Source organism: Streptomyces puniciscabiei (assembly GCF_006715785.1).
GTDB lineage: Bacteria > Actinomycetota > Actinomycetes > Streptomycetales > Streptomycetaceae > Streptomyces > Streptomyces puniciscabiei.
Window position 1 is genome coordinate 3,069,789 of the sequence record NZ_VFNX01000001.1, and the last position, 57,671, is coordinate 3,127,459.

The window sequence follows — 57,671 nt, forward strand, 5'->3', positions numbered from 1 at the left end:
GCCGTTCCAGGACGGCCTCGACGACCAGCGTGCAGTCAGCCAGCTCCGAGAGCTGCTCCGCGGGCTTGAGACGGGCGCGGGCCGCGTCCCGGTCGGCGGCGGCGAGCCTGCCCTTCTCCACGAGCCGGTCGAGGCGGGCGCCGATCGTCGCCGCCGCGTCCCTGGCCCGCCCGGCGACGGCGTCGTACAGCCGCACGGGATGGCCGGCGACCAGTGCGACCTGGGCGATGCCCTGGCCCATGGTGCCGGTGCCGACGACGGCCACAGGGCTGCTGAGGTCGAGTGCTGTCATGTGCGCGATCCTCCCGCACGGCGTTTTCCACAGATGCGGCAGGCCCCCTTGTCCCGACCGATCGTTCGGTTACTCTAGCTCTGACTGCCCGTTCCTGCCCATGTTTCTGCCCAGGTCATGGACTCGACGAAGAGCCCTGAAACGAGGAGTTGGTCCCGCATGGCCGCCGAACTGACCGCTCACGAGCTGATCGCCAAGCACCGGCCCACGCTCGACCAGGCGCTGGAAGCGATCCGCACGCGCGCGTACTGGTCACCGCACCCCGAGCACCCGAAGGCCTACGGCGAGAACGGCAGCCTGGACGCGGCGGCGGGCAAGGCCGCCTTCGACGCCCTGCTGAACACCCGCCTCGACCTCGGCCAGCCCGGCACCGACGACTGGGTGGGCGGCGAGGTCTCTCCCTACGGCATCGAGCTGGGCATCAGTTACCCGCACGCGGACGTGGACGTGCTGATCCCCGCGATGAGGGCCGGGCAGCGGGCCTGGCGGGACGCGGGCGCGGAGACCCGGGCACTGGTCTGTGTGGAGATCCTCAAGCGGATCAGCGACCGCACGCACGAGTTCGCGCACGCCGTCATGCACACCAGCGGCCAGGCCTTCATGATGGCGTTCCAGGCCGGCGGCCCGCACGCGCAGGACCGCGGCCTGGAGGCGGTGGCGTACGCGTACGCGGAGCAGGTCCGCACGCCCGGGACGGCCGAGTGGACCAAGCCGCAGGGCAAGCGTGACCCGCTGGCCCTCACCAAGCAGTTCACGCCGGTCCCGCGCGGCCTCGCCCTGCTCATCGGCTGCAACACCTTCCCGACGTGGAACGGCTATCCGGGCCTGTTCGCCTCCCTCGCCACGGGCAACGCGGTCCTGGTCAAGCCCCACCCGCGCGCGGTACTGCCGCTCGCGCTCACCGTGCAGATCGCGCGCCAGGTGCTCGCCGAGACGGGCTTCGACCCGAACCTGGTGGCGCTGGCCGCCGAGCGCCCCGGCGAGGGCATCGCCAAGACCCTCGCCACCCGCCCCGAGGTCCGGATCATCGACTACACCGGGTCGACGTCCTTCGGTGACTGGCTGGAGGCCAACGCCCGCCAGGCGCAGGTCTACACCGAGAAGGCCGGCGTCAACACGGTGATCGTGCACTCCACCGACAGCTACAAGGGCATGCTGTCCAACCTGGCGTTCTCGCTGTCGCTGTACAGCGGCCAGATGTGCACCACCCCGCAGAACCTGCTCATCCCCCGGGACGGCATCCGCACCGACGAGGGCCCCAAGACCTTCGACGAGGTCACCGCCGACCTCGCCCGCGCGGTCGACGGCCTGCTCGGCGACGACGCCCGCGCGAACGCGCTGCTGGGCGCGATCGTCAACCCGGACGTCAAGGCCCGCCTGGAGGCCGCCGCCGGCCTCGGCGAAGTGGCCCTCGCCTCCCGGGAGATCAGCAACCCGGAGTTCCCGGGCGCGGTCGTGCGCACCCCGGTCATCGTCAAGCTGGACGGCGCCAAGCCGGACGACGAGGCCGCCTACATGAGCGAGTGCTTCGGCCCCGTCTCCTTCGCCGTGGCGGTCGACTCGGTGAACGACGCGGTGGAGTTGCTGCGCCGCACGGTCCGCGAGAAGGGCGCGATGACGGTCGGTGCCTACACCACCGACAGCGAGGTGGAGCGGTCGATCGAGGAGGTGTGCCTGGAGGAGGCCGCCCAGCTGTCGCTCAACCTGACCGGCGGGGTGTATGTGAACCAGACCGCCGCGTTCTCCGACTTCCACGGCTCGGGCGGCAACCCGGCGGCGAACGCCGCGCTGTGCGACGGGGCGTTCGTCGCGAACCGGTTCCGGGTGGTCGAGGTGCGCCGGGAGGTCTAGGAAGTGCCGGGTCCGCCCCCGGTGGCGCTCCAGTGGTACAGCGTCATCGCCACGCTGGTGGCGAGGTTGTAGCTGGAGACCTGGGGGCGCATCGGCAGGGACAGCAGATGGTCGGCACGCGCGCGTAGCTGCGCAGACAGACCGCTGCGCTCGGAGCCGAAGGCGAGGACGGCGTCGTCCGGGAGCTTCACGCCCCGGATGTCGTCGCCCTCGGGGTCCAGCGCGAACAGCGGCCCCGCCGGCAGCTCCTCTACGCCGAGCCGCTCCACGGCCGTCGCGAAGTGCAGTCCGGCGCCGCCGCGCACCACGGTGGGATGCCAGGGGTCGAGGGTGCCCGTGGTGACCACCCCGGTCGCCCCGAAACCGGCGGCCAGCCGGATCACGGCACCGGCGTTGCCGAGGTTGCGCGGGTTGTCCAGGACCACGACGGGCGCGGTGCGGGGCGTGTGGGCGAGCCTGCGCAGGTTGGCCTCGCGGGACGGCCGTACGGCGAGCGCGGCCACGCCGGTCGGGTGGGGCCGCGGGACCAGCGAGGCGTACGTCTCCGCGGACACCTCGGTGAGCAGCGTGTCCAGCGCGTCCCGTACGTCCCCGGCCAGTTCTCCGGCGAGGGCGAGCGCGGCATCCCGGTCGGTGGTGACGGCCACCGGGACCTCGGCGTCGAAGCGCAGCGCGTGCTTGAGGGCGTGGAAGCCGTCGAGCAGCACGGCGCCATCGGCGTGTTCGCGCCAGCGGGTCAGCGCATCGGTCATGCGGTGAAGCCTCCTCCGCGCTCGGCTGCGCTCGCGCGGGGGGACCCGGATCGGTCCCGCGCGCTGTCCTCGGAGCTCTCCTCGGGCGAACGGGGCGCGGGCACCGTACGGGCGGCCTCATGCCGGACGAGCCGCCCACGCGCGCGTGCGACCAGCGCACCCAGCCGGCGCAGGAACGGCGTCGGCAGGAAGACCGCGTCCGCGGTGATCATCGCCAGCGAGAAGAACGGCAGGCCGAGCACGACCGCGATGACCGCGTGCTCGGTCATCATCAGCACCAGCAGGACGTTCTTGACCCGCCGGTTGACCAGGGTGAACGGGAAGGCGACCTGCACCATGACCGTACCGTAGGCGACGGCCATCATGATCGTCCCGCTGGAGGACATCAGGTCGGCGAGCCCGGGCCAGGGGGAGAAGTAGTCCAGGTGGAGTGGGTAGTAGACGGCGGTGCCGTCCTGCCAGCGCGAGCCCTGGATCTTGTACCAGCCGGCCGTCGCGTAGATCAGGCAGGCCTCCGCCATGATCACGAACAGGGCGCCGTTGTGCAGGACGTTGGCGACGACGTCCAGCAGGATCCGCGGCTGCTGCGACTTCGTCCAGCGGCCGGCGGCCCACCACAGGCCGAGCGTCACCCAGGCCGTCCACAGCAGCGCGGGGATCAGCCAGCCGTTGTCGAACCGGCCGGTGAACGCCGCCATGAGCAGCGCCAGACCGGACACCACCCACAGGACCGGGCCCACCCGGTCGGCCAGGACCCGCTCGCCACGCGCGCGTGCGGCCTGCGCGCGCGCAGCCCGGCGCGCGTCCAGGGACCACACCTGGCCACAGCGTGTGAAGACGAGGTAGAAGGACATCAGGTGCAGGACGTTGTCGCCGCCGTCGCCCACGAAGACGCTGCGGTTCTGCAGCGACAGCACCCCCACCATGAACAGAACGGACGCCGTCCGGGTGCGCCAGCCGAGCAGCAGCGCCGCGCCGGCCAGGATCGCCAGCAGATAGAAGCACTCGAACCACAGTTGCCCGTCGGACCACAGCAGAGCGGTGAAGGCGTGGTTGTCGGCGGTCAGCTCCTTGGCGAGGTTCCAGGCCCAGGGGCCGGCCGGGCCGTACAGCTCCTGGCGGTGCGGGAACTCGCGCAGCAGGAACAGCAGCCAGGTCCCGGCGAACCCGATGCGGATCACGGCGCTCTGGTACGGCCCGAGAGCCGACTCGGTGACCTTGGCGATACCGCGCGAGAGAGTCAGGGAGAGCCTGTTCACCGCACACCTCCCGCTGCCTCGTCCGCCGTCACGGTCCACCAGGGCAGCACGCGGTAGACGGGCTGGTCGGACACGCGCTCACGGCTCCACCCGGGCGGCTGCACATTGGTGGTGCTGGACCGGATCTGCACGCGCTGTATGACGCCGTCGCGGTCGGCCGGATAGGTCCGGTACAGGCGCATGACCACGATCCGGCGCAGGTACTGCTCGGAGAGGGAGCCGCGCATGCCCACCGGGCGGTTGTCGGCGCTGTGCGTGGCGGTGAAGAAGTCCCAGGAGCGGCGCAGCTCGTTCTGCTGGGCGTGGCTCGGCACCAGGTTGCCGTCGATCGCGGCACCGTCCTGGGCGGAGAGGTCGGTCCACCCGGTGGTGCGCAGTCCACCGTCCTTCGCCCGCACCACGGCGCGGACCTGGACGGCGATGTTCTGCTGCAGCGGGTTGGGCGCGAACAGCTTCCAGTTCTGCTCGAACTCCGGGAAGACCCAGTCCTCGACGGCCTTGCCGTGCTGCTTGGTCACCGTGTTCGCGGGGGCGAGGCTGAGGAACACCATCAGCAGATGCACACAGGCGGCGACACCGACGACCGCGAGCGCCAGCGCCGCGGCGACCTGGTAGCGGGGGGAGAGGGCGGCCACACCGGTACGGGGCACGGGGGCGTCGGCTCCGGAGGCTGCGCGCCCCGCACCGCCGGCGGCAGCCGCCCCCGCACGGGAGTCCGTGCCGGCCGAAGACTCCGCGGCCCCGGCCCGGAAGCCGCCACCGGCCGAAGACTCCCTGTCGGCCCGGGAAGCTATGTTGGCCGGGGAGTCCACGTCGGTCGGGGAGTCCTCCGGACGCGCTCGGGCCGACCCGCCGGGGTCGGGTCGGGCCCCCGGGTCCTCGTCGTACGCGTCCATTCCGTCCCGTCCCCCGTCTCGGCTCAGTCGTTCGTTCAGTGGTCCAGCTCAGTGATGCGGTGCCCGCCACGAGCGCCCCACCGTTCACTACGCCACTCCTCGGCGTCAGCACGGAACGGTACTCAGCCCCGGCCGCCGGGCGCAGCCCCGGGTACGAGCCACGGCCGTGGTCCTCGCCACGGTACGGCCGGGCACCCCGCCCCATCCGCCCTCCGCACGTTGTCCACAGGCCGCCCGCAGGAGTTTTCCACAGCGGTTGACACCCCACGGCGGCCCGGCACACCATTGATGACGCACGGACCGAACGATCGGTCGGGACAGTTCCACCGCAGAGCCCGAGGTCAGGGGGACCGCATGGCCACAGCAGCCGCGCAGCGCACGGCCCGCACCGAGGCGGACGGCGCACCGGACACCGCCGACACGGCGGCCTTCCAGCACGCCTTCGACGCGGCCGTGGCCGCCGACGAACGCATCGAACCGCGCGACTGGATGCCCGACGCCTACCGCGCCACCCTGGTCCGGCAGATCGCCCAGCACGCGCACTCCGAGATCATCGGCATGCAGCCGGAGGCCAACTGGATCACCCGCGCGCCCTCCCTGCGCCGCAAGGCCATCCTCATGGCCAAGGTCCAGGACGAAGCCGGCCACGGCCTGTACCTGTACAGCGCGGCCGAGACCCTCGGCACCAGCCGTGACGAACTGCTCGACAAGCTCCACAGCGGCCGCCAGAAGTACTCCTCGATCTTCAACTACCCGACCCTGACCTGGGCCGACGTCGGCGCGATCGGCTGGCTCGTGGACGGCGCCGCGATCACCAACCAGGTCCCGCTCTGCCGCTGCTCCTACGGCCCCTACGCCCGCGCGATGGTGCGGATCTGCAAAGAGGAGTCCTTCCACCAGCGCCAGGGCTACGAGCTGCTGCTCGCCCTCAGCAAGGGCACACCGGAACAGCACGCGATGGCACAGGACGCCGTCGACCGCTGGTGGTGGCCCTCACTGATGATGTTCGGCCCGCCCGATGACGAGTCCCAGCACTCCGCACAGTCCATGGAGTGGAAGATCAAGCGCCACTCCAACGACGAGCTGCGCCAGCGCTTCGTCGACATCTGCGTCCCCCAGGCCGAGTCCCTCGGCCTCACCCTCCCCGACGCCGACCTGCGGTGGAACGAGGAACGCGGGCACTACGACTTCGGCCCGATCGACTGGACGGAGTTCTGGGAGGTCCTCAAGGGCAACGGCCCGTGCAACGAACAGCGGATCGCCCAGCGCAGGCGCGCCCACGACGAGGGAGCGTGGGTGCGGGAAGCGGCCGCCGCCTACGCGGCCAAGCACACCCACGGCACCGGCGGCACCACCGACACCGGTGAGACAGCACACGAGACAGGCCACGAGACAGAAGCGGAGCGAGCATGAGCACCACCGACTGGCCCCTGTGGGAGGTCTTCGTGCGCTCCCGGCGCGGCCTCTCCCACACCCACGCCGGCAGCCTGCACGCCCCCGACGCCGAGCTGGCCCTGCGCAACGCCCGCGATCTGTACACCCGCCGCGGCGAGGGCGTGTCGATCTGGGTCGTCCCCGCCTCCGCGATCACCGCGTCCTCACCGGACGAGAAGGACCCGTTCTTCGAACCGGCCGCCGACAAGCCCTACCGGCACCCGACCTTCTACGAGATCCCGGAAGGGGTGAAGCACCTGTGACCGCCACCGGCCCCGCCACCGTCCCGGTGACCGCCGCCCTCGCCCTCGGCGACGACGCCCTGGTGCTCTCCCACCGGCTGGGCGAGTGGGCCGGACACGCCCCCGTCCTCGAGGAGGAGGTCGCCCTCGCCAACATCGCCCTCGACCTGCTCGGCCAGGCCCGCGTACTGCTGTCCATGGCCGGCGACGAGGACGAACTGGCCTACCTCCGCGAGGAGCGCTCCTTCCGCAACCTCCAGCTGGTCGAGCAGCCGAACGGCGACTTCGCCCACACCATCGCCCGCCAGCTGTACTTCTCCACCTACCAGCACCTGCTCTATGCCGAACTGGCTGCCGGGGACGGCCCGTTCGCCCCGCTCGCCGCGAAGGCGGTGAAGGAGGTCGCCTACCACCGCGACCACGCCGAGCAGTGGACCCTGAGGCTCGGCGACGGCACGCAGACCAGCCACGAGCGGATGCGGCACGCCTGCGATGCGCTGTGGCGGTACACCGGCGAGCTGTTCCAGCCCGTGGAGGGGCTGGACGCCGACTGGCCGGGCCTGGAGACACGCTGGCTCGAGTCCGTCCACGACGTCCTCGGCCGGGCCACGCTCCGCCTCCCCGAGGGACCCCGCACCGGCACCTGGTCGGCCGGCGCCGGCCGACAGGGCCTGCACACCGAACCCTTCGGGCGGATGCTCGCCGAGATGCAGCATCTGCACCGCAGCCACCCGGGGGCGACATGGTGACCGCCACCGCCCTGGAGACGGAGCTGCTGGAGCTGGCCGGCTCGGTGCCCGACCCCGAACTGCCGGTGCTCACCCTCCAGGAGCTGGGCGTTGTGCGCGCCGTGCACCTGCTGGGCCCCGGCACGGTGGAGGTCGACCTGACCCCCACCTACACCGGCTGCCCCGCCATCGAGGCGATGAGCGTGGACATCGAACGGGTACTGCGCGCCCACGGCATGCGCGAGGTCACGGTCCGCACCGTGCTCGACCCCGCCTGGACGACCGACGACATCAGCACCGAAGGCCGACGCAAACTACGGGAGTTCGGCATCGCTCCCCCACGCGTGCGCGCCGCCTCCGGCCCCGTGCCGCTGGCTCTCGGCCCGACGCGGACCACCCCCGGGGCCGCGAGCCGCACCGAGGATGCACTCACCGAGCCCGTCCGCTGCCCGCACTGCGGCTCCGCCGACACCGAGCTGCTCAGCAGGTTCTCCTCCACCGCGTGCAAGGCACTGCGCCGCTGCCTCGCCTGCCGTGAACCGTTCGACCACTTCAAGGAGTTGTGATGGCGCGCTTCCACCCGCTCCCAGTGGCCGAGGTCGACCGGATCACCGACGACTCCGTCGCCCTCACCTTCACCGTCCCGCCCGAGCTGCGCGAGGAATACCGGCACGCTCCCGGCCAGCACCTGGCGCTGCGCCGGCAGGTCGACGGCGCCGAGATACGGCGCACCTACTCGATCTGCTCCCCCGCGCCCGACCCGGCCGGCGCGGGCCCCGACACCCTGCGGGTGGGCGTGCGGCTGGTGGAGGGCGGAGCCTTCTCCGCCTACGCGCTGAAGGAGATCAACGTCGGCGACGTGCTGGAGGTGATGACCCCGGCCGGCCGCTTCACCCTGGACCCGGCACCGGGGCTGTACGCGGCGGTCGTCGGCGGCAGCGGCATCACCCCGGTGCTGTCCATCGTCTCCACCCTGCTGGCCCGCGAGCCGGCGGCCCGGTTCTGCCTGATACGCAGCGACCGCACGGCGGCCTCGACGATGTTCCTGGAGGAGGTCGCCGATCTGAAGGACCGCTGTCCCGAGCGGCTTCAGCTGGTGACCGTGCTCTCCCGCGAGGAACAGCAGGCGGGTCTGCCGTCCGGCCGGCTCGACCGCGAGCGGCTCACCGGGCTGCTGCCCGCGCTGCTGCCGGTCGGCGAGGTCGCGGGCTGGTTCCTGTGCGGACCGTACGGGCTGGTGCGGGGCGCGGAGCAGGCGCTGCGCGAGCTGGGCGTGGACCGCTCCCGCATCCACCAGGAGATCTTCCATGTGGACGCGGGCTCGTCCGAGGCCGCCGCCGTCCAGGCGCCCGCGCACAGCACGGTCACCGCCCGCCTCGACGGACGCGGCGGCACGTGGCCGGTGCGGGACGGCGAGACGCTGCTGGAGACGGTCCTGCGCAACCGCCCCGATGCGCCCTACGCCTGCAAGGGGGGCGTGTGCGGGACGTGCCGTGCCTTCCTGGTCTCCGGCGAGGTCCGCATGGACCGCAACTTCGCCCTGGAGACGGAGGAGACGGAAGCCGGCTATGTGCTGGCCTGCCAGTCGCATCCGCTGACGGAGCAGGTGGAACTGGACTTCGACCGCTGAGGTCGACGTGTGCCGACTCGGCGGGAGCCGACTCGGCGAAGGGGGGTGGGAGGGGGAGGGAGGGGGGAGGGGGAGGGCCCCCCGGAACGCCAGGACTCCACGCCATTCCCTTCTCCTAGAACGTGTTCTATCTTGACGCTCCGTCAGATCACCGACCCCGTCGGAGGGACAGGCCGTGGACTTCACCTTCACCGAGGAGCAGCGGGCGGCGGCCGAGGCGGCGCGCGGGGTGTTCGCCGGCGTGGTACCGGACGCGGTGCCGAGCCCGGCGCTCACCACCGGTGCCGTGGCCGAGGGCTTCGACCGGGAGCTGTGGTCCCGGCTGGCCGACGCGGATCTGCTGAGCCTGCTGCTCGAGGAGGCGCACGGCGGTTCCGGTCTCGACGCGATCGCGCTGTGCCTGGTGCTGCGGGAGTCGGCCAAGGTGCTCGCCCGGATGCCGCTGCTGGAGCACAGCGCGGCGGCGGCGGCCGTACAGGCCTATGGCGGTGCGGAGTTGGCGGACCGGATCCTTGCGCGGGCCGGACGGGGTGAGCTGGTGCTGACCGTAGCGGCGAACGGCCGTACCGGGCACGACCCGGCCGAACTGGCCGTCGGCGCACGGCGGGACGGTCCGGTCTGGGTACTGGACGGGGTGCAGACGGCGGTGCCGTGGGCGTACGACGCGGACCTCGTCGTCGTGCCGGCGCACCTCGAGGGCACGGGTGCCGAGCGGACCGTGCTCGCGCTGGTGCCGCGCGAGCAGGACGGGGTGGCGCTGGCCGAGCAGGTGTCCACCAGCGGAGAGCGGCTGGCCGAGCTGCGGCTCACGTCCGTGCGGATCGCCGCGGGCGACGTCATCGAGGCCGCCGGTGCCTGGGAGTGGCTGCACGCGCTGCTCGCCACCGGCATCTGCGCGCTGGCGCTCGGGCTGGGCGAGCGGGTACTGGCGATGACCGCGGACTACGCGGGAAAACGGGAGCAGTTCGGGTATCCGATCGCGACCTTCCAGGCGGTCGCCGTGCAGGCCGCCGACCGGTACATCGATCTGCGCGCCATGGAGGCCACGCTCTGGCAGGCCGCCTGGCGTATCGCCTCAGGGGCGCCGGGGGCGCTGCCCGCCTCCGGGGATGTCGCGGTGGCGAAGATCTGGGCGGCGGAGGGGGTGCGCCGGGTGGTGCAGACGGCACAGCATCTGCATGGGGGGTTCGGCGCCGACACCGATTACCCGCTGCACCGCTATCACGCCTGGGCCAAGCACCTGGAGCTGGCGCTCGGCCCGGCGGCGGCACACGAGGAGAGGCTCGGGGATCTGCTGGCCGCCCATCCGCTGGGCTGACCGCGCGAACCCCGGAGCAGCGGGGGAGCGGGTTACAGGACGAAGCCGGTCCGGCCGTCGTCGGTGATCACCGGGCGGCCCGCGGCCTGCCAGGCCTGCATGCCGCCGTCGACGTTGACCGCGTCGATGCCCTGCTGGACCAGGTACATGGTGACCTGTGCCGAGCGGCCGCCGGAGCGGCAGATGACGTGGACACGGCCGTCCTGCGGTGCGGCCTCGGTCAGCTCGCCGTAGCGGGCCACGAACTCGCTGATGGGAATGTGCAGCGCTCCCTCGGCGTGGCCCGCCTGCCACTCGTCGTCCTCGCGGACGTCCAGCAGGAAGTCGTCGTCCTTGAGGTCCGTGACCTCGACCGTGGGCACACCAGCTCCGAAACTCATGCCCCCGACGCTACCCGAAGGTCCCCGCGGCCTGCCGGAACGGGCCGCGGCTAGCCCTGCCCCAGCAGGGCCGCCAGCTCCGCCTCCCGCTGGGCGATGTCCGAGCGCAGCTGGGCGGCGATCTCCTCGAGCAGCCCGTCGGGGTCGTCCGGGGCGAGGCGGAGCATGCCGGCGATCGCGCCCTCCTCAAGTTCACGGGCGACGAGGGTGAGCAGTTCCTTGCGCTGGGCGAGCCATTCGAGGCGGGCGTACAGCTCCTCGGCGGGGCTCGGGCGCCGCTCGGGCGGCACCGGTCCGGCCGCCCATTCCTCGGCCAGCTCCTTCAGCAGCGTCTCGTCGCCACGGGCGTAGGCGGCGTTGACGCGGGTGAGGAATTCCTCACGCCGCTGCCGCTCCTCTTCCTCCTGTACCAGGTCGGGGTGTGCCTTGCGGGCCAGCTCGCGGTAGAGCTTGCGGGCCTCCTCGCTGGGCCGCACCCGCTCGGGGGGCCGTACGGCCTGGTCGGTCAGCATGGCGGCGGCTTCCGGGAACAGGCCGTGGCCGTCCATCCAGCCGTGCAGCAGCTCTTCCACGCCGGGGATCGGCAGGACCCGGGCGCGGGCCTCCTCGGCGCGGCGGATGTCCTCCGGGTCACCGGTGCGGGCGGCCCTGGCCTCGGCGATCTCGGCGTCCAGCACCTCGATGCGGGCGTAGAGCGGGCCGAGCCGCTGTTCGTGCAGCCGGGAGAAGTTCTCGACCTCGACGCGGAACGTCTCCACGGCGATCTCGTACTCGATCAAGGCCTGCTCGGCGGCCCGTACGGCCTGCTCGAGCCGTTCCTCGGGCCGCGGCGCCTGGGACTGTTCGGCTTCCGGGGTCGTCACCCGCCCAGCGTAGCCGCTGTGCTCGGCCCGCACCGGGATGCGGTGTCCTGCCGCAGGGCCGGTCGCACTGCGCAGCTGATCCCACCGCGCAGCCGGTCCCACCGCGCAGCCGGTCCCACCGCGCAGCCGGTCCCACCGCGCAGCCGGTCCCACCGCGCAGCCGGTCCCACCGCGCAGCCGGTCCCGCCGTGCAGCCGGTCCCGCCGTAGGACTACCGGTCCCCTGCCTGGTGTGGGCGGGCTGAGCGACCGGATCCCTGGCATGGCGCCGATGCCTGATCAGCCGCCTTCCGGAACGGTGTACCTCGGTCGGCCGCGCCGGGCTCCGGACCCAGGCTGGTGGACGACGGGTGATGACCGCGAGGCCCCGGCCGACGGGGTCGCGCGGGCGCCGGCCACGGCCCGCAGGCCACCTCGTACGCCCCGCCCCGGTCATCCCGCCGGTCATCCCGCGAGAGTCCCCGCCGACGGGCCGGGCCTCACACCCCCCACTCGGCCGCGATCCGGCCCGCCCGGATCCCCGTGACCAGTTCGGCGTGGTCGGCCTCGGTGCGGTCGGCGTAGGTGACGGCGAAGGTGGCTATCGCCTCGTCCAGTTCCTCGTTCTTGCCGCAGTAGCCGGCGATCAGGCGCGGGTCGGCGCTGTGAGAGTGGGCGCGGGCCAGCAGGGCGCCGGTCATGCGGCCGTAGTCGTCGATCTGGTCGGCGGCGAGCGCGGCGGGGTCGACGCTGCCCTTGCGGTTGCGGAACTGGCGGACCTGGAAGGGACGGCCGTCGACGGTGGTCCAGCCGAGGAGGATGTCGCTGACCACCTGCATGCGCTTCTGGCCGAGGACGACCCGGCGGCCCTCGTGTTCCACCGGCGGCGCCTCGAAGCCGGCCGTGACCAGGTGCGGGACGAGTGCGGAGGGGCGGGCCTCCTTCACCTGGAGAACCAGCGGCTGCTCACGGTGGTCCAGGAGCAGCACGACGTAGGACCGGGTGCCGACGCTGCCGGTGCCGACCACCCGGAAGGCCACGTCGTGCACGGCGTGCCGGGCGAGCAGGGGGTGCCGGTCCTCGCTGAGGGTGCCGACGTACGCCTCCAGGGACGCGGCGACCGCCGCGGCCTCGGCGTCCGGGATGCGGCGCAGGACCGGTGAGGCGTCCACGAAGCGGCGTCCGCCGTCCGGCGCCGCCTCGGTCGACTTCGCCGCGAACCGGCCGCTGGTGTTGGCGCGGGCCTTCTCCGAGACCCGTTGCAGGGTGCCGAGCAGATCGTGGGCGTCGGTGTGGGAGACCAGTTCCTCGTCCGCGATGGCGTTCCACGCGTCCAGCACCGGCAGCTTGGCGAGCAGGCGCATGGTGCGGCGGTAGGCGCCGACCGCGTCCTGTGCGGCCGCGCGGCAGGTGTCCTCGTCGGCGCCGGCCTCCCGCCCGGCGAGCACCAGCGAGGCGGCGAGCCGCTTCAGGTCCCACTCCCAGGGGCCGTGCACGGTCTCGTCGAAGTCGTTGAGGTCGATGACGAGGCCGCCGCGGTGGTCGCCGTACAGGCCGAAGTTGGCCGCGTGCGCGTCTCCGCATATCTGGGTGCCGATCCTGGTCATGGGGGTGCGGGCCAGGTCGTACGCCATGAGTCCGGCCGAGCCGCGCAGGAAGGCGAAGGGGGTCGCGGCCATCCGTCCGACGCGTATGGGGGTCAGCTCCTCCATACGGCCGGCGTTGGACTCGATGACCGCGCTCACCGCGTCGGGGCGGGAGGCGTCCAGGTCGAGCGTGCGGTGCGCGCCGCGCGGCACGCTCGTCCGCAGCGCCTTGCCCTCCTCCTTGGGCGAGCCCTGCCGCGGCCACTGGGCGAACCCGCGCACCCACGGCACCCGGCGCGCCTTCAGCTCCGCCGCATCCGCCAGATCCGCCGCATCCGCCGGTACTTCCCGACCGGTTCCGGTCACCGCGACCGCCTCCCCCGAGCACCCTTCGGCGCGAACATCGACACGAACATCAACTCGTGCAGACCGTACAGCCGACGCGCCGAACGCGTCAGACCCTGTGGATGACGCCCTGTGGACAACCCGCGCTGCCGGCGTGTGAGGAAGCTCTCGTCCACCGGCCGGTGCGGGACAGGCGCCCGGCGCACTCCCAGGGGAGCGGTAAGAACGGCAACGCCCAGGGCACTCGGCAGCACGACCGTCGGCATCCGCATCGGCATCCCCACCGGCGTCGGCCCAGCGCAGCGAGGAGGCCGCCGTGAACCTGAGACAGAAGCGAGCATCTACGACCGCACCTGCTCCCCGGCCCGGAGGGCTCCGTCGTGCCTGAGCTGCCGGACGTCGAGGGTTTCCGCCGGGTGCTCGTGTCCTGTGCGAAGGGCAGGGCCGTCCGCCGCGTGGACGTGCGCGACACGGGCGTCCTGCACGGGGTGAGCGCACGGCGGCTGCGCGACGCCCTGGAGGGCCGGCGGTTCACCGAGCCGGAGCGGCACGGCAAGTGGCTGCTCGCCCACACCGGCGGTCCCACGCTCCTGCTGCACTTCGGCATGACCGGCCGTCTGCTCTGTGCCGGACCCGACGACACCGTCGAGGCCCATGACCGCGTCCTGTTCGACCTCAGTGGCGACCGTCAGCTCCGCTACCGCGACCAGCGCAAGCTCCAGGGCCTCTGGCTGGCCGACGACGACTGCGATGTCGCACGGCTGCTGGAGCGTCAGGGTCCCGACGCGCTTGCGGTGGACCGTGAGGACTTCGAGGCCGCGCTCTGCGCACGCCGCGGTCACCTCAAAACCGCGCTGACCGACCAGTCCGTCCTGGCCGGCCTCGGCAATCTGCTCGCCGACGAGATCCTGTGGCGGGCCGGACTGCACCCTCGTACCCGGGCGGGCGACATGACGCAGAGCCAGCGCCGGCACCTGTACACCCACATGCGGCGCACGCTGCGTTCCGCGGTCGCCGCTGGCTGTGTCCCACCGCGCGCCGGGTGGCTCACCGGCCACCGCGACGACCCCGACCCGATCTGCCCCCGCTGCCACACCCACCTGCGGCGCTCCCGGCTGGCCGGCCGCGGCACGGTGTGGTGCCCGAGGTGCCAGCCGTACGAGGCATGAGCCCGACGGCCGGAGCCCGGGCGGCATGCTGGAAGCCGGACGCCCCAACCAGGCACGACCGTCCGGCCGTCCGGACTTCCGGCCGTCCGGACTTCCGGACTCCGTGAGATAGCTCACGGACAGGCGGCCGCCCCGGCCCTCCCCCGTCCGTCCACAGGCTGTGCGATCCCTCACGGCCGAGCCCTCTGAGCACAGCCCCCTAAGCACAGCCGGCACAGCCCCCATGAGCACAACCACCGTGCAGACAACCCCCGTGCGCACAACCCTCATACGCACAACGCGAGACGGGCCCCTGCCGTGACTTCCGTCACTGGCAGAGACCCGTCTCGTCTCTGTGCGCGAGGGGGGAGTTGAACCCCCACGCCCTTGCGGGCACTGGAACCTGAATCCAGCGCGTCTGCCTATTCCGCCACCCGCGCATTGGGTGTGTCTTCCGGTCCCTGCCCTTTCGGGCCGGCCCCTTCCGACACCCAGAACATTAGCACGTCGTACGGGGTGGGTTCACATCCCTTCCCTCCGGCCCGAACCCGCCCGGCAAGCGAGGCACCGCAGGCCCGCCGCGCCCCCGTCACGCCCCGCACGCCCGCACGCCCGCGCCCCGCGCCGGCCACGCACGGCCGCACACCCGCGCCCGCACACCCGCCCCCGCCACGCCACGCCCGGCAACCGCTTTCGCAAGCTTCCCCACCCGCTTACGCAACCGCTCCCGCAGCCGCTCCCGGCCGCCGCCCCGAGGCGGGGCCGCCCTCTCCTACCCACCCCGTCCCTCCCGCACGTATCAAGGAGACCTGCTTCACGTATCAACCTCGTACCGGTCCCCCGCATCTCCCCAGGAGGCGGACCGGGTCCACAGCCAGGTGCGGGACACTGGTCTTCGCCCCCCTCTACGATCCATGGCAGCAAGAGTGCGTACCAGGAGTTCGAAGGGGAGTCGCTGGGGGAACCGGCTGTTTGCCGGGCGCGTAGATACGATCAGTAAGCAGTACCGGCGGAACCAGCAGTACAGGCAGTACAGGCAAGGCAGCGGCCACACAGCAGGGCAAGGCAACGGCAAGGATGGAGGAGGTGCCCCATGGGAGTCCTGAAGAAGTTCGAGCAGCGTCTCGAAGGTCTGGTGAACGGCACCTTCGCCAAGGTCTTCAAGTCCGAGGTCCAGCCCGTGGAGATCGCCGGCGCGCTCCAGCGTGAGTGCGACAACAACGCCACGATCTGGAACCGCGACCGGACCGTCGTACCGAACGACTTCATCGTGGAGCTGAGCGCGCCGGACTACGAGCGTCTCAGCCCCTACTCCGGGCAGCTCGGCGACGAGCTGGCCGGGATGGTGCGCGACTACGCCAAGCAGCAGCGCTACACCTTCATGGGCCCGATCAAGGTCCACCTGGAGAAGGCCGACGACCTGGACACCGGCCTGTACCGGGTGCGCTCGCGCACCCTGGCCTCGTCCAGCAGCCAGGCCCAGCAGGCACCGCAGGCCCCCGGCGCCCCGGCGCCCGGGCGCCCCGGGCAGGGCGCGCAGGGCGGTTACGGCTATCCGCCGGCCACGCCCGCCGGTGCGCCGCCGATGCCGTCCGCGCCGCCGCCCGGCGCCCGCCCCGGCGGCTACGGCTACCCCCAGCCCGCCACCCAGCGGCCCGCGGCCGCCCCGATGAGCGGCGGGCGCACCCGCTACTGGATCGAGATCAACGGCACCCGCCACCAGATCTCCCGCCCGACGCTGGTGCTGGGCCGCAGCACCGACGCCGACGTGCGGATCGACGACCCCGGCGTCTCCCGCCGGCACTGCGAGATCCGGACCGGAACGCCCTCGACGATCCAGGATCTCGGCTCCACCAACGGCATCGTGGTGGACGGGCAGCACACCACCCGCGCTACGCTCCGCGACGGCTCGCGGATCGTCGTGGGCAGTACCACCATCATTTACCGGCAAGCCGAAGGGTGAAGCGGGGGCAATGTCAGAGCTGACCCTCACGGTCATGCGGCTGGGTTTCCTGGCCGTACTGTGGCTGTTCGTGATCGTGGCCGTGCAGGTCATCCGGAGCGACCTGTTCGGTACGCGCGTCACCCAGCGCGGATCGCGTAGGGAGGCCGGGCGCGCCCAGCAGCCGGGCGGCCGGCAGGCGGCCCGGCAGCAGTCCGCGCCCCCGCAGCAGCGGGGGCAGCAGGGCGGCGGCCGGCGCGGCCGCAACGCCCCCACCAAGCTGGTCGTGACCGAGGGCACACTGACCGGCACCACGGTCGCGCTGCAGGGCCAGACGATCACGCTGGGCCGGGCGCACGACTCCACGATCGTGCTGGACGACGACTACGCCTCCAGCCGCCATGCCAGGATCTACCCGGACCGCGACGGCCAGTGGATCGTCGAGGACCTGGGCTCCACCAACGGCACCTACCTGGACCGGTCCCGGCTGACGACCCCCACGCCGATCCCGCTGGGCGCGCCGATCCGCATCGGCAAGACCGTCATCGAGCTGCGGAAGTAGTACGACAATGAGCGAGCGGAGCGAGCACGCAGCGGCAGGCCGCCACCCGGTCTCCGGCGCGCTCCCGACCGGAGGGTGGGCAGTGTGGCTCGACACGACCGGCTGTACCCGGAGCCGACGGGCGAGGTGCGCATGAGTCTGTCACTGCGCTTTGCCGCCGGATCGCACAAAGGCATGATCCGTGAGGGCAACGAGGACTCCGGTTACGCCGGTCCCCGCCTGCTCGCGATCGCCGACGGCATGGGCGGCCAGGCGGCCGGCGAGGTCGCCTCCTCCGAGGTCATCTCCACCCTGGTCACGCTCGACGACGACGTACCCGGCTCCGACCTCCTCACCTCGCTGGGCACGGCCGTACAGCGCGCCAACGACCAGCTGCGCGCCATGGTCGAGGAGGACCCCCAGCTCGAGGGCATGGGGACGACCCTCACCGCGCTGCTGTGGACCGGACAGCGTCTCGGTCTGGTCCACGTCGGCGACTCCCGCGCCTATCTGCTGCGCGACGGCGTCCTCACCCAGATCACCCAGGACCACACCTGGGTGCAGCGGCTCGTCGACGAGGGCCGGATCACCGAGGAAGAGGCCACCACCCACCCGCAGCGCTCCCTGCTGATGCGCGCCCTCGGCAGCGCCGAGCACGTCGAGCCCGATCTGTCGATCCGCGAGGTCCGGGCCGGCGACCGCTATCTGATCTGCTCCGACGGGCTGTCGGGGGTGGTCTCGCACCAGACGCTGGAGGAGACCCTCGCCAGCTACCAGGGCCCGCAGGAGACCGTGCAGGAGCTGATCCAGCTCGCGCTGCGCGGCGGCGGCCCGGACAACATCACCGTCATCGTCGCCGACGTCCTGGACCTGGACACCGGTGACACCCTCGCCGGGCAGCTGTCCGACCAGCCGGTCGTGGTCGGCGCGGTCGCCGAGAACCAGCACCATCTGCACGACAACGGCATCATGCAGACCCCGGCCGGCCGCGCCTCCCACCTGGGCCGCAGGCAGCCCGGGCACGGCGGCGGCGAGTTCGGCCCGCCCGGCTCCGGCGACACCACCGGCTACGTCCCGGCGGGCGGCTTCGACGACTGGGCCGACGGCGACTTCACCAAGCCGCGCGGGCGGCGCAGGTGGCTGAAGAGATCCCTGTACAGCGCGCTCGCCCTGGCCGTCGTGGGCGGCGGCCTCTACGGCGGCTACCGGTGGACGCAGACGCAGTACTACGTCGGCGCCAAGGGCGAGCACGTGGCGCTGTACCGCGGCATCAGCCAGGACCTGGCCTGGGTGTCGCTGTCGAAGGTGGAGAAGGACCACCCCGAGATCGAACTCAAGTACCTGCCGCCCTACCAGCAGAAGCAGGTCAAGAACACGATCACGGCGGGCGGTCTGCAGCAGGCCCAGGCGAAGATCGAGTCGCTGTCGGTGCAGGCCTCCGCGTGCCGGAAGCAGGCGGAGCGCCAGGCCGCCGAGTCCCAGCGGAACGCGAAGACGGGCCAGGGCGAGGCCGGGGGCACCACGGGAACCACTCGTACCGCCTTCACGTCCAAGGCGGCGACGACACCGACACCGCACCCATCCGGTTCGGCGCCCGCTACGAAGACCCCTTCGAAGCCGCCGTCCGCGTCCGCCACTCCGAACCCCGGCCCGAGCCTCTCCGAGGATGAGCAGAAGGTCGTCGATCAGTGCGGCAAGCAGTAGCCGAGCCGCGAGAGGCCCTGTCACACGATGAGCAGTACGACTAACTCGCCGACGCACCACACGTCCACGATCGGCGCGATCGGCGCGCCGAGCCGCCGCAACACCGAGCTGGCCCTGCTGGTCTTCGCCGTGGTCATCCCGGTGTTCGCCTACGCCAACGTGGGCCTGGCCATCAACAACTCGGTGCCCGCCGGGCTGCTGTCCTACGGCCTCGGTCTCGGTCTGCTGGCCGGCGTCGCCCATCTCGCCGTACGGAAGTTCGCGCCGTACGCCGACCCGCTGCTGCTGCCGCTGGCCACGCTGCTCAACGGGCTCGGGCTCGTGGTGATCTGGCGGCTGGACCAGTCGAGGCTGCTGCAGCAGATGCATGCCGCGGGCGGCAAGGCGGCCAACCAGCTGCTCTACACGGCGCTGGGCATCGCGCTCTTCGCCGTGGTGCTGATCTTCCTCAAGGACCACCGCACGCTGCAGCGGTACACCTACATCTCGATGGTCGGCGCGCTGGTCCTGCTGCTCCTGCCGCTGGTCCCGGGCCTCGGCCTGAACGTGTACGGCGCGAAGATCTGGATCCACGTCGGCAGCTTCTCCATCCAGCCCGGTGAGTTCGCCAAGCTCGTGCTGGCGGTGTTCTTCGCCGGCTATCTGATGGTGAAGCGGGACGCGCTGGCCCTGGCCAGCCGCCGTTTCCTGGGGCTGTATCTGCCGCGTGGCCGTGACCTCGGCCCGATCCTCGTCGTCTGGGCGATCTCGATCCTCATCCTCGTCTTCGAGACCGACCTCGGTACGTCGCTGCTGTTCTTCGGCATGTTCGTGATCATGCTGTACGTCGCCACCGAGCGGACCAGCTGGATCGTCTTCGGTCTGCTGATGTCCGCAGTCGGCGCCGTCGGCGTGGCGAGCTTCGAGACGCACGTGCAGCAGCGTGTGCAGGCCTGGCTCGACCCGATGAAGGAGTTCAAGCTCAGCCGTCAGGGCCTGCCGGGCCACTCCGAGCAGCTCATGCAGGCCCAGTGGGCGTTCGGCTCCGGCGGCACTCTCGGCACCGGCTGGGGCCAGGGCCACTCCGAACTGATCGGTTTCGCCGCCAACTCCGACTTCGTCCTCGCCACCTTCGGCGAAGAGCTGGGTCTGGCGGGCATCATGGCGATCCTGCTGATCTACGGCCTGATCGCCGAGCGTGGCATCCGTACCGCCCTCGCCGCCCGCGATCCGTTCGGCAAGCTGCTGGCCATCGGCCTGTCCGGTGGCTTCGCACTCCAGGTCTTCGTCGTGGCCGGCGGTGTGATGGGGCTCATCCCGCTGACCGGTATGACCATGCCGTTCCTGGCGTACGGCGGTTCGTCCGTGATCGCGAACTGGGCGCTGATCGGCATCCTGATCCGCATCAGCGACACCGCCCGCCGCCCGGCGCCCACCCCCGCCACCAACCCCGACGCCGAGATGACCCAGGTGGTCCGCCCGTCATGAACAAGCCCCTGCGCCGGATCGCGATCTTCTGTGGCCTGCTCATCCTGGCCCTGCTGATCCGGGACAACTACCTGCAGTACGTCAAGGCCGACCAGCTGGCGACCGAGAAGGACAACCGCCGGGTCTCCATCGAGCGGTACGCCCACCCGCGCGGCGACATCATCGTCGATGGCAACCCGATAACCGGGTCGGTCCAGGTCACGCACGGCGACTTCAAGTACAAGCGCACCTACAAGGACGGGGCCATGTGGGCCCCGGTCACCGGCTACTCCTCCCAGGTCTACGGCAGCAACTACCTGGAGGGCGTCGAGGACAGCATCCTCACCGGCAACGACGACCGGCTCTTCTTCCGCAACACCCTGGACATGATCACGGGCAAGCAGCGGCAGGGCGGCAACGTGGTCACGACCCTCAACGCGGCGGCGCAGAAGGCGGCGTTCGACGGTCTGAAGCAGCAGGGCAGCAAGGGTGCCGTGGTCGCTCTGGAGCCGTCCACCGGCAAGATCCTCGCGATGGCCTCCTACCCCTCGTACGACCCCTCCACCATCGCCGGTGGGTCGGACGGCAAGGCCTGGACCACCCTGACCAAGGACAAGGCCGAGCCCATGGTGAACCGGGCGCTGCGCCAGACCTACCCGCCGGGCTCCACCTTCAAGGTGGTCACCGCGGCGGCGGCGCTGGAGAACGGGCTGTACAAGTCGGCCGACGAGCAGACGAACTCGCCGCTTCCGTGGATCATGCCGGGCACCCGGCTGCCGCTGAAGAACGAGGGCAACATCCCCTGCAAGAACGCCACGCTGCGCACGGCGCTGCAGTACTCCTGCAACTCGGTCTTCGGCAAGATCGGTTCCGACCTCGGCAACGCCAAGATGCTGGCGGAGGCGAAGAAGTTCGGCTTCGACTCCCCGCAGGACACGCCGGTCCGCGCCTACCCCTCGGTGTTCTCCGACAACATGAACCAGTCGCAGACCGCGCTGTCCTCCATCGGCCAGTACAACACCGCCGCGACGCCGCTGCAGATGGCCATGGTCGCCTCGGCGGTCGCCAATGACGGCAAGCTGATGAAGCCGTACATGGTCGACCAGCTGGAGTCCTCCAACGTCGACCCGGTCGAGAAGACGCAGCCGGAGGAGATGAGCCGGCCGCTGTCGCCGGCCAACGCGCAGATCCTGCAGTCGATGATGCAGACGGTGGTCGAGAAGGGCACCGGTACGAACGCGAAGATCAACGGCGTCACCGTGGGCGGCAAGACCGGTACCGCGCAGCACGGTGTGGCGAACAGCGCCAACCCGTACGCCTGGTTCATCTCCTTCGCCAAGATGCCCGACGGCAGCTCGCCGGTCGCCGTGGCCGTGGTGATCGAGGACGAGAGCGCCAACCGCGACGACATCTCCGGTGGCGGCCTGGCCGCGCCGATCGCGAAGAGCGTCATGGAGGCGGTCATCCAATCCAAGAAGTGATCTGCCCCGGAAGGTGACGCCGCTCACGTCTCCTCCACATCGCCGCACGTTGCGATACCGGTCCTGTATCGGGTTACGGGCTTGGCCAGGTCACACAAAGCGAGCCGGGTACGGTAGGCCCGGACGGCAGCCTCCGGCCGCACACGACTGTGCGGCCGGGACCGACGGAGAGGGCTGGTAGGTAGCTATGGAAGAGCCGCGTCGCCTCGGCGGCCGGTACGAGCTGGGCCAGGTGCTCGGCCGTGGTGGCATGGCCGAGGTCTACCTCGCGCATGACACCCGCCTCGGCCGCACCGTGGCAGTGAAGACCCTGCGCGCCGACCTGGCACGCGACCCTTCCTTCCAGGCCAGGTTCCGCCGGGAGGCCCAGTCGGCCGCCTCGCTCAACCATCCCGCGATCGTCGCGGTCTACGACACGGGCGAGGACTACATCGACGGGGTCTCCATCCCGTACATCGTGATGGAGTACGTCGACGGCTCCACGCTCCGTGAGCTTCTTCACTCCGGCCGCAAGCTCCTGCCCGAGCGCGCGATGGAGATGACCATCGGCATCCTCCAGGGCCTGGAGTACGCACACCGCAACGGCATCGTCCACCGCGACATCAAGCCGGCCAACGTCATGCTGACACGCAACGGCCAGGTCAAGGTGATGGACTTCGGCATCGCCCGCGCCATGGGTGACGCCGGCATGACCATGACCCAGACCGCGGCGGTGATCGGCACGGCCCAGTACCTCTCGCCGGAGCAGGCGAAGGGCGAGCAGGTCGACGCGCGCTCGGACCTCTACTCGACGGGTTGCCTCCTCTACGAGCTGCTGACGGTACGGCCCCCCTTCGTGGGCGACTCCCCGGTGGCCGTGGCCTACCAGCACGTCCGTGAGGAGCCGCAGCCCCCGTCGGTCTTCGACCCCGAGATCACCCCCGAGATGGACGCGATCGTCCTCAAGGCGCTGGTCAAGGACCCGAACTACCGCTACCAGTCGGCCGACGAGATGCGCGCCGACATCGAGGCCTGCCTGGACGGCCAGCCGGTCGCCGCGACGGCCGCGCTGGGTGCCGTGGGCTACGGCGGCTACCCCGACGACCAGCCGACGACGGCCCTGCGCGCCGACGCCGGCGCGGGCGCCACCAGCATGCTCCCGCCGATGAACCCGGACGACGGCGGCTACGGCTACGACGAAGGCCCCGGCCGCCGGGGCCGCCAGCAGAAGAAGTCCAACACCTCCACGATCCTCCTGGTGGTCGCCGGCATCCTGGTCCTGATCGGCGCGATCCTGATCGGCAAGTGGGTCGCCAGCAACAACAACGGCAACGGCAAGGTGCCGGTGCCGGCGTTCATCGGCCAGAGCGAGGGCACGGCCCGGAAGATGGCCGAGAACGTCGACCTGAAGGTGTCGGTCACGAAGAAGCCCTGCGACGACCAGCCGAAGGGCAATGTCTGCGACCAGGACCCGCAGGCCAAGAAGGAAGTGGACAAGGGCACCACGGTCAACCTGACGGTGTCGACCGGCGCGCCGAAGGTGAACGTGCCGGACGTCCGCGGGCTCCAGTTCGACCAGGCCCAGTCCCAGCTGACGGACAAGGGCTTCAAGGTCGAGAAGCAGACCCAGGTCTCGGCCCAGACGCCCGGAGTGGTCATCAGCCAGGACCCGCCGGGCGGCACGAGCAAGCAGAAGGGCACCACGATCACCCTCACGGTCGCCAAGGCCGAGGACAAGGTGACGATCCCCGACAACATCGTCGGTCAGTCCTGCGACGCCGCGAAGGCCACGCTCCAGCAGTTGGGTCTGGTGCCGACCTGCAACGACAGCCCGACCACCGACCCCAACCAGGACGGCAAGGTCATCTCGACCAACCCCCCGGCGGGCCAGCCGGTCTCCAAGAACACGCCGGTCACCATCAACGTCGGCAAGCTCCAGAACAACCAGCAGACGCAGGTGCCGGACGTCCGTGGTCGTACGGTGGCCGTGGCCAAGCAGATGCTGACGGCGGCAGGCTTCACCAACATCCAGTTCGCCCCCGGCAGTGACGGCAGCGACACCGCGATCGTCTCGTCCCAGGATCCGAAGCCGAACCAGCAGGTGGACAACCCCGGTGGCACCCCGGTCACGCTGACGACCATCAGCTTCGGCGGCAACAACGGCGGCAACGGCGGCAACGGCAACGGCGGCTTCATCGGCGGCAACGCCGGCTGACGCTCCCCGGCATCCGACAATGGGCCCCACCGTCTTGGTGGGGCCCATTCTTCTGGCCCCCCACAAGGGGCCCCGTCACCTCATCGCAGTTCTTCGGGCGGAGTCCGCTTGCTGTCGACCTTCTGCACCCGGACCAGCTCCCCCCACACCACATACCGGTACTCCGAGGTGTACACCGGAGTGCAGGTCGTCAGGGTGATGTAGTGGCCCGGCTTCTTCTTGCCGGACTCCTTCGGGAGCTGGTCGATGACCTTGACGTTGTACTTCGAGGTCTCCGGCAGGATCGAGAAGACCTTGTAGACGTACCAGTCGTCCCGCGTCTCGAAGACGATCGGGTCGCCCTTCTTCACCTTGTCGATGTTGTGGAACTTGGCGCCGTGGCCGTCGCGGTGGGCCGCGAGGGTGAAGTTGCCGGTCTTGCCGGTCATGGGGAGGGTCGCCTTGACGGGGTCCGTGTAGTAGCCGGCCACACCGTCGTTCAGGACGTCCGTGCTCGTGCCCTTCTCGACCAGGACCACGCCGTTCTTCATCGACGGCACGTGCAGGAAGCCGATGCCGTCCTTGGTGTCGAGGGCACCCGGAGCGGAGTCCGTGGAGTGCGCCCAGTGCTGGCGGACCTTTTCAGACTGTTTGTCCGCCTTGCGGTCCGCTATCACGTTCGTCCACCAGAGGGAGTAGACGACGAAGAGGGCGAGCAACAGACCGGCGGTGATGAGGATTTCGCCCACCACGCTGACCGTCATGGCGATCCGCCCGGGACGCCGACGGCGCGCGGCGGGCTCCGGGTCGGACGCGTCCGTGTGTTCTTCGGTGTCGTCGGCGGTCGCTGCCACAGTTTCCTTAGCCCCTACTCGATGAGCGCATCCGGCTTGCCCTTGCTGCGCGGGCGTTCCTCGACCATCTTGCCCCAGACGACCAGCCGGTACTTGCTGGTGAACTCCGGTGTGCATGTGGTGAGGGTGATGTAGCGGCCGGGTCCGGTGAAGCCCGAGCCCCGCGGAACGGGGTCCAGCACGCTGGTGTTTGACGGCGAGGTCACCGGCAGCGTGCTGGTCACCTTGTACACGAAGTACTCGTCCTGCGTCTCGACCACGACCGCGTCACCGGGCTTGAGCTTGTTGATGTAGCGGAACGGTTCGCCGTGCGTGTTGCGGTGCGCCGCGAGACCGAAGTTACCGGTCTTGGCATCGGGCATCGCGGTCTTCAGCGGGGGCTCGCCGTAGTGCCCGACCATGCCCTTGTCGAGGACCTTCTCCTTGCTGACGCCCTCCGCTATCGGCGCGACCACGTCCAGCTTGGGAATGTGCAGGATGGCGAAACCCTGCCCCGGCTCGAAGACCCCCGGGTTGCGCTTGCCGCTCGCCCAGTCGTCCTGGAGCTGGTGCGTCTCGCTGCCCGCCTGCGCGTGCGCGCGGATGTTGGTCCACCACAGCTGATAGGTGACGAACAGCAGCATCAGCACGCCGGTGGTGATGAACACCTCGCCGATCGCCCGGCTCGCGATGACGCCCGGGCTCGGCTTGCGCAGGCGCGCCTGCCGCCGTGCCTCCACCCGGGACAGCGGCCGGCCGGGCTCCGCCGAGTCCGCCGGCTCCGAGGGTGCCGCCTCCCGTCGGCCGCCATGGCGCCCGCCACGGCGCTTGGCGGCCTTTCTGCGGGCCGCGCGGCCACCGGCGGCGGGTCCGGCGCCGGAGGAGGCTGAAGAGGCTGCAGAGGCCCTGGAGGCGGTGGGGGTGGCTGTGACCTCGCTGCCGCTGCCCGAGGGCGGATCACCGGCGATCCGCAGCGCCATCGTCTCGTCGTCGAGGACGGGACGGGCGTCATCCCGGTACGGATACGGGGCGCCGTACGTGCCACCGTACGGATCAGGGGACGAGGACGCGCCCTGCGACTCGCCGTGCGGTCCGCCGTGCGGTCCGCCGTACGGCCGGCTGTACCGCTCCTGGTACGCCGCGCCCGCCGCGTCCCAGTCCTCAAGCGCACCGGAAGCCTCGTACGACTGATCCCCGTACGAGGCATCGGTCTCGCGTTCCGGGCGCAGCGCGGTCACGCCGTGGCCCTGCCCACCACCGGGGCCAGCCCCGTCGACCTCGCCACGGCGCCCGCGTCGCCGCACTCCACCAGCCAGTTGGCCAGCATCCGGTGCCCGTGCTCGGTCAGCACCGACTCGGGGTGGAACTGCACACCCTCGACCCGGAGTTCACGGTGCCGCAGGCCCATGATGATGCCGTCGTGGGTGCGGGCGGTCACCTCCAGCTCGGCCGGGACCGTCGCCGGCTCGGCGGCGAGAGAGTGGTAGCGGGTCGCGGTGAAGGGCGAGGGCAGACCCGCGAAGACGCCCTTGCCCTCGTGCTCCACCAGCGAGGTCTTGCCGTGCAGCAGCTCCGGCGCCCGGTCCACCACACCGCCGTACGCCACCTGCATCGACTGCATGCCGAGGCACACCCCGAAGACCGGCACGCCGGTGGACGCGCAGTGCCGGACCATGTCCACGCACACGCCCGCCTCCTCCGGCGTCCCCGGTCCGGGCGAGAGCAGCACCCCGTCGAATCCGTCCTGGGCATGCGCCGTCGACACCTCGTCGTTCCGCAGCACCTCGCACTCGGCACCCAGCTGATACAGGTACTGGACGAGGTTGAAGACGAAGCTGTCGTAGTTGTCGACGACGAGAATCCGCGCACTCACTGGTTGTCCACCGTCACATCGTTGAAGGGCAGCAGTGGTTCGGCCCAGGGGAAGACGTACTGGAAGAGGATGTAGATCACGGCCAGGACCAGGACGAAGGAGATCAGCGCCTTGATCCACGCGTTGCCCGGCAGATGCCGCCAGATCCAGCCGTACATGCCGTTCCTTCCGTATCCCCACGGCACCTGACTCACGCCGTACGCCACCAGACTAACGGCGCAGAGCCTCCGGTTCGCCTGCCTCCACAGACTGTGTGGAGTCCAGGTGCGCCCAGACGATCAGCCGATGACTGTGCCCCCATTCCGGATCGCACGTCGTCAGGGTCAGATACCGGCCCGGTCGCGTATACCCGGACTTACGTGGCACAGGGTCGATCACCTCAACGTCGGTCGGCACCGTTTTGTAGGGCCCTTTGTCGATCCGATACGTGAACCAGGTCGTCCCGTCCGTGAGGACCACGGCGTCCCCCGGCCGCAGCTCCGGGAAGTCCTTGAACGGATCACCGTACGTGCGCCGGTGACCGGCCACCGCGAAGTTCCCCTCCTGGCCGAGCTGTGCGGTGCCCGCGTAGTGGGCGAGCCCCTTCGCCAGGACGTCCCGGCCGGTGCCCTCCAGGACCGGCTTGTTCCACGTGAAACCGAGCCGCGGGATGTACATGATCGCGAAGGCCTTGCCGTAGTGGTACGGATCCGGCCGCGTCGCCTTGATCGTCTGCTCGCCCGGAGCGGTCGCCGTCGGCTGCACGCTCCCCTTCGCCCACTGCCGGTGCAACTGGTCGATCTGGTCGTTCATGGCGCCGTCGGCCCGCACGCCCGTCCAGAACAGCACGTAGGCGACGAAGAGCACGATCAGGGCGCCGACGGTGATGCACAGCTCGCTGACGGTCCGGACGATCACGCGCACCGGCGCCTCCGGGACGGATGGCTGGCGTACGGCTGACGGATGGCTACTGCACGGGCTTCGCGTAGTGCAGATCCACTGTGCCCGAGTAGCCCGGAAGAGTCACCGTCCCGTCGTCGGTCACTTTCCAGCCGAGGCCGTAGACATTGACGTACACCATGTACGTCTGGATCGCCTTGCTCGCCGCGAGCGCCTGCTGCAGCCTGTCCGGATCACCGACCGCAGTGATCTTGTACGGCGGTGAGTAGACCCGGCCCTGCAGGATCAGCGTGTTGCCGACGCAGCGCACGGCGCTGGTGGAGATCAGCCGCTGGTCCATGACCTTGATGCCCCGGGCGCCGCCCTGCCACAGCGCGTTCACCACGGCCTGCAGATCCTGCTGGTGGATGACCAGGTAGTCGGGCTGCGGCTCGGGATAGCCGGGAAGCTTGGCGGTGGCGTTGGGCGGGGCGTCATTGAGGGTGACGGTGATGGCACGGCCGGTGAGCTTCTGGGTGCCGGCGCTCTGCTCCAGCCCGCTGAGCCTGCGGTCCTGCGCCTTGCTGCTGCCGTCGTCGCTCTCCGCGAGGGACTCCACGCTCCCGCGCAGCGCCGCGTTGGACTCGTCCAGCCCCTTGTTCTTGCGGCTGCGCTGCTGGATCAGGTCCGACAGCTTCAGCAGAGACCCGTCCTGACGGATGTCGGTGCCCTTGGCCGTGTCGAAGCTGGTGAAGAAGATCAGTCCCGCGAGGGCGAAGACCGCCGCCGTGAGTACCCGCACGGGGCGGAAACGCAGGCGGCCGCCAGGGCCGGAGCCCGTTGATTGCGTCCCGGGGGAGTCGGCAGAATTGCTCAACGTACCCTTATCTCCTTCGGCGCCACGGAAGCACTACGCTAACGGACGCCCGGGGGAGCACACAGAGTCGCCATCATGGCCCCTTGTACGCTGCCCCGAGCCCCGAACCGGTTTACCTGCGCGGCCACGCAGCGCATCGACAGGAGAGACCCTCGTGCCGAAGTCACGTATCCGCAAGAAGGCCGACTACACGCCGCCGCCGGCGAAGCAGGCACAGGCGATCAAGCTGAACAGCCGCGGCTGGGTCGCGCCTGTCATGCTGGCCATGTTCATCATCGGCCTGGCCTGGATCGTCGTCTTCTACGTGACCGACGGCTCGCTTCCCATCAACGCGCTGAACAACTGGAACATCGTGGTCGGCTTCGGCTTCATCGCCGCCGGCTTCGGGGTCTCCACGCAGTGGAAGTAGCTCTGCCCAGGGCTATCCGCCGAGTTATCCACAGGCCAGGGGTGCTGTCCACAATCTCCCTGGGGAAAAGAAACTACGATCTGTGGATAACTCATCGGGCGTTGACGCCGGTGTGACTGGCCAAGCGGCCGCCATACACCTGTTCGCCCCCTGTCCGACCTGCGAAAACGCATCCGAGCGACAGGGGGCACAGTTGTGCCCGCACGCGGTGCACAAGATCCGCCACAGCCTGTGGACAACGGTTCGGTATCAGGTGAGCTGAGCGGTCCTGACCAGCGTGAGCACCACCACGACGGCGAGTACGACCGCGCAGGCGCCGTACTGGACCAGCGTCCGCTTCTCGCGCGGCGCGTGGATCATCGCGTAGCCGACGGCGACACCGGCGACGAGACCGCCGATGTGGGCCTGCCAGGCGATGTTGAAGCCCGGGATGAAGGTGATGATCAGGTTGACCACCAGCAGGGCGATCAGGGGGCGCAGGTCGTAGTTGAGCCGGCGCATCAGTACGCCGGTCGCGCCGAAGAGGCCGAAGATCGCTCCGGAGGCGCCGAGCGAGGCGGAGGCGGGCGCGGCGAGCAGATAGGTGAGCGCGCTGCCGGCCAGGCCGGAGACGAAGTACAGCGAGAGGTAGCGGGCGCGGCCGAGAGCCGCTTCCAGGGGGCCGCCGATCCACCACAGGCTGAGCATGTTGAACAGGATGTGGCTGAAGTTGGTCGGCGAGTGCAGGAACATCGCGGTGAACAGGCGGTAGTACTGCCCCTCCGCGACGCCCTCGGGCAGGCCGAACGGAGCCCGGCCGATCAGCTCGAACCGGTCGGTGAAGCTGTAGCCCACGGCCTGCTGCAGCAGGAAGACCGCGATGTTGATGCCGATCAGCACCTTGGTGAACAGCCGTGGGTCGGCCGTGACCGAGCCGCCGGCGATCGTGCGGGGCCGGGATGCCGTGGGTGCGGGTCCGCTGCCGCTGCCGCCGCGCACGCATTCGGGGCACTGGAAGCCGACCGAGGCGCTGACCATGCACTCGGGGCAGATGGGGCGCTCGCAGCGGGTACAGCGCACGCCGGTCTCGCGGTCCGGGTGCCGGTAGCACACGGGCACGCGGTGGGCGGCGTTCTGCGTGCTGCCTTCGGCGTGGTCCATCGGTTCCCCTTGTTCGTCGTGGGACTGCCCCCGGCAATGCCCCGCCCCGCTCATCCTTGGTACGGACGAGCGGGGCGTTTGGTTCCCTGCGGGATGTTCCGGTGTGTCCCTGCGGGACGTCCCGGCGTCTTCCCGCGGGGTTGTCCGGGGAGAGGCGGGCTCAGCCCTCGCGCTTCTCGACGACGACCTCGTTGATCACGACGTCCTCCGCCGGGCGGTCGTTGCGGCCGGTGGGCACGCCGGCGATGGCGTCGACGACCTTCTGGCTGGCCGGGTCGGTGACCTCGCCGAAGATGGTGTGCTTGCGGTTCAGCCACGTCGTCGGGGCGACGGTGATGAAGAACTGCGAGCCGTTGGTGCCCGGGCCGGCGTTGGCCATGGCCAGCAGGTAGGGCTTGTTGAAGGACAGGTCCGGGTGGAACTCGTCCCCGAACTTGTAGCCCGGGCCGCCGATACCGCTGCCCAGCGGGTCGCCGCCCTGGATCATGAAGCCGCTGATGACACGGTGGAAGATCGTGCCGTTGTAGAGCGGCTTCTTGCTCTTCTCACCCGTACCGGGGTGAGTCCACTCCCGCTCGCCCTGGGCCAGCTCGACGAAGTTCCGGACCGTTTCCGGTGCGTGGTTCGGGAAAAGCTGGACCACGATGTCGCCGTGGTTGGTCTTCAGGGTGGCGTAAAGCTGCTCAGCCACGATCTGCCTTCCGTTGTCTTCCTGTGACTCTCCGATCCTCGCACGGTCGGGCCCGTACGTCGCCCGGCAGCCACGAGTTCCGCCCGGAAGGCAGCGCTCGGCGGCGATTCGTGGCAGTGTCGACGGCAGGATCGGATTGCCCGGGATTCACCCGGATTCCCGTCGAAGGGAGCAATCGGCACCCATATGCCTGCGCTCGCATGCCGCACCGACGGTTGGCAGGCATGATCCGTAAAAGGGTGGAAAGTCGAAATACCGTACGCCACCGAGGAGGAGGAACCCGTGACCCGCATCGACAGCGTGCGCGCCGCGACCGGCTCGGCGAAGGACAGCGTGCTGCACGCCGCGGAAGTGGTGGCGCCTTACGCCGACACGGCCAAGGAGCGTGCCGCGCTCTACGCGCAAGAGGCACGCGTACGGCTGGCGCCCGTGGTGTCGCAGGCCGCAGAACAGGCCCGCGTGCAGTACGACGCCCGGCTCGCCCCGCGCCTGGAGCAGGCTCGTGCGCATGTGCCGCAGAAGGTGGACCTGGCGGCGCAGGAGGCAGCGATCCGCGCGCGTAAGGCTGCCCGGCAGGCCGCCGAGTACTCGCGCCCGAGGATCGAGCAGGCCGTGGCCGCGACCGCCCCGGTCCGCGAGGAGGCCGCCGCGCGTGGCGCAGCGGCCCTGGCCGCATTGCGTGGCCAGGTCCCGGCGGAGGAGATCCAGAAGCTGGCCCGGCGGCACGAGCGTCGGTCCAGGGCCGGCCGGACCGTGAAGGCGCTGGCGCTGCTGGCCGTGCTGGCCGGTGGGGCCTTCGCCGCCTGGAAGTGGTGGGACAAGCAGGCCAACCCCGACTGGCTGGTCGAGCCGCCGGCCGCGACGGAGGTACCGGAGTCCGGCGCCCGGATCAGCTCGGTGGACGGCACCTCGCCTCTGGATCCCGAGGTCCAGGCGAAGCAGGCCGAGGAGGACGCCGCGAACGAGGACGACCAGCAGTAGCCCGGGACACGATCACGTGACGTCGGCCGCCAATCGGGCCGTGGGTCAGTCGAGTTGATGCTCGCCTCCCCGCGGCCCGTTTCACGTGAAACACCCGAGGTCCAACGGCCCATCGGACAAATGGACTTCGTCCTTGGGGAACGGGGCCGCTGAACGGGGAACACCGAATCGGATCCGTCCGGTGTTCGACGGGGCTGGTGTCCGACGGGACCGGCGTTCACCGCCGCCGCCCTGTACCTCACCGGTCGAGCGTCGGCCCCGCTTCTTTCTGTCACCACGGCGCCACCGTGCGTACCGGCAGCGGTCCCTCATACGAAAAATGCCTCCCGCCCTGTGTTTCCGCAGGTCGGGAGGCATTTTGACGTGGAGCCTAGGGGAGTCGAACCCCTGACATCCGCCATGCAAAGACGGCGCTCTACCAACTGAGCTAAGGCCCCGGGTAGCAGCGGCCGACCGGAGGAACCGCGTTCCGGTGGGCGCCGCAGACCAGAGTACCGGGTCACCCCGGGTATCCCGCAAAAAGATTGGGGGTCCCCGCGAATGACCACGCTCCGTAAGATGCTCGACGTGGTTCGCTACAGCGAACCGCGCGGTTTTTTAGGGGAAGCGATGGGGAGACGCAATGGACGCCGCACAGCAGGAAGCCACCGCGAGAGCGCGGGAGCTGCAGCGGAACTGGTACGGGGAGCCGTTGGGGGCGCTCTTCCGTAAGCTCATCGACGATCTCGGGCTCAACCAGGCCCGTCTCGCGGCGGTCCTCGGGCTGTCCGCTCCCATGCTCTCGCAGTTGATGAGCGGCCAGCGCGCGAAGATCGGCAATCCTGCCGTGGTCCAGCGGGTGCAGCTGCTGCAGGAGCTGGCGGCGCAGGTCGCGGACGGCAGTGTGAGCGCGGCCGAGGCGACCGAGCGCATGGACGAGATCAAGAAGTCCCAGGGGGGCTCTGTGCTCAACAACACCACCCAGACCACCAGCGGTTCGGGGGCGCCGACGGTCAAGCGGGTGGTCCGCGAGATCCAGTCGCTGCTGCGCTCGGTGGCCGCCGCGGGCGACATCATCGACGCCGCGGACAGCCTCGCGCCGACCCATCCCGAGCTGGCGGAGTTCCTCCGCGTCTACGGCGCCGGCCGCACCTCCGACGCCGTCGCGCACTACCAGTCCCACCAGAACTAGGACCGTGGTCCGGTCCCCGGAGGGGGTCCGGGGACCGGGCCGGGCCGAGTCCGGTGAGGGACGACTGAGCGAGGGGTGGGCGGTCCATGGGGGTGGACCGGTCCTCGGACGTGGAGCGGGGTCGTATCACTCGTCACAGGGGTACCGGGGGAGCCCAGGGGGAAGCGGGGAAACGAGGGGCAGGGGGACCGGCGTGGGTTCCCGGGGGAGGAGCGATGGGCTGCCATGGGTGAGGTGTTCGCCGGCCGGTACGAGCTGGCCGACCCGATCGGGCGCGGGGGCGTGGGCGCGGTATGGCGTGCCTGGGACCACCGCCGACGGCGCTATGTGGCGGCCAAGGTGCTCCAGCAGCGCGACGCCCACTCCCTGCTGCGCTTCGTACGGGAGCAGGCCCTGCGGATCGATCACCCCCATGTCCTCGCGCCGGCCAGCTGGGCCGCCGACGACGACAAGGTGCTCTTCACCATGGACCTGGTGGCCGGCGGCTCCCTGGTCCACCTCGTCGGCGACTACGGCCCCCTGCCGCCGGCGTTCGTGTGCACCCTGCTCGACCAGCTCCTGTCGGGTCTGGCCGCCGTGCACGCCGAGGGCGTCATCCACCGGGACATCAAGCCCGCCAACGTCCTGCTGGAGGCCACCGGGACCGGCAGGCCGCGGCTGCGGCTGTCCGACTTCGGCATCGCCATGCGGCTCGGCGAGCCCCGTCTGACGGAGACCAACCTCGTGGTGGGGACGCCGGGTTATCTCGCCCCCGAGCAGATACTCGGCGCCGAACCCGACTTTCCCGCCGACCTGTTCGCCGTGGGCCTGGTCGCCCTGTATCTGCTCGAGGGCGCCAAGCCTGACGCCAAGGCGCTCGTGCAGTACTTCCTGGACAACGGGACACCCGACCCGCCCAAGGGCATCCCGGAACCGCTCTGGCAGGTCGTGGCCACACTGCTCCAGCCCGACCCGGCCGCGCGCTTCCGCACCGCCACGGGTGCCCGCAAGGCGCTCGCCGCCGCGGCGGAGCTGCTGCCGGCGCCCGAACCGGACGACGAGCTGATCGAGATCTTCGACCAACTCGGCCCGCTGCCGCCGGGGTTCGGCCCCGAAGGTCCCCTCAGGAGGGCCTCGGGAGTCGCCGTGGAACTGGCCGAGGACACGGACACGAGCCCCGGCGCCGCGGGGGGTGCCGGTGCCGCGGGGGGCGCCGGTGCCGCCGGCGGGGGCGTCGGCGGTACGGATTCGGGCGCCGACACGGGCACCGGCTCCCTCTCGGACACCGGCAGTTTCCGTCTGCCGCCGCCGCTGGATTCCCCCGCCTCCGCCCAGGATCCGCAGGCCCCCGCCCAGGATCCGCGGTCCTTCGAGCCGTACTCCCCGCAGGCCGCACAGCTCCAGACCCCCTCACTCCCTTCTCCCCCCTCTCACCTTCCCTTTCACGGGCCGTACGCGGGCCCCCCGAGCAGCAGCACCCGCGCTCGGCACGATCCCCAAGCCCCGCACGCGCCGTGGGCGTCCGTGCCGTCTCCCGGTGCGACGGCGGGGCAGCGGGGTGATGCCTCCACCGCTTCGTACACCGCTCAGGACGCGCAGGTTCCCGCTCCGGCTCAGCCGGTCCCGGGCGGGCCAGGGCGCGCGGCGCGCCGGTCCAGACGGGCACGGCGGCCCGGGCCGCCGGCCAGGGTCGCGGTCCCGATGCTGTTGCTGGCGCTGGCCTGCTACGCCGTGGGTTTCTGGGCGTTGACCCGCGTCTGAATCCGCTGGGTCCGCCGATGCCGCTCGGTCCGCCGCGCCGTCACCGTCCAGCCGGCGAGCACCATCAGCAGTACCGTCCCGAGGCCGATCCCGCCGATCGCGACCAGTGTCATCACGGGATCGTCCCCGCCCCCGGTGGTCCCGGTGAGCGCCGCCTCCCGGTCCTGCGCCGAGACCGCGAACACCTCCCCCGGCACGGACCGCCCGGCGTACCCGGGGCCGGCGTGCGCCCGCCCCGTCACCCGGACCCGCAGGGTCACCCCGAAGGGCCCGCGCCCGAACGGGCCGGCCATCTGTTCGCTGAGATGCAGCACCAGGTAGTAGGCGCCGGCGAAGCGGACGGAGGTCACCCCGGCGGGAGCGGCGTAGCGGTTGGCGTACTCCACCGGCGGGAGCGGGCCGAGCACGGCGGGCTTCTGCGTGCCGGTGTAGCCGAGGGCGGCGTCCTCGACGTAGCCGCGGACGGGGTTGTAGAGGGAGAGGTCCAGGGCACCGCCGACATAGCCGTGGCCGGTGGCGCTGCCCAGTTCGGCGGAGGCGTGGAGCTGTCGGCCCCAGTCGACCGGGACCTTGTAGAACCGGGTCTCGCCGGGCACGAGGGAGGTCCCCCAGACCCCTTGGCCCAGCGGGCTCGCGGAGGCGAAACCGGCGCCGCCGGGGCGGTCGCGGGGCTCACCGGTGAGCGGCTCGGGGGTGGCGGAGTCCCAAGCCTGCGGCGCGGTGGTGGCCCCGGCCCGCGCCGTACGCGGTTCCGTGACGGGCGCGATCTCCAGGTCCCAGCGCTGCCCCGTGGCGGCCGTACCGGACCCCTGGGTGTCGAGGCGCCGGACGACCAGGTAGTACGTCCCCCTGCCCTGGCACAGGGCCTTGCCGGTCTCCCGCCGGCCCAGCGCGGTGACCGGGCGCGGGCTGAGCCCGGCGCCGAAGCGGGCGCCGGCGAAGGAGCAGGGTGTGCCGGTGGCGTCCTGGACCGACACGCCGATGCCATCGGTGGCGGAGACGGTGGCGCTCGCCGGGGGTACGGCGGTGACGGGGACGTAGGCCGTGTCCGTGGCCCCGAATTCGAGCCGGTAGTAGAGCTTGCCGTTTCTCGGCAGGGAGCTGCGGTAGGTGCGGCCCGCCTCCAGCCGCGGTGCCGTCGCGGGGCCCGTCGTGCCCACGACGGGCCGCACACCGGGCGCGAAGGCGTACGCCTCCGGCGCCCCGGTCCCGGCGGCGGTCGCCTGCCCGTACGCGGACGCCGCACCGCCCGGCAGGACGAGCAGCGCGCACAGCGCGGTCAGCACCGCCGTCCGCGGGGCGCCGGAGCCCGCCCGGCGCCCGTACCGCCACCACCTCGCCGTACACTCCCGCACGCCGCCCTCCCCAGTCGTACCGGACCGCGCTCCATCCTGCCCCGTACACCCTTGCGTCATCCGGGCAACGCGTACGGCCGTCCGAAACACCCGGCACCACCGGGCAACGCCCGGTCGGGCGAGGCCCGGCGACTACAGCACCCGGCGAGTTGCCGCAACACACGGGCGGGGCCGTGGACAACACAAAGCCCCGACCGCGCGGGGCGGTCGGGGCCAGGTTCAGATTCTGGTATCGGCACTCACGAACCCGTGGGCACGGAGTCAGTCGCCTCCGTCCACAGATCCTGCTCGGCGCGATCCGCCTGGATCTGGCGGTACACGAGGAGCCCGCCGATGGCGGCCAGTGCGACCAGGAGCAGCTTCTTCACCGCGCGACCTCGTCTTTCCTTGACGTAGGGGACCTCTGGCGCCCGACTATACACACCGACCGATATCGATCGGTGACCTACGTCGGGCCCCAACTCCCGCCTCCGGCAGCGCAATAGGCCAGGTCCGGCGCTGTTCCGATCGGAGGGTGATCACACCCCCACGGACGGTTACTTTGCTCCCCCTTCGCTCACCCTCACCAGGTTTTGGGGGTTTTCCGGCCCCCTTGGGGCCATCCGGGTGGTGTTCATCGGAACATCGACGCGCCACGGGCGTCGGTCCACCACTTCGCGGCGCTCATACACATCATGAGGAAAGTACGCAAATCGCCCAACCCGAAAGTGAGGGGCCATGGCCCAGAACAAGGTCATGAAGATGTGGACCGCAATCGTCACCGCCTTCCTCGCGCTGTGCACGGCGCTCGGACTCGTCACCACGACGACCGCCACGACCGCGGCGGCCGCTCCCAAGAACGAGGGCCCCAGCACCGGCACCGCGCACCGGACCATCCCGACGGTCCCGACGATCCCAGCGCCACGTCACTGGTCACGTTCCCACGCCAGTGCCCTGCCCCCCACGATGAAGCAGCGCATCCGGGCCGAGGCCCACGGAAAGTCCCCCCGTTGCCGGCACCGCCCCCTCACCGACACCCAGTCGGACACCGCGACCACTCCTGAAGGTCCCTCGGCGGCCACGCTCGACTGCTGACGGTCGGCCTCACGCAGTACCGCAACGTCTCGACCACATGGCGACTTGCGTACGCACCAGTCGACACGGAAGACCCCCGGCCGGGTTCGGCCGGGGGTCTCGCGCTTTTCCCGCCCGGAACCATGACCGACGCACCTGGAACCATGGCCGGCAGACCGACGATGCCTCCCACGATCCCGGAAAGGGGTGAGTGCTGCCGTGACCCGGCGCGTCACCGTTGTCACCGCTGTCCACGGCCCGTCCGCGCGGTTCCTGCCGGACGCCTACGCGTCCCTGTGCGAGCAGCGGCTTCCCGGTGGCTGGGAGTGGGAGTGGGTGATCCAGCAGGACGGCACGACGGACGAGGTCCGCCCGTACGTCCCCGACGACACGCGGGTGAGCTTCGGCCAGGGCCGGCCCGGCGGGCCCGGAGTGGCCCGCACGATCGCGCTCGCGCGCGCCGGGGGCGCGTATGTGAAGGTCCTGGACGCCGACGACCGGCTCACGCCGGGCGCGCTGTCCCGCGACATGGCCGTGCTGGAGGCACACCGCACCGTCGGCTGGACGACCTCCCGGGCCCTCGACCTGCTGCCGGACGGTTCGACGGTGGGCTTCCCCGGCGATCCGGACGACGGCCCGCTGGAGCGCGGCGTCGTGCTCGACCACTGGAAGCGGAACGACTTCCGCGCCCCGGTCCACCCGGCGACCCTGTGCGTCCGGCGCGAGCTGCTCGTCGCGCTCGGCGGCTGGATGGCCCTGCCGGCGTCCGAGGACACGGGCCTGCTGCTGGCGCTGGACGCGGTGAGCCGCGGCTGGTTCTCGGCGGAGGTCGGCCTGCTGTACCGCAAGTGGGAGGGCCAGGTCACGGGCCAGGCGTCCCACGTCGACCCCGTCGAGCGCACGGCCCGGATGGCGGTCGCCGAGGCCCGGGCTCGCGCGCTGGCCGACTTCAAGTGGTCCTACCCGGCCGGGCCCGCCGGCACGTCGTCCACCGCGTGAGTGGCTCCATGGGGGCGCACCGGGTCCCTACTCCGTGAGCCTGATCGCCTGCGAGGGGCACTTCTCGGCCGCCTCCTGGACCTGCGGGTCGCCGGCGGCCCCCTCCCGGCCGGGCCGTACGACGCCGTAGCCGTCCTCGAACGCGAACACGGCCGGCACCCGGTGCGCGCACTCGGCGGAGCCGTAGCACAGGGAGCGGTCGACGGAGACCTTCATGCGTCCTCCAGTCCTGGACGGTGGCTTTCTGGACGTCACTGCCCGTCGCACCGCTCGCCGAACCGGCCCGGTTCGAGCCAACGTTCGCGGTACCGTCCGCTCGCCGAACCGGCATGCCCCCTGCAGGTCGCCGAACCGAACCGGCCCCCTTCGCCCTACCGCTCCCGGCCCGCGACCGACAGCCAGTGGGCCACGCGGCGGACCGTGGGCTCGTCGAGCAGGTCGGCCATCGTCCGGACCGCCTCGCCGTCCTCGGCGCTCAGGTCGTACAGGCCCGCCTTGCTCAGTCCGGCCATGAGCACCTGGTGCCGGCGGTCCGTCATGCGTTCCGCGAGCCTGGCCGGTTCACCGGCACCGGGCACGGGCCGGTCGGCCGAGTCGGCCGGGGCGGGAGCGGGCGCCCTGCCGGCCGGGGCGTCGAAGAGGTGCCAGGCGCCGTCCCTGGGCCCCCACAGCGCGACCACCGCCTCCTCGTCGCGCGCCCGCAGGGTCTGGGTCATGTCGCCGACGGCGTACAGCACGCAATCCCGGTCGGGGGACTCGGCGCCCACCGTCCAGGAGTCCTGTGCGGGCTGGTGGAACATCGCGACCCAGCGCGGAACACCGTGCGGTCGCGGGCACGGGGGACGCTTGTGCATGACACTCACCCCTTCGGGAGCGGGACTCTCACCTCGGGAACAGCCGTCGGTGGGCACCGTATCTGACGGTTCGTCAGATATCCAGGGCCGCCCCGGCATCCCAGCCGCGCTTCTGGCCTCTTCAAGGCCGACGTGGCACCCTGCCCGCACCCAGGACCAGAGTGCGGTGTCGTCCCGGACGAGGGAGGCCGAGGATGAGCGGACGGGAAGAAGCGGGGGCCGGAGCGGTCACGGAGGAGGCCGAGGCGCTGCGCAGGCTCCACGGGGCCCGCGCGCACAGCGCCTACGCCCGTGCGGTCGCCGCGTGCCGGTACGCCGGTGTCGGCCAGGACGCGGCCGAGGTCGTCCCGACGGACCCCGTCGGCCGCGCCGCCAACGCGCTGCGCCTGTCGGCCGAGTCCCTCGCCGCGCTCACCGCGTCCACCCCTGACCCCGCCGCGGACGCACGATGCGCCCGCAACGCCGCCGCCACCGCGGCACTGGCCGCCCAGGTGGCCGCGGCACGGGACGGCTGCGGCACAGCCGCGGCCACGGGCTCCCTCGCATCCCGCACCACCTCCACGGCCTCCGCCGCCGCCCTGCGCGCGGCGCTGGCGGCGTCCCAGGCCGCCGCTCTCGCGGCCGGTGGCAGCGCGCGAGGACAGGACGCGGCCCTGAACGCCTCCGCCCAGGAGGCCGAACACCACGCCGTGGCCATGGCCCGAGCGGCGGGGTGGCTCGAGGCGAGCACGACGATCCGCTGAGGCGTTCCACACATACCGAGTGTTCCGGTTATACGGCCATGTGCCCGGCATCGCACGGTGGTTCACCTGAGCGGTGTTTCACGTGAAACATCACCCGGCCCACCGGTCGTCCAGCCCGCCCGGAACACACCATCCCCTGCCCGTCCGGCGCCGGTCCCTCCCCTCGTGGGGACCGGTGCCGGACGGGGCGAGGTCTCGACCCGTGCCGCGTCGGCTCGACACGGGCCGAAGAAGGGAGCCGATCCGGAGGTTCACGGGCTGATCGAAATTGGCCGAGATCCTTCGCCGCCAGGGGCTGTCTGCACGAGCACGGGGCCGTGGCCTGTCCGGACGGTGTGTGATGGGTCCGCTACCGGGTCCGGATCCTGCCATCTGCCGCCCACGACGAGGAGACCGCGATCTCCGGTCCGGCGCTTATCCGCAGGTCAGCCGTATAGGGTGAGTTTTCCGGTCCGGACGTCCAGATGCGGGGGGAAGTAAGGGGTGGGACCTTGAGTTCCGACTCAGGGGCACGCACAGCTTTCGCCGAGCGCCTTGCGCTGCTGTACAAGGAGGCTGGAAACCCTCCCCTCAAGAGCGTCGCCGAGGCGGTCGTACGGCTGCAGCGGGTCGACGAGCGCGGCCGGCCCGTGCGGGTGTCCGCGCAGCGGATCAGCGACTGGCGCCGGGCCAAGAACGTGCCGGCCCAGTTCACGGCCCTCGCGGCGGTGCTGCACATCCTGATACCGGAGGCACGTCGGCTGCGGCCCGCGCCGGTGTCCACGGGCCTGTACGACCTCGCGCACTGGCAGCGGCTGTGGGAGCGGGCGCTGGCCGACCCGGTGGGCGACCGGCCGATGCCGCCCGCCGAGGAGAACCGGGAGCCCCCCGTCCAGGCCCCGCCCGTCACCGGAGGCGTCTGCCCGTACCGGGGCCTCGCGCCCTACCGGCAGGAGGACGCCCGGTGGTTCTTCGGCCGGGAACGGAGCACGAGCGCGCTCATCGCCCAGCTCCGCGCCGCCGAGCGGACCGGCGGTCTGGTGATGCTGGTCGGCGCCTCAGGAGCGGGGAAGTCCTCCCTGCTGAACGCCGGCCTGGTGCCCGCCGTACGCGGCGGCGCGCTGCGCGACGGACGCGGCACCGGTATGCCGCACACGAGCGCCCGGACTCTGCAGGAAACCGCCGACTGCGTCCTGCACCTCGTCCCCGGCGCCGACCCCCTCGGTGAGCTGGTTCGCCGTATCCCCGATCTCGGAACGGTCGCCGCCGACGCGCGCCGGGCCGAGCAGGAGGCCACGCGGAATCCGGTGGTTCCCGGCTCCGACTCCCCCCAGGTGGCCCGGGCGGTCCACGAGGCCGTGTCCGAGTGGGCCCGCCGCGAGGCGTCCCAGGAGTGCCGCACCGTCATCGTCGTGGACCAGTTCGAGGAAGCCTTCACCCTCTGCTCCGACGAGGCGGACCGGCGTACGTTCATCCAGCTGCTGCACGCCGCCTGCACCCCGCCCGCCGGCTCGGACGAGCCCGCCCCGGTGCTCGTCGTCCTCGGTATCCGCGCCGACTTCTACGAGCAGTGCCTCGGCTACCCGGAACTGGCCGACGCCCTCCAGCACCGCCACATGGTGCTCGGCCCGCTGACCAGCACCGAGCTGCGCGAGGCCGTGACCGGCCCGGCCAAGGCGGTGGGTCTGGAACTGGAGGCGGGGCTCGCCGAGCTGATCGTCCGCGAGGTCAGCGCCGACGGGCCGCGCGGGGCACACGACGCGGGCGTGCTGCCGCTGCTCTCGCACGCCCTGCTCGCCACCTGGCAGCGTCGCAAGGCCGGACGGCTGACGCTGGCCGGCTACCGCGCGGCGGGCGGGATCCAGGGAGCGGTCGCGGCGACCGCCGAGCGTGCCTGGTCGGGGCTGGACCCCGCGGCCCGCAGCGCCGCGCGGCTGCTCCTGCTGCGCCTGGTCAGGCTCGGCGAGGACACCCAGGCAACGCGGCGGCGCGGCACCCGGCGGCAGCTGGCGGAGGAGTCGGCGGACCCCGGCAAGACCGAGGAGTCCTTGGAGGCCCTCGTACAAGCCCGGCTGGTGACGCTGGACGCGGACACCGTGGAGATCACCCATGAGGCGCTGCTCCACGCCTGGCCCCGGCTGCGGAACTGGATCGACGACGACCGGGGTGACCAGCTGCTGCGCCAGCGGCTGGAGGAGGACGGCCGGGCCTGGGAGGACTCAGGCCGGGACAGCTCGCTGCTCTACCGGGGCTCCCGGCTGGAGCAGGCCCGCACCTGGGCGCGGTCGGCCGGGGACACGTATCTGACCCGCAGCGCGGTGGAGTTCCTGGCCGCGGCGGTCCGGCTGCGCAAGCGCTCGGTGTGGCTGAGCCGGGCCGCGGTGGCGGCGCTGGTGGTGCTGGCCCTGGTCGCGGGCGGGTCGGCCGTGATCGCCTGGCAGCAGCGGGACGACGCGGTCTTCGAGCAGGTGCTCGCCGAGGCCGACCGGGTCCAGAGCACGGATCCGTCCCTGGCCGCCGAGATCGACCTGGTCGCCCACCATCTGCGCCCGGACGACGAGGGCACCTACAGCAGGCTGATCTCGATCGTGAACGCGCCGCTGGCCATCCCCCTGTCCGGCCACACCGGGGCGGTCTACCTCACCTCCTTCAGCCCCGACGGCAGAACGCTGGCCACGGCCAGCTACGACCGCACCGTCCGGCTGTGGAACGTGGCCGACCCGCGCCGGCCCACGCCGCTCGGCAGGCCGCTGACCGGCCACACCAGCTGGGTGAGCAGCGCGGTCTTCAGCCCGGACGGGCACATCCTCGCCAGCGCGGGGGACGACGGGACGATCCGTTTGTGGGACGTCACCGACCCCGCTCAGCCGAAGCGGCTCGGCAAGCCGCTCGCCGGCCACCTGGGCACGATCTACCTGATCGCCTTCAGCCCGGACGGACGCACACTGGCCTCGGCCGGCGAGGACCACACGATACGGCTGTGGAACGTGGCCGACCCGCACCGGCCGAGTGCGCTCGGCGCCCTGCGCGGGCACAGCGCCGCGGTGCGCAGCGTCGCGTTCAGCCCCGACGGGCGCACCCTCGCGGCGGGCGGTGACGACGACACGATCCTGCTGTGGAACGTGGCCGACCCGCGCCGGCCGAGGCCGTACCGCACCGTGCTGAAGGGCCACACGGACCTCGTGCACTCGGTGGCGTTCAGCCCCGACGGGCACACCCTCGCCTCCGGCAGCGCCGACGACACGGTCCGGCTGTGGAACGTCACCGACCCCGCCCACCCTTCCGCGCTCGGCACACCGCTGGCCGGGCACACCGGGCCGATCTGGTCGGTGGCCTTCAGCCCGGACGGCAGCAATCTGGCCGCCGCGAGCGCGGACAGCACGGCGAGCCTGTGGAACGTCAGCGACCCCTCGTCCCCGTCGCAGGTCGGAGAGCCGTTCGCCGGCAGCAGCGGGGAGATGTACGCGCTGGGCTTCAGCCCCGACGGGCGCACCCTCGCCACCGGCAGCGGCGACGGCAAGGTACGCCTGTGGTCGCTGCCGACCTCGGACATCGTCGGCCGCACCGGCGCGTTCCGGCCGGACGGGCGGGTACTGGGCACGGCGGCGCGGGACGGCAGGCTCCGGCTGTGGAACGTAACGCGGCCCGACCGGCCGGTGCTGCTGAGCAAGCCGTTCATGCGGGGAGACGCCGGCCATCGCTCGCTGCGGTTCTCCCCCGACGGCCGCCTCCTCGCCGTCCTCACCTACGACCACACGGTGTATCTGTGGAAGGTCGGCGATCCGTCGCACCCGGTGGTCGCCGGATCGCCCATCGCCCTGCGGACGCGCTTCGCGGGGCCGGCCACGCTCGCCTTCAGCCCGGACGGCCGTACCCTGGCCACCGCCTACGACGACACCACCGTCCAGTTGTGGGACGTCACCGACCCCGCGCACCCCGCCGCGCTCGGCAAGCCGCTCACGGGCCACCGGGGCTACGTCAACGCGATCACCTTCAGCCCTGACGGGCGGACCCTCGCCTCCGGCAGCGCGGACAGCACGGTCCGCCTCTGGAACGTCACCGACCCGGCCCACCCGTCCGCGCTCGGTCGGCTCACGGACCACTCCGGACCGGTCAACGCGCTCGCTTTCAGCCCGGACGGGCATGTTCTGGCCAGCGGCAGCGACGACGACACGGTCCGGCTGTGGAACGTCACCGACCCCGCCTCGGCGACCGCGCTCGGTGCGCCGCTCACCGGCCACACCGAGGCCGTCAAGCTGTTGACGTTCAGCCCGGACGGGCACGTTCTGGCCAGCGGCGGCAACGACAACACCGTCCGGCTGTGGAACGTCACCGACCCCGCCGCGGCGACCCCCATCGGCCAGTCGATGAGCCCCAACGCCAGGTCGGGCACCTTCCTGTCGTTCAGCCGCACGAGCAACGTCCTCGGCCTCTCCAGCGGCACGGACACGGTCCGCCTGTGGAACCTGGACCCCGCCGCGGCGATCGAGCACATCTGCTCGGTCACCCGGGGCGTGCTGACCCCGCAGAAGTGGCACGAGTACCTGCCCCGCCTCTCCTACGACCCCCCGTGCGGTAACTGATCGGCCAACCTGACTCATTCTCGATCGACTTGCCCCCACGAGGCGCCCGGGCTTGTTACCCTTGGCCACAGCCCGATCGCTGGTGCATCCCCCGTCGCCAGCGGTCGGGCCTTTTCATGCCCGCCACTCGCCGGCACTCCGCGCACGAGGAAGCCCCCCGATGCACATGAAGAAGACCCCCGATCCATCCGGACCGGGGGTCTTCGTGCTGTGGGGCTAACAGGATTTGAACCTGTGGCCTCATCCTTATCAGGGATGCGCTCTAACCAACTGAGCTATAGCCCCGCCGCGCTCTGCGGTGTGTGTCCCGCGCGCTGACTCCTGAAGATTAGCGCACGACCACGTCAGTCCCAAAATCGGTTGTCGCAGGCCCGTCACCGGCGCGCGGGAAGGCGGTTCACTCGTCCTCCGCCAGGGTCAGCTCGATACCGCCCACGAAGCCCGCGGAGAGGTTGTAGATGAACGCGCCGAGTGTCGCCAGGGCCGTGGCCAGGACCACGTCGATGACCGCGATGATCGTCGTGAACGTCAGGACGTGGGGGAGCGACAGGAACGCCTGGAGATCGAAGCCGTTCCCCTCGTTCGAGCCGGTCGCCTCCGAGATGGTGCCGCCCACCGACGAGAACACGCCCATCGCGTCCAGGACCATCCACAGCACCGCCGAGGCGACGATCGTGCAGATGCCGAGCGCGATGGAGAGCAGGAAGCTGACCTTCATCACCGACCACGGGTCGGCCTTGGCCACCCGCAGCCGGGCCTTGCGGGTGCGCGGTGCCGTACGCGCGCCGGTGCGCGGACGGCGTACGGCGCCGGCGGGCGGCTGGGCCGGATAGGCCTGCGGCGGGTGGTACGGCCCGGAGGGCTGCTCCGGGCGCCGCTCCCCGGGGAGCGGAGACGACGACTGCGCCTCGCCGGCCGCGGCGGCCGGGCCTCGGGTGTCCGTCACAGTTCCCCCCTGGGGTCCAGACGCGCCGGCGGCGTCCTTCGCAGGCACCTGTACCGGCTTCAGGTTGGTCGTGTGCGGGTCGGTCGTACTCCCCGCACCCGCCCCGTGCGCGGCGGAGCCACGGCCGCCTCCGTCCGCTTCCGTACCCGTGGGGGTACCGGCCGATCCGGCGCCCGTGGCTCCGCTCACGATGACTCTCTCCTCGTGCTACTCGGCCGAGGGCGCCTCACCCTCGTCCGTGCCGATGGCCTGAGCCCCCTCGGCGGCGTCGACGGACTCCTCGCCGTCGACCTCCTCCGCCTCGCGCCCCGCCTCGGCGTTTCGTGCGATACCGACCACGGCATCGCGCTTGCCCAGGTTGATCAGTTGGACGCCCATGGTGTCACGGCCCGTCTCCCTGACTTCGTTGACTCGCGTACGAATCACACCGCCGGAGAGGGTGATCGCGAGGATCTCGTCGGTCTCCTCGACGACCAGCGCCCCGACGAGCGAACCACGGTCCTCCACGATCTTGGCGGCCTTGATACCGAGGCCGCCGCGGCCCTGGACGCGGTACTCGTCGACAGCGGTCCGCTTCGCGTACCCGCCGTCGGTGGCAGTGAACACGAACGTACCGGGTCGAACAACATTCATCGACAGAAGTTCATCGCCTTCACGGAAACTCATGCCCTTCACGCCGGAGGTGGCGCGGCCCATCGGGCGCAGGGAGTCGTCCGTGGCGGTGAACCTGATCGACTGTGCCTTCTTGCTGATCAGAAGCAGGTCGTCGTCGGCCGAGACCAGCTCCGCACCGATCAGCTCGTCGTCGCTGCCGTCCTCGCGCTCACGCAGGTTGATCGCGATCACACCGCCGGAGCGGGGCGAATCGTAATCCTTCAGAGGCGTCTTCTTGACCAGACCGGACTTGGTGGCCAGCACCAGGTACGGCGCCGCCTCGTAGTCCCGGATGGCCAGGATCTCGGCGATCGCCTCGTCGGGCTGGAAGGCGAGCAGGTTCGCCACGTGCTGCCCGCGCGCGTCGCGGCCGGCCTCGGGCAGTTCGTACGCCTTCGCCCGGTACACCCGGCCCTTGTTGGTGAAGAACAGCAGCCAGTGGTGCGTGGTGGAGACGAAGAAGTGGTCGACGATGTCGTCTTCCTTCAGCTTCGTTCCGCGCACGCCCTTGCCGCCGCGCTTCTGCGCCCGGTAGTCGTCCGTCTTGGTCCGCTTGACGTAGCCGCCGCGGGTGACCGTGACGACGATGTCCTCCTCGGCGATCAGGTCCTCGATGGACATGTCGCCCTCGTACGGGATCAGCTTGGTCGCGCGGTCGTCGCCGTACTTCTCGACGATCGCGGCCAGCTCCTCGCTGACGATCCCGCGCTGGCGGACCGGGGAGGCGAGGATCTCGTTGTACTCGTTGATCTTCGCCTGGAGTTCGTCGTGCTCCTGGACGATCTTCTGCCGCTCCAGGGCCGCCAGTCGCCGCAGCTGCATCTCGAGGATCGCGTTGGCCTGGATCTCGTCGATCTCCAGCAGGTCCATCAGGCCGCTGCGCGCGACATCGACGGTCTCGCTGCGCCGGATCAGCGCGATGACCTCGTCGATGGCGTCCAGGGCCTTCAGCAGACCGCGCAGGATGTGCGCGCGCTCCTCGGCCTTGCGCAGCCGGAAGCGGGTACGGCGGACGATGACCTCGATCTGGTGCGTCACCCAGTGGCGGATGAACGCGTCCAGCGAGAGGGTGCGCGGCACGCCGTCGACCAGCGCCAGCATGTTCGCGCCGAAGTTCGTCTGCAGGTCGGTGTGCTTGTACAGGTTGTTCAGCACGACCTTGGCGACCGCGTCGCGCTTCAGCACGATGACGAGGCGCTGGCCCGTACGGGAGCTGGTCTCGTCACGGACGTCCGCGATGCCGCCGATCTTGCCGTCCTTCACCAGGTCGGCGATCTTCTGCGCCAGGTTGTCCGGGTTCACCTGGTACGGCAGCTCGGTCACCACCAGGCACTGCCGGCCCTGGATCTCCTCGACCTCGACGACCGCGCGCATCGTGATGGAGCCGCGCCCGGTGCGGTACGCCTCCTCGATGCCCTTGCGGCCCACCACCAGGGCGCCCGTCGGGAAGTCCGGGCCCTTGATGCGCTCCATGAGCGCGTCCAGCAGTTCCTCGTGCGAGACCTCGGGGTTCTCCAGGTACCACTGGGCGCCGGCCGCGACCTCGCGCAGGTTGTGCGGCGGGATGTTGGTCGCCATGCCGACCGCGATCCCGGCCGAGCCGTTGATCAGCAGGTTCGGGAAGCGGGCCGGCAGGACGGTCGGCTCCTGGGAACGGCCGTCGTAGTTGTCCGTGAAGTCGACGGTCTCCTCGTCGATGTCGCGGACCATCTCCATCGACAGCGGCGCCATCTTGCACTCGGTGTACCGCATGGCGGCCGCCGGGTCGTTGCCCGGGGAGCCGAAGTTGCCGTTGGAGTCCACCAGCGGCATCCGCATCGACCACGGCTGCGCGAGGCGCACCAGGGCGTCGTAGATCGAACTGTCGCCGTGCGGGTGGTAGTTGCCCATGACGTCGCCGACGACACGGGCGCACTTGTAGAAGCCGCGGTCGGGGCGGTAGCCGCCGTCGTACATCGCGTACAGCACGCGCCGGTGGACGGGCTTGAGGCCGTCCCGGACGTCGGGCAGCGCACGGGACACGATGACGGACATCGCGTAGTCCAGGTACGAGCGCTGCATCTCCGTCTCGAGCCCGACGGGCTCGACGCGCATCACGAGCTCGCCGCCCTCGGTGTCAGGGGTTTCCGGAGTGTTCTCGTCGGCCATTGCTGGTGAAGTTCCTTCCTGGTGCGGTCAGCTGAGACCGACTCAGATGTCGAGGAAGCGGACGTCCTTGGCGTTGCGCTGGATGAACTGGCGGCGGGCCTCGACGTCCTCGCCCATGAGGACCGAGAACAGGTCGTCGGCCTGCGCGGCGTCGTCCAGGGTGACCTGGCCGAGGACCCGGTGCTCCTGGTCCATCGTGGTCACGCGCAGCTCCTCGGCGTTCATCTCGCCGAGGCCCTTGAAGCGCTGGATCGAGTCCTCGCGGACGCGCTTGCCGCGCTGGCGGCCCATCTCGATCAGGGCGTCGCGCTCGCGGTCGGAGTAGGCGTACTCCACGTCGTCCCGGCCCCATTTGATCTTGTACAGCGGGGGGCGGGACAGGTACACGTGACCGGCCTCGACCAGCGGCCGCATGAAGCGGAACAGGAAGGTGAGCAGCAGCGTGCTGATGTGCTGGCCGTCGACATCGGCGTCCGCCATCAGGATGATCTTGTGATAGCGGAGCTTCTCGATGTCGAAGTCCTCGTGCACACCCGTGCCGAAGGCCGAGATCAGCGCCTGGATCTCCTGGTTCTGCAGGATCTTGTCGATCCTGGCCTTCTCCACGTTGAGGATCTTGCCGCGGATCGGGAGGATCGCCTGGTACTGCGGGTTCCGGCCGGACTTGGCCGAGCCGCCGGCGGAGTCACCCTCGACGATGAAGATCTCGCACTTGGTGGGGTCGTTCGACTGGCAGTCGGAGAGCTTGCCCGGCAGGGACGCCGACTCCAGCAGGCCCTTGCGGCGGGTCAGATCGCGCGCCTTGCGGGCCGCCACGCGCGCGGTGGCCGCCTGGATGCCCTTGCGGACGATGTCCGCGGCCTCGACCGGGTTGCGGTCCAGCCAGTCGTTGAGGTGCTCGTAGACCGCCTTCTGCACGAAGGTCTTGGCCTCCGTGTTGCCCAGCTTGGTCTTCGTCTGGCCCTCGAACTGCGGCTCGCTCAGCTTGACCGAGATGATCGCGGTCAGACCCTCGCGGATGTCGTCACCGGTGAGGTTGTCGTCCTTCTCACGCAGCAGCTTCTTGTCGCGCGCGTACTTGTTGATCAGCGAGGTCAGCGCGGCCCGGAAACCCTCTTCGTGCGTACCGCCCTCATGGGTGTGGATGATGTTCGCGAAGGAGTACACGCCCTCGCTGTAGCCGCTGTTCCACTGCATCGCGACCTCGAGGGACAGGCTCTTGTCCTTGTCCTCGGCCTCCAGGTCGATGATCGTGGGGTGCACGACCTCTCCCTTGCGGGAGTTGAGGTACTTCACGAAGTCGACGATGCCGCCCTCGTAGTAGTACGTGACGGTCTTGACCTCGGCCTTCTCGTCCGCGCCCGCCTCGTCCGCGCCGCTCGTGGCCTTCGCCGACTCGCGCTCGTCGGTGAGTTTGATCGTCAAACCCTTGTTGAGGAACGCCATCTCCTGGAAACGCCGCGACAGCGTCTCGAAGGAGTACTCGGTGGTCTCGAAGATGTCCGGGTCGGCCCAGAAGGTGACCGACGTACCGGTCTCGTCCGTGGCCTCGTGCTTGTCGAGCGGGGCCGTCGGGACGCCGAGCTTGTAGTCCTGCGTCCAGCGGTGGCCGTCGGTCTTGATCTCGACGGCGACCTTCGTGGACAGGGCGTTCACGACGGACACCCCCACACCGTGCAGACCGCCGGAGACGGCGTAACCGCCGCCGCCGAACTTGCCGCCCGCGTGCAGCACGGTCAGCACGACCTCGACGGCCGGCTTGCCCTCGGAGGGCACGATGCCGACCGGGATGCCGCGGCCGTTGTCGACGACCCGGACGCCGCCGTCGGCGAGGATCGTGACGTCGATCGTGTCCGCGTAACCGGCCAGCGCCTCGTCGACCGAGTTGTCGACGACCTCGTACACCAGGTGGTGCAGACCGCGCTCGCCCGTGGAACCGATGTACATGCCGGGCCGCTTGCGGACCGCGTCCAGCCCTTCGAGCACGGTAATGGCGCTGGCGTCGTACGAAGCCGAGGCGGTGGCCTCGGCGGGCTCGCCGTTCACGCCGGCGTCGGTGGACGGGATGTTCTCGTTGGGGTTGCCGGAATCGGCCACGAAGCGCCCTTTCTGGCACAGCACGAGCCGGGCTCGTCGGCGGTTTGCCGGAGCGGCTGCGGCATGTTGCGGTGGTAAGCCTTGATCAGCGTTGCTCAGCTTTTCCCGGGCGGTCCCCACAGTGGGGCGGGATTGTCTCCCAGTCTACCGGTAGCTCTGACATCGATGGGGGTTTGCCGGTACCTGAGTCCCCATGTGCCGCCCTGAACCGGCCTCGATCGGGTCCCGATATACGGAAGGGGGCTCCAAGGGGCTCACAGCGGCACTCAGCGCTTCGAGCCGTCAACCCTTGGCTACCGGGGGGTCAGATGGCGATCCGCCACTGCTGCGGCGGCTCTCCACACCGTGGGCACGGCGCCGCACCGACACCTCGGTCCCCCTTTTCGACGTGATGTACGTCACCCGTACGTATCGCCGGGCCCCGAGCTCCCGGGAGCGCGCAGCGGTCCGTAGCGGCGGGCCGGACCGCCGGGATTGAGCACCTTGATCATCCGTACGGTGCCGTGCCCGAGATCCTCGTTGAGACGGGCGACCAGCGCGGGCGCGAGGTGGCGCAGCTGGGTCGCCCAGGCCGTCGAGTCGCAACTCACGATCAGCACGCGCTCGTCCTCGTCGTAACGCTGCGGCACGCAGTGCTTCGCCAGGTCCTCACCGACGATCTGCGGCCAGCGGCCCATCACACCGCCCACCGCCGCCGGCGTCTCCCAGCCCCGCTCGGTCAGCAGCCGGTTGATCGCGGCGCCCAGCGCCATCGGATCGCGGCCGTCGGCGCGCGCGCCGGAGCGCAGCCCGCCGCCTCGCCGGGCCTGCTTCTTCTGCCGCGCCGCGTCACCACGCGCGCGTGCCTGTTCCTTCGCCGCGCGGAGCGCCACGCGCGCGAGGTCCACACCGGAGGGTTCGTTCCCGCTCTTCTGCGGGCTCGCAGGGGTGGGTTCGTCGGTGCTCATACGCGTTCCACCGTCCCGCCGGACACGGCGAACCGCGCCCCGGCCAGTACCTGCGGTACGTCGTCGTCCACGGCGGCGGTGACCAGCACCTGCTCGCCGGGCGCGACCAGTTCGGCCAGCCGCTCCCGCCGGCGCGTGTCCAGCTCGGCGAAGACGTCGTCCAGGACCAGCACCGGCTCGTTGCCCTCGGCCCGCAGCAGGTCGTAGGAGGCCAGGCGCAGGGCGAGCGCGTAGGACCAGGACTCGCCGTGGGAGGCGTACCCCTTGGCGGGCAGCTGACCGAGTTTGAGAATCAAATCATCACGATGAGGGCCCACGAGGGTGACGCCGCGCTCGATCTCCTGCTTGCGCGCCTCCGCCAGGGCCGCCATCAGCTGGGCGTAGAGCTCCTCGCGCGCGTGGGCCTCACCGGGCGCGGACGGCTTGTACTCCAGCGCCAGCGGCCCGCCGCCCGGGGCCAGCTGCTCGTAGGCCTTGTCGGCCAGCGGCTGCAGCGCTGCGATCAGGTCCAGCCGCTGGGCGAGCAGCTCGGCGCCCGCGCGCGCCAGATGCTGGTCCCACACGTCGAGCGTGGACAGGTCCATGGAGCGCCCGCCGTGCCGGCGCGCCAGGGCGGCCGTCTTGAGCAGGGTGTTCCGCTGCTTGAGGACCCGCTCGTAGTCGGAGCGCACCCCGGCCATGCGCGGCGACCGGGCCGTGATCAGCTCGTCGAGGAACCGCCGCCGCTCGCCCGGGTCGCCCTTGACGAGGGCGAGATCCTCCGGCGCGAACAGCACCGTCCGTACGATCCCCAGCACGTCCCTCGGTCTGACCTGCGAGGACCGGTTGATGCGGGCCCGGTTGGCCTTGCCCGGGTTCAGCTCCAGCTCGACCAGTTGCTGGCGCTCGCCCTGCCGGACCTGCGCCCGGATGACGGCCCGCTCGGCGCCCATCCGAACCAGGGGCGCGTCGGAGGCCACACGGTGGCTGCCGAGGGTGGCGAGGTATCCGACCGCCTCCACGAGGTTGGTCTTGCCCTGCCCGTTGGGGCCGACGAAGGCGGTGACGCCCGGGTCCAGCGGCACCTCGGCCCGGGCGTACGAGCGGAAGTCGGCCAGCGAAAGGTGCGTGACGTGCATGGTCGTTTCGCCGGCCTTCCCCAGAGTGCTGATCGACTGTGGATCACGGGGCTCGCGGGAGCGGCCCCGTGGATCTCTGTGGATCCCTAGGGATCCCTGTGGATTACTTCTTCTCCACGGCGTGACCGCCGAACTGGTTGCGCAGCGCGGCGATCATCTTCATCTGCGGCGAGTCCTCCTGGCGGGAGGAGAACCGCGCGAACAGCGACGCGGTGATCGCCGGCAGCGGCACCGCGTTGTCGATCGCGGCCTCCACAGTCCAGCGTCCCTCACCGGAGTCCTGTGCATGACCGCGCAGACCCTCCAGGTGCTCGTCGTCGTCCAGCGCGTTGACCGCGAGGTCGAGCAGCCAGGAGCGGATGACGGTGCCCTCCTGCCAGGAGCGGAAGACCTCGCGGACGTTGTCCACGGAGTCGACCTTCTCCAGCAGCTCCCAGCCCTCGGCGTAGGCCTGCATCATCGCGTACTCGATACCGTTGTGGACCATCTTCGCGAAGTGGCCCGCGCCGACCTTGCCGGCGTGCACCGAGCCGAAGTCGCCCTCCGGCTTCAGCGCGTCGAAGACCGGCTGCACCTTGGCGACGTTCTCGGCGTCGCCGCCGTACATCAGCGCGTACCCGTTCTCCAGGCCCCAGACGCCGCCGGAGACACCGCAGTCGACGAAGCCTATGCCCTTGGCGGCCAGCTCCCGGGCGTGCCTCTCGTCATCGGTCCACCGGGAGTTGCCGCCGTCCACGACCACGTCACCGGGCTCCAGCAGCTCGGCCAGCTGGTCGATGGTCGTCTGGGTGGGCTCGCCCGCCGGGACCATCACCCAGACCACGCGCGGCCCGCTGAGCTTGCCCACAAGCTCTTCCAGGCTGTGGACATCCGCGAGGTCCGCGTTGCGGTCGTATCCGATGACGGTGTGGCCCGCGCGGCGGATCCGCTCGCGCATGTTGCCGCCCATCTTGCCGAGGCCGACGAGACCGAGCTCCATCAGTTGTGTTCCTTAGGTCGCTGTGTGGCGTGACAGGCACCTTGGTGCCGGGCCGAGCCTAGTCGCGACCCTTCGTGCACAGCTGTGGGCATACGCGCTCACCTGCGGAAACTCGCGCGCCGCAACCCCGCCGTCCACCAGCACCGGGGGCTCCACAGGAGCACCCGGCACCATGCACAGCTGTGGAAAACCGTCAGCCGCTGAGCCGCACCGGCATGATCAGGTACTTGTACGCGTCGTCGGCCTCGGCATCCACCGCCGGCTTCCCGCTGAGCAGCGCCGGCTTCGTGGACGTCGTGAACGACAGCTGGGCCACCGGGGAGTCGATCGCGCTCAGACCGTCGAGCAGGAACGTCGGGTTGAAGGCGATGGAGATGTCGTCGCCGTCCAGCTGGGCGTCGACCCTTTCCACAGCCTGTGCGTCGTCGCTGGACCCGGCCTCCAGGATCAGCACACCCTGCTCGAAGCTCAGCCGCACCGGGGTGTTCCGCTCGGCCACCAGCGCCACACGCTTGACGGCCTCCACGAAGGGCGCGGTCTCGATCACGGCGACCGTGTTGAACTCGGTCGGGAACAGCGTGCGGTACTTCGGCAGGTCGCCCTCGAGCAGACGCGTGGTCGTACGACGCCCGGCGCCCTCGAAACCGATCAGGCCCTCGCCCGCGCCCGAGCCGGACAGCGCCAGCGTCACGCTGTCACCGGCACCGAGCGACTTGGCGGTGTCCAGGAGGGTCTTGGCAGGCACCAGGGCGACCGCGGAAGCGTCCGGGTTCTCCGGCTTCCACAGGAACTCGCGGACGGCGAAGCGGTAGCGGTCGGTGGAGGCCAGGGTGACCGTGTCGCCCTCGATCTCGATGCGCACACCGGTGAGGACGGGCAGCGTGTCGTCACGGCCGGCGGCGATGGCCACCTGGGACACGGCGGCCGCGAAGACCTCGCCGGGGACGGTGCCGGTCGCGTTCGGCATCTGCGGCAGCGCCGGGTACTCCTCCACAGGCAGGGTGTGCAGGGTGAACCGGGAGGACCCACAGACCACGGTCGCCCGTACACCGTCTGTGGAAATCTCCACCGGCCGGTTGGGCAGAGCGCGGGAGATGTCGGCGAGCAGCCGGCCGGAGACGAGGACGGTGCCCTCCTCCTCGACTTCGGCTTCCACGGACACGCGCGCCGAGACCTCGTAGTCGAAGCTCGACAGGCTCAGCTGGCCGTCCTCGGCCTTGAGGAGGAGGCCGGCGAGGACAGGCGCCGGCGGACGGGCCGGGAGGCTGCGTGCCGCCCACGCCACTGCCTCCGCGAGTACGTCGCGTTCCACCCGGATCTTCACCGTAAGCCGCCTCCTGCTGTTGCTACTGAGTCCTCCGACTCGGTGTCACCGCCCACTGCGGAGGGAAGGACACCGGGGACCAGTCTGACGCACCGCACTGACAGTAGGTGCCTGTCGGGGTCAAGTCGCTCCGGGAGGCAGCCGGGCGCGAGACAGCGAGTTGTGCACAGGCCCCGCTTCAAAACGATTGCCGAGCTTTCTCTAGTCGGGAGTAGTAGTAGGGCCTGTGGATACCGTGGATAACCCCGTTTGCCCAGCTCAGGGCCAAGATTTTGTCCACCGGGCCTGTGGGTGGTGGCGGTGGACAACCGGGGGCATCTGTGGAGAACGGAAAGTTCTGCACACCCCGCCCACAGCCTGAAGGCAGTTCTCCCCAGCTGTGTCCCCAGGTTTACCCACGTTTCCCACACCCCAATCCGGCACCTTCGTGTGACGCCTTTCACTCGAGGAGGTGAGCGGGTGGGGCGCGTTGCCGAACAGTGGACAGCCATGTGGAGAAGCCGGGGTTCACTGGGGACAACCGCCGTGGGCCTGTGGGTCGTCAGTGGAAAACTTCATGCACAGCCTGTGGATCTTGCCTTCGTCCACAGTCTGTGGAGATCGTTCGTCCACGATTCCACAGGCGACTGAGCTGGGCGGACGCCGTATGAACGGGCTCCCTGTGGACGCCGTTCGGGACAACTCCACAGTCCCCAGGATGTGGACGGAAGAAACCCAGCGAATCTGTGGAGAGTGGCCGTAACCAGGCGCGGAATCGAACAGTCGGTGACAGCCGTCGTGGCCGCGGACCGAGCACCGCGGGCAGCCCATGACGAAGGGCGCCCCCGGGACACGTGTCCCGAAGGCGCCCTCTGCGCAGGCGTACGACCGGCGTCAGCCGCCGTCAGCCGTTCTTGATCCGGTTCGTCAGCTCGGTCACCTGGTTGTAGATCGACCGGCGCTCGGCCATGAGCGCACGGATCTTGCGGTCGGCGTGCATGACGGTCGTATGGTCGCGCCCGCCGAACTGCGCCCCGATCTTCGGCAGCGACAGGTCCGTCAGCTCCCGGCACAGATACATGGCGATCTGCCGGGCCGTGACCAGCGCGCGGCCGCGCGAGGTGCCGCACAGGTCGTCCACCGTCAGCCCGAAGTAGTCGGCGGTGGCCGCCATGATCGCCGTGGCCGTGATCTCCGGCGCGCTGTCCTCGCCACCGGGGATCAGGTCCTTCAGCACGATCTCGGTCAGGCCGAGGTCGACCGGCTGGCGGTTGAGCGAGGCGAACGCGGTCACCCGGATCAGCGCGCCCTCCAGCTCACGGATGTTCCGCGAGATCCGCGAGGCGATGAACTCCAGTACCTCCGGCGGAGCGTTGAGCTGCTCCTGAACCGCCTTCTTGCGCAGGATCGCGATGCGCGTCTCCAGCTCGGGCGGCTGGACGTCGGTGATCAGACCCCACTCGAAACGGTTCCGCAGGCGGTCCTCCAGGGTGACCAGCTGCTTGGGCGGCCGGTCGCTGGACAGCACGATCTGCTTGTTCGCGTTGTGGAGCGTGTTGAAGGTGTGGAAGAACTCCTCCTGCGTCGACTCCTTGTCCGCGAGGAACTGGATGTCGTCGACGAGCAGGATGTCCATCTCCCGGTAGCGCTTGCGGAAGCTGTCGCCCTTGCCGTCGCGGATGGAGTTGATGAACTCGTTGGTGAACTCCTCCGAGCTCACGTACCGCACGCGCGTGCCCGGGTAGAGGCTGCGCGCGTAGTGCCCGATGGCGTGCAACAGATGCGTCTTGCCGAGCCCCGACTCGCCGTAGATGAAAAGGGGGTTGTAGGCCTTCGCCGGTGCCTCGGCGACGGCGACCGCGGCCGCGTGCGCGAAGCGGTTGGAGGCCCCGATGACGAAGGTGTCGAAGAGGTACTTCGGGTTCAGCCGTGCCGTCGGCTCGCCGGGACCGCTGGCCGGCGCGGGCTGTGCGGCCAGCGGGCCGGGAGCGCCGGTCGAGGGCAGGTCCGGCCGGCCGGGGCCGCCGCGGTGTGCCGGGCCGCCGACCGCCGGCTGCTCGGGCAGCTCACGGCGGACGGGGTCGCGCTGGTCGTACTCGGTGCGGGACGGGTCGTACTCGGAGCGCGCGGAGTCGTAGTCGGCGCGCGGGCCGTCGTACTCGCCGCGCTGCTGCTCGTACGACGGACGGTCCATGCCCTGCGAGCGGTAGTCCGGGGACGGCGAGCCGTAGCTGTCGGGGCCGGAGCCGTAACCCTCGGGTCCGGAGCCGTAGGCGTCCTGGGACGACGGCGACGCGTACGGGTCGCGCTCGGGGAAGCCGAGCCGCGGCTGCTGCCAGCCGTACTCGTCCTGCGTGGGCCGCGGCCAGGTGCCGGGCTCGCGGCGCTGGTACTCGGAGGGGTACGCCGGGCGTACGACGGGGAGCTGGTCCGCGCGGCCGGTGGGCAACTGGTCGGCGCGGTGCTGCTGCTCGACCGGCGGCTGCTCGACAGCGCGGTGGCGGCCGTAGCCCTCGTACGACCGTTCCTCGTACGAACGTTCCTCGTACGACGGGCCGGACGGCAGCTCGGGCTCCTCGTAGCGCGGTTTGGGCGGCTGCGGCACCGGCGCCGCCGGAGCCGGCGGCTCGCCCGCGGAGTCGTCCACGGTGATCGCGATACGGATGGGGCGGCCGCACTCGCGGCTCAGCGTCTCGCTGACGACCGGTGCGAGACGGCCCTCCAGTACGCCCTTCGCGAATTCGTTCGGTACGGCGAGCAGAGCGGTGTCCGCGACCAGCGCGAGCGGCTGGCAGCGGCGGATCCAGTGCTCGTCCTTCGCCTCGACACCCTGTCCGCGGCCCTCACCGAGGAGCTGTTCGAGTACTCGCGGCCACACTGCGGCAAGATCGGCGGGTACGTCAGCCACAGGGCACGCTCTCTCACAGGTCCCACGAACGTGTGATCGCGGGACGGGTCGGGGGGTACTTCGGGTGGTCGGTGGGTCAAACCCGCCGGGGCGGGGGACAAAAGAACGAATCGGAGTTCAGCCACGGTAGTCAGCGCGGCGGGTGCGGTTCAAGTTGTTGTCCCCAGCCTGTGGATAGTGTCTCTCCGCGCCCCCCGGTTTGACCGGATGCCGCAGCCCCGCGTACCGTAACCAGGTCGAGTTGTCGATGGCTGCTGCCGCCTGCCTCCGATGGGCACAGGTCACGTCAGGTGATCGGGAAGCGGTGCACTCGGGCGTGACGCGAGCTACTCGTGGGCGCACGGTGACAGCCAAGACGGCACCCGCCACTACCGATTTCTTTCTGGAGCCCCCGAGTGAGCAAGCGCACCTTCCAGCCGAACAACCGTCGTCGCGCGAAGACC

Annotated in this window: 50 protein-coding genes and 3 tRNA genes (2 of these 53 cut by a window edge); 23 read left to right on the forward strand and 30 right to left on the reverse strand. The window is 70.7% G+C overall.

What is annotated here, in order from left to right; genetic code table 11:
- On the reverse strand, positions 1 to 292 hold the start of the coding sequence (locus tag FB563_RS13995) for a 3-hydroxyacyl-CoA dehydrogenase (RefSeq protein WP_055708045.1). Its footprint begins 1,226 nt before the window's first position; only the first 292 of its 1,518 coding nucleotides appear in the window; it begins with the start codon at positions 290 to 292; the stop codon falls past the left edge of the window.
- 159 nt (positions 293 to 451) lie between these two features.
- Here FB563_RS13995 and paaN point away from each other — a divergent pair, with 159 nt between their 5' ends.
- Positions 452 to 2,143, forward strand: coding sequence for a phenylacetic acid degradation protein PaaN (paaN, locus tag FB563_RS14000; RefSeq protein ID WP_055708046.1), 1,692 nt, complete (start codon positions 452 to 454; stop codon positions 2,141 to 2,143).
- On the opposite strand, the gene FB563_RS14005 is transcribed toward paaN, so the two are convergent.
- The 3 genes from FB563_RS14005 to FB563_RS14015 are packed head-to-tail and all read right to left on the reverse strand — an operon-like array spanning position 2,140 to position 5,050.
- The gene (locus tag FB563_RS14005) at positions 2,140 to 2,895 is read right to left on the reverse strand and encodes a TrmH family RNA methyltransferase (RefSeq protein WP_055708047.1); all 756 of its coding nucleotides are present in this window, start codon (positions 2,893 to 2,895) and stop codon (positions 2,140 to 2,142) included. The two genes, paaN and FB563_RS14005, sit on opposite strands and share 4 nt — an antisense overlap.
- Entirely contained in the window at positions 2,892 to 4,154 is a 1,263-nt protein-coding gene (locus tag FB563_RS14010) for an HTTM domain-containing protein (RefSeq protein ID WP_079048936.1), read from the reverse strand. The genes FB563_RS14005 and FB563_RS14010 overlap by 4 nt, the downstream gene beginning before the upstream one ends.
- Positions 4,151 to 5,050 (reverse strand): DUF5819 family protein, encoded by a 900-nt coding sequence (locus FB563_RS14015; protein WP_055708048.1) that lies wholly within the window; start codon positions 5,048 to 5,050, stop codon positions 4,151 to 4,153. Before FB563_RS14015 ends, FB563_RS14010 begins: the two co-directional genes overlap by 4 nt.
- Before the next feature lie 354 nt (positions 5,051 to 5,404).
- On the opposite strand from FB563_RS14015, the gene paaA reads away from it, so the two are divergent.
- The 6 genes from paaA (at position 5,405) to FB563_RS14045 (ending at position 10,402) form a co-directional block, all read left to right on the forward strand.
- Positions 5,405 to 6,463, forward strand: a complete 1,059-nt coding sequence (gene paaA / locus FB563_RS14020; RefSeq protein WP_055708049.1) for a 1,2-phenylacetyl-CoA epoxidase subunit PaaA — start codon at positions 5,405 to 5,407, stop codon at positions 6,461 to 6,463.
- Complete coding sequence (gene paaB / locus FB563_RS14025; protein WP_055708050.1) at positions 6,460 to 6,747, forward strand: 1,2-phenylacetyl-CoA epoxidase subunit PaaB; 288 nt, start codon at positions 6,460 to 6,462, stop codon at positions 6,745 to 6,747. The genes paaA and paaB overlap by 4 nt, the downstream gene beginning before the upstream one ends.
- Complete coding sequence (gene paaC / locus FB563_RS14030) at positions 6,744 to 7,475, forward strand: 1,2-phenylacetyl-CoA epoxidase subunit PaaC (RefSeq protein WP_079048937.1); 732 nt, start codon at positions 6,744 to 6,746, stop codon at positions 7,473 to 7,475. Before paaB ends, paaC begins: the two co-directional genes overlap by 4 nt.
- A complete protein-coding gene (gene paaD / locus FB563_RS14035; protein ID WP_055708051.1) occupies positions 7,469 to 8,020 on the forward strand; it encodes a 1,2-phenylacetyl-CoA epoxidase subunit PaaD in 552 nt (183 codons plus the stop codon). Before paaC ends, paaD begins: the two co-directional genes overlap by 7 nt.
- Positions 8,020 to 9,084, forward strand: a complete 1,065-nt coding sequence (locus FB563_RS14040; RefSeq protein ID WP_055708052.1) for a 2Fe-2S iron-sulfur cluster-binding protein — start codon at positions 8,020 to 8,022, stop codon at positions 9,082 to 9,084. The genes paaD and FB563_RS14040 overlap by 1 nt, the downstream gene beginning before the upstream one ends.
- Before the next feature lie 175 nt (positions 9,085 to 9,259).
- Positions 9,260 to 10,402: an acyl-CoA dehydrogenase family protein gene (locus FB563_RS14045; RefSeq protein WP_055710558.1), complete on the forward strand. Its 1,143-nt coding sequence runs from the start codon at positions 9,260 to 9,262 to the stop codon at positions 10,400 to 10,402.
- A gap of 32 nt (positions 10,403 to 10,434) precedes the next feature.
- On the opposite strand, the gene FB563_RS14050 is transcribed toward FB563_RS14045, so the two are convergent.
- The 3 genes from FB563_RS14050 to FB563_RS14060 form a co-directional block, all read right to left on the reverse strand.
- Positions 10,435 to 10,764 (reverse strand): rhodanese-like domain-containing protein, encoded by a 330-nt coding sequence (locus tag FB563_RS14050; RefSeq protein ID WP_055710559.1) that lies wholly within the window; start codon positions 10,762 to 10,764, stop codon positions 10,435 to 10,437.
- A 68-nt stretch (positions 10,765 to 10,832) separates the two neighbouring features.
- On the reverse strand, positions 10,833 to 11,645 hold the full coding sequence (locus FB563_RS14055) for a hypothetical protein (protein WP_055710561.1): 813 nt from the start codon (positions 11,643 to 11,645) through the stop codon (positions 10,833 to 10,835).
- Positions 11,646 to 12,123: 478 nt separating this feature from the next.
- Entirely contained in the window at positions 12,124 to 13,575 is a 1,452-nt protein-coding gene (locus FB563_RS14060; protein ID WP_411573239.1) for a DUF2252 domain-containing protein, read from the reverse strand.
- Between the two features lie 359 nt (positions 13,576 to 13,934).
- Here FB563_RS14060 and FB563_RS14065 point away from each other — a divergent pair, with 359 nt between their 5' ends.
- Positions 13,935 to 14,723 (forward strand): Fpg/Nei family DNA glycosylase, encoded by a 789-nt coding sequence (locus tag FB563_RS14065; RefSeq protein ID WP_055710560.1) that lies wholly within the window; start codon positions 13,935 to 13,937, stop codon positions 14,721 to 14,723.
- Between the two features lie 335 nt (positions 14,724 to 15,058).
- On the opposite strand, the gene FB563_RS14070 is transcribed toward FB563_RS14065, so the two are convergent.
- Positions 15,059 to 15,142: transfer RNA gene (locus tag FB563_RS14070), tRNA-Leu, on the reverse strand.
- Positions 15,143 to 15,795: 653 nt separating this feature from the next.
- Here FB563_RS14070 and FB563_RS14075 point away from each other — a divergent pair.
- From FB563_RS14075 to pknB, 6 genes are all read left to right on the forward strand, one after another.
- A complete protein-coding gene (locus FB563_RS14075) occupies positions 15,796 to 16,665 on the forward strand; it encodes an FhaA domain-containing protein (RefSeq protein WP_142218686.1) in 870 nt (289 codons plus the stop codon).
- 10 nt (positions 16,666 to 16,675) lie between these two features.
- Complete coding sequence (locus FB563_RS14080) at positions 16,676 to 17,206, forward strand: FHA domain-containing protein FhaB/FipA (RefSeq protein WP_055709289.1); 531 nt, start codon at positions 16,676 to 16,678, stop codon at positions 17,204 to 17,206.
- Between the two features lie 132 nt (positions 17,207 to 17,338).
- Positions 17,339 to 18,889: a Stp1/IreP family PP2C-type Ser/Thr phosphatase gene (locus tag FB563_RS14085; RefSeq protein ID WP_199832982.1), complete on the forward strand. Its 1,551-nt coding sequence runs from the start codon at positions 17,339 to 17,341 to the stop codon at positions 18,887 to 18,889.
- A 27-nt stretch (positions 18,890 to 18,916) separates the two neighbouring features.
- Positions 18,917 to 20,356, forward strand: a complete 1,440-nt coding sequence (locus tag FB563_RS14090) for an FtsW/RodA/SpoVE family cell cycle protein (RefSeq protein WP_142218687.1) — start codon at positions 18,917 to 18,919, stop codon at positions 20,354 to 20,356.
- Complete coding sequence (locus tag FB563_RS14095) at positions 20,353 to 21,816, forward strand: peptidoglycan D,D-transpeptidase FtsI family protein (RefSeq protein ID WP_142218688.1); 1,464 nt, start codon at positions 20,353 to 20,355, stop codon at positions 21,814 to 21,816. Before FB563_RS14090 ends, FB563_RS14095 begins: the two co-directional genes overlap by 4 nt.
- A gap of 187 nt (positions 21,817 to 22,003) precedes the next feature.
- Positions 22,004 to 24,010, forward strand: a complete 2,007-nt coding sequence (pknB, locus tag FB563_RS14105) for a Stk1 family PASTA domain-containing Ser/Thr kinase (protein ID WP_055705793.1) — start codon at positions 22,004 to 22,006, stop codon at positions 24,008 to 24,010.
- An 80-nt stretch (positions 24,011 to 24,090) separates the two neighbouring features.
- Here pknB and FB563_RS14110 read toward each other — a convergent pair whose 3' ends face one another.
- The 6 genes from FB563_RS14110 to FB563_RS14135 are packed head-to-tail and all read right to left on the reverse strand — an operon-like array spanning position 24,091 to position 28,430.
- A complete protein-coding gene (locus tag FB563_RS14110; RefSeq protein WP_055705794.1) occupies positions 24,091 to 24,843 on the reverse strand; it encodes a class E sortase in 753 nt (250 codons plus the stop codon).
- A 14-nt stretch (positions 24,844 to 24,857) separates the two neighbouring features.
- Positions 24,858 to 26,060 carry a class E sortase gene (locus tag FB563_RS14115; protein WP_055705795.1) on the reverse strand — a complete coding sequence of 401 codons (1,203 nt, stop codon included), beginning with the start codon at positions 26,058 to 26,060 and terminating at the stop codon, positions 24,858 to 24,860.
- Entirely contained in the window at positions 26,057 to 26,695 is a 639-nt protein-coding gene (locus FB563_RS14120) for an aminodeoxychorismate/anthranilate synthase component II (RefSeq protein WP_055705796.1), read from the reverse strand. Before FB563_RS14120 ends, FB563_RS14115 begins: the two co-directional genes overlap by 4 nt.
- A complete protein-coding gene (locus FB563_RS14125; protein ID WP_199832791.1) occupies positions 26,692 to 26,853 on the reverse strand; it encodes a hypothetical protein in 162 nt (53 codons plus the stop codon). The genes FB563_RS14120 and FB563_RS14125 overlap by 4 nt, the downstream gene beginning before the upstream one ends.
- Positions 26,854 to 26,905: 52 nt before the next feature.
- Positions 26,906 to 27,598: a class E sortase gene (locus FB563_RS14130; RefSeq protein ID WP_055705797.1), complete on the reverse strand. Its 693-nt coding sequence runs from the start codon at positions 27,596 to 27,598 to the stop codon at positions 26,906 to 26,908.
- Between the two features lie 43 nt (positions 27,599 to 27,641).
- Entirely contained in the window at positions 27,642 to 28,430 is a 789-nt protein-coding gene (locus FB563_RS14135) for a DUF881 domain-containing protein (RefSeq protein WP_055705798.1), read from the reverse strand.
- A 154-nt stretch (positions 28,431 to 28,584) separates the two neighbouring features.
- On the opposite strand from FB563_RS14135, the gene crgA reads away from it, so the two are divergent.
- Positions 28,585 to 28,839 (forward strand): cell division protein CrgA, encoded by a 255-nt coding sequence (gene crgA / locus FB563_RS14140; protein ID WP_055705799.1) that lies wholly within the window; start codon positions 28,585 to 28,587, stop codon positions 28,837 to 28,839.
- 249 nt (positions 28,840 to 29,088) lie between these two features.
- Here the strand turns inward: crgA and FB563_RS14145 are convergent, their stop codons facing one another.
- Entirely contained in the window at positions 29,089 to 29,979 is an 891-nt protein-coding gene (locus FB563_RS14145) for a rhomboid family intramembrane serine protease (protein WP_055705800.1), read from the reverse strand.
- 160 nt (positions 29,980 to 30,139) lie between these two features.
- Entirely contained in the window at positions 30,140 to 30,670 is a 531-nt protein-coding gene (locus FB563_RS14150) for a peptidylprolyl isomerase (RefSeq protein WP_055705801.1), read from the reverse strand.
- Positions 30,671 to 30,952: 282 nt separating this feature from the next.
- On the opposite strand from FB563_RS14150, the gene FB563_RS14155 reads away from it, so the two are divergent.
- Entirely contained in the window at positions 30,953 to 31,651 is a 699-nt protein-coding gene (locus tag FB563_RS14155) for a DUF5324 family protein (RefSeq protein ID WP_055705802.1), read from the forward strand.
- Between the two features lie 364 nt (positions 31,652 to 32,015).
- Here FB563_RS14155 and FB563_RS14160 read toward each other — a convergent pair.
- A tRNA-Ala gene (locus FB563_RS14160) sits at positions 32,016 to 32,088 on the reverse strand.
- A gap of 185 nt (positions 32,089 to 32,273) precedes the next feature.
- Here FB563_RS14160 and FB563_RS14165 point away from each other — a divergent pair.
- Complete coding sequence (locus FB563_RS14165) at positions 32,274 to 32,822, forward strand: helix-turn-helix domain-containing protein (protein WP_142218689.1); 549 nt, start codon at positions 32,274 to 32,276, stop codon at positions 32,820 to 32,822.
- Positions 32,823 to 33,047: 225 nt separating this feature from the next.
- Positions 33,048 to 34,562 carry a serine/threonine-protein kinase gene (locus tag FB563_RS14170; protein ID WP_142218690.1) on the forward strand — a complete coding sequence of 505 codons (1,515 nt, stop codon included), beginning with the start codon at positions 33,048 to 33,050 and terminating at the stop codon, positions 34,560 to 34,562.
- On the opposite strand, the gene FB563_RS14175 is transcribed toward FB563_RS14170, so the two are convergent.
- Together FB563_RS14175 and FB563_RS44005 are read right to left on the reverse strand one after the other, a co-directional pair.
- Positions 34,526 to 35,917, reverse strand: coding sequence for a hypothetical protein (locus FB563_RS14175; protein WP_079048884.1), 1,392 nt, complete (start codon positions 35,915 to 35,917; stop codon positions 34,526 to 34,528). The two genes, FB563_RS14170 and FB563_RS14175, sit on opposite strands and share 37 nt — an antisense overlap.
- A gap of 239 nt (positions 35,918 to 36,156) precedes the next feature.
- Entirely contained in the window at positions 36,157 to 36,285 is a 129-nt protein-coding gene (locus FB563_RS44005; protein WP_003999697.1) for a DLW-39 family protein, read from the reverse strand.
- A gap of 349 nt (positions 36,286 to 36,634) precedes the next feature.
- Between FB563_RS44005 and FB563_RS14185 the strand changes: the two genes are divergently transcribed.
- Both FB563_RS14185 and FB563_RS14190 read left to right on the forward strand, forming a co-directional pair.
- A complete protein-coding gene (locus FB563_RS14185) occupies positions 36,635 to 36,991 on the forward strand; it encodes a DUF6344 domain-containing protein (protein ID WP_055707442.1) in 357 nt (118 codons plus the stop codon).
- A gap of 198 nt (positions 36,992 to 37,189) precedes the next feature.
- Positions 37,190 to 37,969, forward strand: coding sequence for a glycosyltransferase family 2 protein (locus FB563_RS14190; protein WP_055707443.1), 780 nt, complete (start codon positions 37,190 to 37,192; stop codon positions 37,967 to 37,969).
- Between the two features lie 27 nt (positions 37,970 to 37,996).
- Here the strand turns inward: FB563_RS14190 and FB563_RS14195 are convergent, their stop codons facing one another.
- Complete coding sequence (locus FB563_RS14195) at positions 37,997 to 38,185, reverse strand: ferredoxin (RefSeq protein WP_055707444.1); 189 nt, start codon at positions 38,183 to 38,185, stop codon at positions 37,997 to 37,999.
- A gap of 155 nt (positions 38,186 to 38,340) precedes the next feature.
- Positions 38,341 to 38,823, reverse strand: a complete 483-nt coding sequence (locus FB563_RS14200) for a hypothetical protein (RefSeq protein ID WP_055707445.1) — start codon at positions 38,821 to 38,823, stop codon at positions 38,341 to 38,343.
- Positions 38,824 to 39,017: 194 nt separating this feature from the next.
- Here FB563_RS14200 and FB563_RS14205 point away from each other — a divergent pair, with 194 nt between their 5' ends.
- Together FB563_RS14205 and FB563_RS14210 are read left to right on the forward strand one after the other, a co-directional pair.
- On the forward strand, positions 39,018 to 39,566 hold the full coding sequence (locus FB563_RS14205) for a hypothetical protein (protein WP_055707446.1): 549 nt from the start codon (positions 39,018 to 39,020) through the stop codon (positions 39,564 to 39,566).
- A gap of 464 nt (positions 39,567 to 40,030) precedes the next feature.
- A complete protein-coding gene (locus FB563_RS14210; RefSeq protein WP_055707447.1) occupies positions 40,031 to 44,128 on the forward strand; it encodes a WD40 repeat domain-containing protein in 4,098 nt (1,365 codons plus the stop codon).
- 211 nt (positions 44,129 to 44,339) lie between these two features.
- Here FB563_RS14210 and FB563_RS14215 read toward each other — a convergent pair.
- From FB563_RS14215 to dnaA, 9 genes are all read right to left on the reverse strand, one after another.
- Positions 44,340 to 44,413: transfer RNA gene (locus FB563_RS14215), tRNA-Ile, on the reverse strand.
- Positions 44,414 to 44,525: 112 nt separating this feature from the next.
- The gene (locus tag FB563_RS14220) at positions 44,526 to 45,263 is read right to left on the reverse strand and encodes a DUF3566 domain-containing protein (protein ID WP_079048887.1); all 738 of its coding nucleotides are present in this window, start codon (positions 45,261 to 45,263) and stop codon (positions 44,526 to 44,528) included.
- Positions 45,264 to 45,281: 18 nt separating this feature from the next.
- On the reverse strand, positions 45,282 to 47,876 hold the full coding sequence (gyrA, locus tag FB563_RS14225) for a DNA gyrase subunit A (protein WP_055707449.1): 2,595 nt from the start codon (positions 47,874 to 47,876) through the stop codon (positions 45,282 to 45,284).
- Positions 47,877 to 47,918: 42 nt separating this feature from the next.
- The gene (gene gyrB, locus FB563_RS14230; RefSeq protein ID WP_055707450.1) at positions 47,919 to 49,997 is read right to left on the reverse strand and encodes a DNA topoisomerase (ATP-hydrolyzing) subunit B; all 2,079 of its coding nucleotides are present in this window, start codon (positions 49,995 to 49,997) and stop codon (positions 47,919 to 47,921) included.
- A gap of 374 nt (positions 49,998 to 50,371) precedes the next feature.
- On the reverse strand, positions 50,372 to 50,920 hold the full coding sequence (locus tag FB563_RS14235) for a DciA family protein (RefSeq protein WP_055707451.1): 549 nt from the start codon (positions 50,918 to 50,920) through the stop codon (positions 50,372 to 50,374).
- A complete protein-coding gene (gene recF / locus FB563_RS14240) occupies positions 50,917 to 52,038 on the reverse strand; it encodes a DNA replication/repair protein RecF (protein WP_055707452.1) in 1,122 nt (373 codons plus the stop codon). Before recF ends, FB563_RS14235 begins: the two co-directional genes overlap by 4 nt.
- Positions 52,039 to 52,141: 103 nt before the next feature.
- A complete protein-coding gene (gene gnd / locus FB563_RS14245; RefSeq protein WP_055707453.1) occupies positions 52,142 to 53,017 on the reverse strand; it encodes a phosphogluconate dehydrogenase (NAD(+)-dependent, decarboxylating) in 876 nt (291 codons plus the stop codon).
- Between the two features lie 193 nt (positions 53,018 to 53,210).
- Complete coding sequence (gene dnaN / locus FB563_RS14250; protein ID WP_055707454.1) at positions 53,211 to 54,341, reverse strand: DNA polymerase III subunit beta; 1,131 nt, start codon at positions 54,339 to 54,341, stop codon at positions 53,211 to 53,213.
- Between the two features lie 883 nt (positions 54,342 to 55,224).
- On the reverse strand, positions 55,225 to 57,228 hold the full coding sequence (dnaA, locus tag FB563_RS14260; RefSeq protein ID WP_079048888.1) for a chromosomal replication initiator protein DnaA: 2,004 nt from the start codon (positions 57,226 to 57,228) through the stop codon (positions 55,225 to 55,227).
- A gap of 395 nt (positions 57,229 to 57,623) precedes the next feature.
- Between dnaA and rpmH the strand changes: the two genes are divergently transcribed.
- Positions 57,624 to 57,671: the start of a 50S ribosomal protein L34 gene (gene rpmH / locus FB563_RS14265; protein WP_003956500.1), read on the forward strand. It continues 90 nt past the right edge of the window; only the first 48 of its 138 coding nucleotides appear in the window; the start codon lies at positions 57,624 to 57,626; its stop codon lies off the right edge, out of view.

Coding starts and splice junctions, on each gene's coding strand:
- FB563_RS14005 (WP_055708047.1), bottom strand. CDS start 2,895: ATGACCGATGCGCTGACCCGCTGGCGCGAACACGCCGATGGCGCCGTG.
- FB563_RS14205 (WP_055707446.1), top strand. CDS start 39,018: ATGAGCGGACGGGAAGAAGCGGGGGCCGGAGCGGTCACGGAGGAGGCC.
- paaB (WP_055708050.1), top strand. CDS start 6,460: ATGAGCACCACCGACTGGCCCCTGTGGGAGGTCTTCGTGCGCTCCCGG.
- FB563_RS14125 (WP_199832791.1), bottom strand. CDS start 26,853: ATGTACGGCTGGATCTGGCGGCATCTGCCGGGCAACGCGTGGATCAAG.
- FB563_RS14090 (WP_142218687.1), top strand. CDS start 18,917: ATGAGCAGTACGACTAACTCGCCGACGCACCACACGTCCACGATCGGC.
- recF (WP_055707452.1), bottom strand. CDS start 52,038: ATGCACGTCACGCACCTTTCGCTGGCCGACTTCCGCTCGTACGCCCGG.
- FB563_RS14170 (WP_142218690.1), top strand. CDS start 33,048: ATGGGTGAGGTGTTCGCCGGCCGGTACGAGCTGGCCGACCCGATCGGG.
- FB563_RS14145 (WP_055705800.1), bottom strand. CDS start 29,979: ATGGACCACGCCGAAGGCAGCACGCAGAACGCCGCCCACCGCGTGCCC.
- paaD (WP_055708051.1), top strand. CDS start 7,469: ATGGTGACCGCCACCGCCCTGGAGACGGAGCTGCTGGAGCTGGCCGGC.
- FB563_RS14080 (WP_055709289.1), top strand. CDS start 16,676: ATGTCAGAGCTGACCCTCACGGTCATGCGGCTGGGTTTCCTGGCCGTA.
- FB563_RS14195 (WP_055707444.1), bottom strand. CDS start 38,185: ATGAAGGTCTCCGTCGACCGCTCCCTGTGCTACGGCTCCGCCGAGTGC.
- FB563_RS14095 (WP_142218688.1), top strand. CDS start 20,353: ATGAACAAGCCCCTGCGCCGGATCGCGATCTTCTGTGGCCTGCTCATC.
- FB563_RS14200 (WP_055707445.1), bottom strand. CDS start 38,823: ATGCACAAGCGTCCCCCGTGCCCGCGACCGCACGGTGTTCCGCGCTGG.
- FB563_RS14085 (WP_199832982.1), top strand. CDS start 17,339: ATGAGTCTGTCACTGCGCTTTGCCGCCGGATCGCACAAAGGCATGATC.
- FB563_RS14235 (WP_055707451.1), bottom strand. CDS start 50,920: ATGAGCACCGACGAACCCACCCCTGCGAGCCCGCAGAAGAGCGGGAAC.
- gnd (WP_055707453.1), bottom strand. CDS start 53,017: ATGGAGCTCGGTCTCGTCGGCCTCGGCAAGATGGGCGGCAACATGCGC.
- FB563_RS14075 (WP_142218686.1), top strand. CDS start 15,796: ATGGGAGTCCTGAAGAAGTTCGAGCAGCGTCTCGAAGGTCTGGTGAAC.
- pknB (WP_055705793.1), top strand. CDS start 22,004: ATGGAAGAGCCGCGTCGCCTCGGCGGCCGGTACGAGCTGGGCCAGGTG.
- paaA (WP_055708049.1), top strand. CDS start 5,405: ATGGCCACAGCAGCCGCGCAGCGCACGGCCCGCACCGAGGCGGACGGC.
- FB563_RS14040 (WP_055708052.1), top strand. CDS start 8,020: ATGGCGCGCTTCCACCCGCTCCCAGTGGCCGAGGTCGACCGGATCACC.
- FB563_RS14210 (WP_055707447.1), top strand. CDS start 40,031: ATGCGGGGGGAAGTAAGGGGTGGGACCTTGAGTTCCGACTCAGGGGCA.
- FB563_RS14165 (WP_142218689.1), top strand. CDS start 32,274: ATGGACGCCGCACAGCAGGAAGCCACCGCGAGAGCGCGGGAGCTGCAG.
- paaN (WP_055708046.1), top strand. CDS start 452: ATGGCCGCCGAACTGACCGCTCACGAGCTGATCGCCAAGCACCGGCCC.
- FB563_RS14015 (WP_055708048.1), bottom strand. CDS start 5,050: ATGGACGCGTACGACGAGGACCCGGGGGCCCGACCCGACCCCGGCGGG.
- gyrA (WP_055707449.1), bottom strand. CDS start 47,876: ATGGCCGACGAGAACACTCCGGAAACCCCTGACACCGAGGGCGGCGAG.
- FB563_RS14185 (WP_055707442.1), top strand. CDS start 36,635: ATGGCCCAGAACAAGGTCATGAAGATGTGGACCGCAATCGTCACCGCC.